This window comes from Micromonospora terminaliae (assembly GCF_009671205.1).
GTDB classification, from domain to species: domain Bacteria; phylum Actinomycetota; class Actinomycetes; order Mycobacteriales; family Micromonosporaceae; genus Micromonospora; species Micromonospora terminaliae.
The window spans coordinates 2,839,341-2,895,105 of the sequence record NZ_CP045309.1; the positions used below are offsets into that span (position 1 = coordinate 2,839,341).

Genomic DNA, 55,765 nt, shown 5'->3' on the forward strand with positions numbered 1-55,765 from the left:
CGTCTGCGCGTGCGGCGCCAGGTCCAGCCCCATGGTGAAGGTGAGCAGGTTGGTGGCGTCCGCGGGTTCGCAGTTGTTGACGAACAGCGGCGCGCGGGCGCAGATCGGCGTCGCGTCACCGCCGACCCCGCCGCCGCAGTCCACGCCCGCCGTGGTGAACGTCGGCGTCAGGCCGAGCAGGTCGGTGACCGGCCCGTCGGCGGCGAGCCCGCCCAGGCCCACGCTGAGGTTCGCCTTGACGGTGGCGAAGTCGGGGTCCTTGCCGAGGTCCAGGGCGAGCGGGCCGACCCGGGCGGCCAGGGCGGCGTCGTCGACCCCGCCCTTGACGGTCACCTTGGCCGAGGAGTTCTTGTCCAGCAGCGGCGCCGCGTTGAGCTTCAGCGGCAGCAGCAGGCCCAGCTTGGCCTGGGCGTCCACGTCGAGGGCGAAGCTGCCGGAGCTGTCCAGGCTGACCAGCTCACGGGCGCCGTCCCAGGCGAAGGCCAGCGGCCCGGCGGTGCGCACGTTCCGCTTCCAGTCCAGCCCGACCCGCAGGTACGGGCCGCCGGCCCGCTCGTCGAGGGTGAACTGGATGCCGCTGTCCGCGCCGATCGCCTTGTTGAGCTGGTCGAGGGCGTCCTGGAGGGTGTCCGGCGGCGCGGCGAGCAGCTTGTCCAGCGCGTCGGCCAGCTCGGGCCGCAGCGCGTACGCCGTGCCGTTCTCCGGCTTCGGCGTGCCGGCCGCGTCGACCCGCAGGGTCTGGCCGTCGACCCGGTCCAGCACCCGGTACGCCTTGCTGCCGATCACCAAGGTCCGCCCGGCCAGGCGCGGGTCGAAGGCCGCGTCACCGCTGCGGTTGGCGTCCTTGAGCAGGAAGTTCGCCCCGTCGGCAGTGAACGTCACGCCCTTGCCGACGCCGCTCTCGTCGGCGCCGAGCAGTTCCCGGGCGGAACGGCCGAGCAGCGGGATCTCGGTGTTCAGCGGCCCGCTGCCGCCGCCGGGCTGGGTGAGCGCGGCGTTCACCAGCCGCAGCGCCTCGATGACCACCGCGAAGAGGGCCTTCGGGTCGTCCGGGTTGAAGTCGACGGCGAAGATCCCGTCGAGGCTGCTGGTGTCGACCACCGGCTGCTCGCCGGCCTTCCAGCTCACGTCCACGCCGACGCCGTCGCCGAGGGCGCCGGTGGCGCCCGGCACGCTGACCGTGACCCGGCCGGTGGTCTTCACCGAGGAGGAGACGGCGAGCAGGTTGCCCGGCTGGGACTGCAACCGGCGGAACAGCTCGCCGAGGCTGATGTCCTGCGCCTGCTTGAAGCTGACCTGGAGCATCCGCTGCCCGCTCGCGGCCGGGCCGACGGTGAGGTCACCGCCGAGCTTGACCTTGAGGAAGCCGGCGGTGGCGAAGAAGTCGACCCCGGTGGCGATCGGGAAGTCGGCCGCGAACAGCGGCGTGGCCGGGTCGGTGCGCAGCAGCACCCGGTCGGCGTTGGCCTCCGTGCTGCCGAGGTCGTCGCGCAGGTCGAGCACGAGGGTGACTGCAGCGCTGTAGCGGGGCTTCACGGTGGCGAAGCTCGCCTGGGCGTTCGCGGCCCGCAGGCCGACCTTCTTGTCGCCGCCGGCCGGCTTGGTGAGCGTGCCGGCGAGTTCGACGGCGCCGATGTTCGGGCTGGAGCCGCTGATCACCCAGACGCTGTCCGGGCCGGGCTGGCCGCCGATCCAGTTCTCCGCCAGGGTGACCGTGGTGGCGGTGTTCCCGGCGATGGTGCCGGCCGAGGTGCCCGCCACGACCCGCTGGCCGACCAGCTCGTCGGGGGTGAACCGGTTCCCGTCGACGCTGAAGCCCTTGGCCGTGAAGGTGGCGCCGCGGCCGGAGACCGAGGCGGCGCCCGGGTCCAGCGGCACGGCCACGGTGGACTCCCGCTCCAGCTTCACCCGGAAGACGAGCTTCTCGCCGGCGAAGGAGAGATTGTCGACGGGGAGCCCCTCGGCGGCGAGCAGCTTGACCAGCTCCTGGATGGAGCTGAACTTCGGCTGGCCGGCCTTGGCCGGATCGTCGGTGGCCGGGTTGAACCCCGGGTCGTCCGGCTTGGGGTGCACGTACTTCTTGAGGAAGCCGGTGAGCTTCTCGTTGACCTTCACGGCGTCGGCGAAGGTGCCCCGCAGGAAGGGCAGGCTCAGGTTGCCGGCCGGTCCGCTCTGCTGCACCCCGCTGAGCAGGGTGGCGAGCTGGGCCAGCCCGGAGGCCAGGTCGAGCGGGCTCATGTTCCGGAACTTGGCGATGGTCTCGTCGAGGCCCGTGGTGGTGACCGTGGGGCTGCCCACGCTGATGTCGTTCCAGTCGACCTTCACGGTCGCGGCGACGGCGGGCAGGTCGAACGGCGCGCCGACGGTGGCCGCACCGAGGTTCACCTGGCCGTGCACGGAGCCGGGGCCCGCCTCGGTCTCGGTGTCGGAGATCCGGCCGCCACCGGAGTTGTCCAGGGCGACCTGGACCAGGCCGCCGAGGGAGCCGGCCGCGCCCAGCTCACCGGTTCCGGCGCCGGCGCCGGTGTCGAAGGCGAGCCGGCCGTCGCCGTTCGGGTCGGTGACGGTGGCCTTGACATGGGTACGCGCCGTGAGGGTGCTGCCGGCGGTGAGCGTGACCCCGAGGATGCCGACCGAGGCGGTGGCCTGGTCCAGGTCGGCGCGGAGCGTCGCCGCGGCGTCGATGTCGAGGCGCGGGGTGTCCCCGTCACGGACCAGGTAGGTCTCCCCCGCGGCGGTGTGCCGGGCCCGCAGGTGCAGGGTCGCCCAGCCGGTGACGTCGACCGCCTTGGTGACGGTCACCCCGCCGACCGCCAGGTCCTTCGCGGTGACCTGCCGCTTCGTGGTGACCACCACGTCGAGCAGGTGGTCCCCTCCGCTGGTGGTGACCGTGCTGGTCAGGCGGGTGCCGCCACCGAGGTCCACGTCGTCCTTGGTCAGGCCGCCGGCCAGGGCGTCGGACGCCTTGCGGGCGAGCTTGTCGGTGTCCACGAGCGCGCCCGGGCTCACCCCGAGCAGCGGCAACGGCTGGCCGAGCAGGCCGACCCGGGACAGACCGCCCTCCGCCCAGGTGGCGGTGCGGGACATCAGGGTCTTGAGCGCGCTTTCCCACGCCTCGTCCGCGTGGGCGGGCGCCGCCGTCCACACCAGGGCGAGCGCGGCGGTCACCACCGCCGCGGTCAGGCCGGCGAGCAGCCGCCGTAGAGCCACCATGAGCCACCTCTTCCTCGATGGCCGTCACCGACGGCGCTGGTCCCGCGCCAGCACATCGATCGCGGAGGAGACCCACAACTTCTGTGTCGAGATCGTGACACAGCGTTAGGATGATCGGCTCACCCCGTTTCGCCGACCGTCGTGATCGGACTGAGCAGTCAGCCAGATCCCGTCGGGGCGTGTAACGAAACGGCCGGCGCCGGCGCTGATGATGGTCACCGCGCGCGGGCGCCGGCCGCCGGCCGGGGTCAGAACGGGGCGTCCACCGACAGCCGTCGCACCTGCGTCAGGTACGGATCCAGCTCACCCACCTCGAACCGGCAGGTGCCGATGACGTGCCAGAACTGGCCGCCCGGATCGCCGTCCAGCTTGTACCGGCCGTCCGGGCTGACCGCCGCCCAGCCGTCGGGCAGGCCGATGAGCGTGGCCCGCAGCTGGGCGTGCTCCGGGTCCGCGACGTCCCACAGCCGTACGGTGCCGTCGTCGCCGGCGCTGGCCAGCAGGCTGCTGTCCGGGCTGAAGGCCACCGACCAGACGCGCCGGGTGTGTGCCGCCAGCGTGCCGTGCAGCCGCCCGGTGCCCGGGTCCCAGAGCCGGATGACCAGATCGTCCCCGGCCGTGGCGAGCAGGTTGCCGTTGGGGCTGAACGCGCACGACCAGAGCCTGCCGGTGTGTTCGGTGAGCACCGTGCGGCGCTCGCCGGTGACCGCGTCCCAGACCACGGCGACGCCGTCGTTGCTGGCGCTGGCGAGCAGTGTGCCGTCGGTGTTGAAGGACACCGCGTACACCCGGTCGGTGTGGTGTTCGAGGGTGAGCCGGCAGGTGGCGGTGGCCGCGTCCCAGAGCCGGACGAGCTGGTCGTCGCAGCCGGTGGCGATGGTCTCGCCGTCCGGGCTGAACGCCATGGCGCGCACCCGGCCCCGGTGCGGGGTGAGGGTGGCGAAGTGCCGGCCGGTACGCCGGTACCACAGCCGCACGGTGTCGTCGTCGTTGGCGGTGGCGAGGGCGTCGCCGTCGGGGCTGAACGCGGTCGCCCAGACGTGGTCGGTGTCGACGTTGAGCTCCCGCTCGTCGGCGCCGGTGTCGGTGTTCCACAGGTGCACGCCGCCGTCGCCGCTCGGCGCGGCGACCAGCGGCTCGCTCGGGCAGAAGACGGCCGACAGCAGCCGGTCGGCGGGGCTGGCGAGCTGCCGGACCAGGCGGCCGGTGCGCGGCTCCCAGAGCCGGACCACACCGTCGTTGCCGCAGGCCGCGAGGACCTCGCCGTCGTCCCGGAAGGACAGCGCGGTGACCCGGCGGCCGTGCCCCCGCAGGGTGTGCTGGAGCTGCCCGGAGCGCACGTCCCACAGCCGGGTGGTGCCGTCGTTGCTGCTGGTGGCCACCTGGACCTGGTCGGGCCGCCAGACCACCGGCCAGACCGAGCCGCGGTGCCGGGTCAGCTCGTGCCGCAGCTGGCCGTCGGCGCTGTCCCAGAGCTGGATCGCGCCGTCGCTGGCGGCGGTGGCGAGCACGCTGCCGTCGTCGTTGAACCGCACGCTGTAGATGGCCCCGCGCTGCCGGCCGAGCACCCGCACCGGACGGCCGGTCTCCAGCTCCCAGAGCCGCAGCGCGCCGTGGGTGTCGCCGGTCGCCATGAGCGTGCCGTCGGGGTGGATGTCGAGGGCGTACACGTCGGCCTCGTGGCCGCGCGGCTGGCGCAGCAGCTCACCGTCGGTGGCCCGGCGGATCCAGACCCGGCCGTGCTGGCCCACCGCGGCCAGCAGCCGGCCGTCGGGGCTGTGCACCACCCGGTAGACCACCTCCGGCTCGCGCACCTCGAACGCGAGCCGGCCGGTGGGGATGTCCCAGCCGCGCATGACGCCGGCGCTGTCCACCACGACGACCCGCCGGCCGTCGGGGCTGAACGAGGTGCCCCAGATCGGCGCGGCGTGGCCGGGCCACTCGTGGCGCAGCCGGGCCGTCCGGGTGTCGTAGAGCCGGACCACGCCGGCCGCGTCGCCGACCACCACCCGGCCCCGCTCGCCGTCGGTCAGCAGCGGCCACACCCAGCCGTCGAAGACGTCCTCGATGACGTGCCGCACGTCGCCGTGGTCGGCGTCCCACAGGCGTACGGTGAGGTCGGCCGCCCCGGTCACCAGCTGGTGCGAGGCGGCGTCGAAGCGGACGGCGTAGACCCGGCCGCGGTGGCCCTGGAGGGTACGCACCGGCAGCCCGGCCGCCGTGTCGCAGATGAGCACACCGCCGTCGTCGCTGCCCACGGCGAGCACCGACCCGTCCGGGCTGTACGCCACCGGCACCGGCAACCGACCGACCTCGAAGCCGTACGCGACGCCCACGGCGGGCGGGGCGAGGCCCGGCGCGACCGGACGGCCCGGTGCGACCACGGCGCCGCGCAGCTCCGGCGCGCGCAGCAGCGCCGCGTCAGCGCTCACGTCGATCAGCGCGGTGCGGTGCCACCTGCTGCCGGCGATCCGCGCCCCGCGCAGGTCGGCGCGGAACAGCCGGGCGCCGGCCAGCTCCGCGTCGCGCAGGTCCGCCCCGGCGAGGCGGGCCTGGTCCAGGCGGGCGCCGCGCAGCCGGGCGTGCTCCAGCCGCGCCTCGGTGAGGTTGGTGGCGACCAGCCGGGTGTCGGTGAGGTCGGCGCCCGTCAGGTCCGCACCGGCGAGCTCCCGGTGGGACAGATCCTCGCCGCGCAGCACCGCGCCGCGCAGGTCGGCCCGGTCGGGCAGCCGCAGCCGGGCGCTGAGCCGCAGGGCGTTGGCGCGGACCGTCTCGCCGGCCGCCTCGTCACCCAGCACCCGGGCGGTCCAGGCGGTGCAGCGGGCCGGGTCGGCGAGGTCGCCGAGGAACTCCACGGTCAGCGCGGACAGCGGGCGCACCGCCAGCGCGGCCGGCTCCTCGCCGCGGTTGAGCTGCGCGGCGACCCCCTCGGCGACCAGCCACTCCATCACGGAGGTGTGGATGAACCCGAACAGCCCGTCGTCGGTGCGGACCAGCAGGCTGCCCGCGCCCACCGCGTGGATCGCCTGCGGCCCGGACAGCCGCGAGTCGGCCAGGCCGGCGAGCTGGCCGGCGGCCTCGGCCAGCTCGGCCAGCCGCAGGTAGGACTCGCCGCTCTCCCACAGCTGGAACGCGAGCCGGCTCACCGCGTGCCACAGCTCGGGCCGGCGCAGGCTCACCGGGGCGCCCGGGATGCCCTGGGTGCGCCGCTCCTCGAAGTCCAGCCAGGACTCCAGGATCTCCCGGTAGAGCGCGGCCGCGCTGAACGTGCCGCCCGCGCCCGCCACGGCGGCGAGCCGCCCCTCGTCGAGGTTGGCGATGAACCCGAGCATCCGCGGGTTGCGGGACAGGCCGAGCAGGTCCTTCACGCCGGCCAGCAGGTCGAGCCGCTCGCGGGCCGCCCGCTCGTCGCCGCCGTAGCGGTTGCGCAGGAAGGTCTCGATCTGCCCGGGGGTGAAGTCCTCGATGGCGAGCACCCGGCGGTGCGGCAGCAGGCCCACCCGCTCGCCCAGGGCGGTGAGGACCTGCGAGTTTGTCTTGAAGTGCTGGGTCCGGCTGCTCACCACGATCTTCGCGTGGCCCTCGGCCGCCTGGAGCAGCGTCTCCAGGTGGTCGGCGGCGCGGTCGTACGTCACCCGGGCGACCAGCTCGTCGAAGCCGTCGAAGAGCAGCACGATCCGGCCCTGGCGGAGCATGTAGCGGAACGCCTTGAGGTCGATCACCTGCTCGCCGTGGTTGGCCAGGTGCGCGGCCACGAGGCCGTCGACCGAGTGCGCCTTGTCCAGTGCGCGCAGCTCCACGAGGATCGGGATGAGGTCGGGGGCGGCGGTGGGCAGCCGGCGGGCCACCTCGCGCAGCGCGAAGGTCTTGCCCCGGCCGAAGTCGCCGAGCACCAGCACGAACCGGCCGTCCGGTGCGGAGATCAGCTCCAGCAGCTCGTCCACCACGTCCTCGCGGACCCGCTGGTCGGCGCCGACCAGGTGGCGATAGCGCTGCGGCACGTACTGGCCGGGCGGGTAGAGCCGGTCGGCCTGCAGCCGGGCGGTCTGCGCGGCGACGTAGTCGCGCAGGTCGAGCAGGCCCTGGAACTCGGTGAGGTGCAGCAGCCGTACGCCGCGCCGCTGCGCCGCCTCGGCCAGCCCGCGCGGCGCCCGGTCGCCGTCGTAGACGAGCTCGGAGGGGATGTCCGGGTCGGTGGCGTGCACCCGCCGGGCGAAGGCGTCGACGTCGGCGGCGGTCGGGGTGCCCACGTACGCGCCCACCCGCTGCTGCCGGACCACCCCGTCGGCCCGGTAGGTGACGTAGAGGTGCGGCGGGTCGGTCTCGACGCGGCGGACCACCACCCGGTCGTGGCGGGCCTCGCACACCTCGGCGAGCCGGTCGAGCAGGCGCTCCAGCGGGGCGGCGGGAGCCACGGCCGGCGCGGCGGCCGGCGGGTCGGCGGCGGCGCCCTGGGTGGGCCCCTCGGCCACGGTGGGCTGCCGGGGGTCGGGCACCTGGGCGGGGCCGGCCGCGCCGAACGTGGCCCCGGCGCCCGGCCAGCTCAGCCGGGTCGGCTCGCCCATCTCGTGCTGGTCGTCGCGGCCGAGCACCCAGCGGGTCATCCCGTCGGCGGCGAGCCGGAGCACCTGCGCCCGGCCGTCGCGGGAGGCGGTGGCCAGTGGCACCACCGGGTCCACCCGGGGACCGGGCGCAGCGTCGGCGAGCAGCAGGTTGAGCATCGGGCCGACCAGCCGGTTGAACGAGCCGCGGTCGCGCAGCGACACCCGGTCGGGCACGGCCACCTCGTCGGCGTACGGGGTGCGCGGGCCCGGGGCGTGCGCCATGGCGCCGAGCCGCAGCCAGCCGGACTGCTGGTAGTGGCGCAGCCGCTGGGCGAACCAGGTGGACTGCGCCTCGCCGAGGAAGCCGTACCGGTCCTCCTCCCGGTGCGTTATCGCCACGGTGGAGTTGAGCCCGGCCACCACCACCCGCAGGTCCGGCACCGGGAAGAGGGTCCACGGCTGCTCGCTGTCGAAGATCCGGTCCTCGAGGCCCTGGTAGAGCTCGTCGAAGAGGCGCGCGTAGTGCCGCCACTTCGGCCAGTACGGCGGCTGCGGGTCGACGTCGTCGGCCTCGCAGGTGGCGAAGTAGGCCCGGCTGGCGGCCATGGTGACGTCGCGCGGGCCGGGCACCACGACCAGCCGGTGCGGCTCCAGGCCGAGCAGCACCCGCAGCCCGGTGAGGAAGCTCAGCGCGTCGGAGAACTCCCGGGGGCTGCCCGACTCGGTGAGGTTGCCGGCCACCACCAGCAGGTCCGGCCGGGGCACCCCGTCGTTCATGAGCAGGGTGAGGTCGCCCATCAGGTGTTCCTGCAGCTCCCCGGGGGTGACCGGGGCGCCCGGCTCGATCACCCCCCGGCCGAAGCGCGGCCCGGCGACGTGGAGCACGCTCAGGGCGCCGCGCGCCGTGGGCGCGGCCGCCGCCGGCGGGAACGGCGGCGGGTTGATGGGGGTACGCCGGGCGCGGCGCGGTGCCGGCGCGCCGGTGGCGGGCGCGGCGAGCACCCCGGGCGGGTCGGCGGGATGGTGCGGGAAGGCCGGCTGCCGCATCGGTTTGGCGCGGCCGTCGAGCGTCTGCCGGATCCGGTCGAGCACCCGGCCCCGCGCCTGCGCCGGGTCGCTCACGCCGACCAGGTCGACGTAGGTGATGGTGGCGAGCAGGCCGTCGATCGGGCAGTCCTCGACCCGCACGGTGACCAGCTTGTTGCCGGTGCCGTCCGGGTCCGCACGCAGCGCGGCCTGCCATTCCAGCTTGCCGTAGGTCGAGTGCAGGTAGCGCTCGGACAGCACCGCCACCACCACCTCGGCCTCGCGGACCCCGCGGTCCATGAAGTCGATGAAGTTGGTGCCGGCCACGAAGTCCCACGCCTGGAGCATGGTGCGGTAGCCGGCCGCTTCGAACTCCCACGCCAGCCAGGTCGCCCAGCGCTCGTCGGCCGGCGAGTAGCTGATGAAGAAGTCGATGGGGCGGTCGGACCGGGTCGGGTGCGCGCCTACAGCCACCCGATCATTATGGCCACTGACGGTCAATTCGTGGACACCCTCGGCAGCCGCCAGCCGGGCCGCGTCGGGCCGCTCCCGCCGGGCGCGAATGTGCGAGGATCATGCGTCGTGGAGACCGTGGGCGAGCCGCCGTCCGCCGCGCCGGACCGCTCCCGCTGGGGGCGGCTGCACGTCCTGGACTGGATCGCGCTGGGGCTGGCCGTGGTGGGCGTCCTCTGCGTCCTCACGGGACTCCTCCCCCGCGCCGACGCCGAGACGACCGTACGCCGGATCGTGCCCATCCTGATCTTCCTGGGCACGGTGGTGGTGCTGGCCGAGCTGACCGCGGTGGCCGGGGTTTTCGACGCGCTCGCCGCCCGGGTGGCCATCACGGCCCGGGGCAGCTACCGGGCGCTCTTCTGGCTCTGCGTGGGGTTCGCGTCGGTCACCACCATCGTGCTCAACCTGGACACCACGGCCGTCCTGCTCACCCCGGTGATGATCGCCCTGGCCCGCAAGCTGGGCGTGCCGCCGACCCCGCTGGCCATGACCACGGTCTGGCTGGCCAACACGGCGAGCCTGCTGCTGCCGGTGTCCAACCTGACCAACATCCTGGCCAGCGACCGGATCAACCTGGAGCCAGTGCCCTGGGCGGCCCGGATGTGGTGGCCGCAACTGGTGGCCATCGTCATCACCATGCTGCTGCTGTGGTGGTGGTACTGGCGGCCGGCCCGCGCCGGCGCCGACCCGTTCGTCCCGCCGCCGCCGCACGTGCCGCCGGACCGGGTGCTCTACCGCACCGCGCTCGCCGCCTGCCTGCTCTTCGTCGCGGGGATCCTGGCCGGGGTCGAGATCGGACTCGCCTCCGGGGTGGCCGCCGCGATCCTGGTCGCCGGGTTCGCGGTGCGGGCCCGGGGCAGCCTGGGGCTCGCGCTGGTGCCGTGGCGGCTGCTGGTCTTCGTGACCGGGCTGTTCCTCGTGGTGCAGACCATCGGCCGGCACGGCCTGGACACGGTGCTGGGCACGCTCATCGGCGGCGACCCGGGCGCCGAGGGCGCACTGCGGGCCGGCGGGGCCGGCGCGCTCTTCGCCAACGTGGTCAACAACCTGCCCGCCTACCTGGCGGGTGAGGCGGTCATCGCCACCGACCAGCACACCCAGTTGCTGGCCCTGCTCATCGGCACCAACGTCGGCCCGCTGGCCACGCCGTGGGCCTCGCTGGCGACGCTCATCTGGTACGAGCGCTGCCGGGCCGCCGGGGTGGCCGTGCCGCTGGGCCGGTTCGTGGCCACCAGCGCCGCGCTCGCCGTGCTGGCCACCGTGGCCACCGTGGCCGCGCTGCTGATCGGCCCGGATTCCTGACCGAGGTGCCGCCGGTCCAGTCCGGCTGCCGGCGCGGGTTCCGGTTCGAGGACTACGACGACACGCACCTCCGCCGGCTGCGCATCGCCCCCTGACCACCGGTGGCCCGGCGAGGCGTGCCCGCCGAGCAACGGGCCGACCGGCGGGCCGGGCCGGGCCGGCCCGGCTCAGGCGCCCGCCGCGCCGAGCAGCCGGTCACCGAGGTCGGTCCGGGCGTAGAGCACCTGTCGGCCCGCCCGGCGCGAGGTGAGCAGCCCGGCGGCCCGCAGGGCCTGGAGGTGCACGCTGAGCGTCGGCGCGGAGAGGGCCATCTGGGTGGCGGCCTGGCTCGTCGACATCGGCAGGTCCAGCTGGGCGAGCAGGGCGGCCCGGGTCTGGCCGAGGACGCCGACGAGCGCCGATCCGGCCCGCTCGGGGTGCTCCGCCCAGAGCCGGCCGAGGCCGCGCGGGGAGTAGGAGACGCTGGGTGGCTCGGGGTGCGCGGTGCGCACCAGCACGTCCGGCCAGGCGAAGGCGCACGGGACGAGGAGCAGCCCGCGCCCACCGCAGTCGGCGTGGCCGTCGTAGTACTTGACGATGCGCAGCGTCTGGTCGGAGAAGGTGACCGACGGGTGCAGGTTGTTCAGCATGCGGTCGGCTCCCCCGTCGGCCAGCACGTCGAGCCGGTAGGCGATGTCGTCGTGGAGCAGCGCGTCGATCCGCGGCCAGTCGGGCGCGACGGCGACCCGGTGGTACGCGCCGAGCGCCTCCGTGACCGGGCCGATGCCCGCGTCCGGCCGGTCCACCAGCGACTGGAGCAGCGCCCGCCGCGCCTCCCGGCCGGGCCCCCGCTGGGCGACCCGGTGGGTCGCCAGGTGCGCCAGCTCCCCGGCCACCGTCTCCGGGTCGGCGTCGCCGACCTGGACCAGCGCGTCCGCGAAGGTCGCCGAGCGGCGGCCCGGCGGCGGCAGCAGGAAGTCGGGGAGGTAGCCCTCCGGACGCACGAGCGCCCGCAGCAGGTCGAGGTCGCGCTCGCGCAGCCGGCCCGCCCGCTCGACGAACCGGTCGATCCAGGGCCGGTGCAGGTGCGCGCCCCGCCGGCCGGCGGACAGCGTGCGCAGGCTGGCGACGGTCTCCGTGAGGGGCGCCGCGGCGAAACGCACGCGGGTCAGATCCGCCGCCGTGACGTGCAGGTGGATCAACCGACGATCCTTCCGATTAGGACTGAGCCTAATCGTGGTCGGGCGGGAGGCGCCACCGAAGACTGAGGACATCCACCTGGAACAGGCAGAGGAGGCGCCCGCCATGACGACCGAGATGCTGTCCGCGGCGTACGAACGGCTGCACGCGTACGGGCCGGAGTTCGGCGGCGACGAGGAGGGCAACCACGGGCTGACCAACCACGGCCCGATGGCCGTGGAGGTGCTGGTCCGGCGCGGGCTCGACGTCGACGTCGAGAGCTGGCTCGACCGCTACGTACGCCGCCTGGCCGCGCTGCCCGGGACGAGCGCGCCCATCCGGCCCGGTGAGTGGGCCGCGGCGCTGGGCGACGCGCGACGGCTGCCCGACTGGACCGCGTACTTCCGGCACGAGCTCGCCGACCGCCCGTGGCGGGGCGTGCTCGCCGAGTGGTGGCCGCGGCTGCTGCCGGGCATCGTGGCCGGCTCGACCCACGGCGTGATCCGGGTCGGCCACGCGGTACGCGCCCTGCGCGGCGCCCGCGTCCCGGCCCGGCAGACCCTCGACGAGCTGGCCCACGGGCTGGCGTTCTGGGCGGCGCGCTACCGCGAGCTCGCCGGGGTGGTCGGACCGGGGGGCACCCTGGCACCGCGCGAGGCCCTGGCCGCCGTCACCCGGCTCACCGACCAGACGGGCTTCATCGCCCACCGGCTCGACCGGCTCGAGCGCAGCCCGGACTGGACGGCAAGCCTCCGGGCGCTGGAGCCCGCCGCGTCCGCCGACGAGGTCCCGGCGCGGCTGGAGTCGCTCGTCGACAGCGCCGCCCGGGCGTACCTCGGGCTCGGTCACGGCTCGCCGGTCCTGCTGGTCCACGCCGCGACCGCGCCCAACGCCGTGCGGCACGTGCTCCCGGTCCTGCCCCGGGAGCAGTGGCTGCCGAGCCTCGCGGCGGCCTGGGCGGCCGTGGCGGCCGTCGTCGCCACGTACGCCCCGGCCCGGCCCGCGCCGGCCGCGGAAATCGTCCGGCGCCGGCCCGAGCCGACGCGCGAGGATGCGCTCCAGCGGGCCGCCGAGCACGGCGACGAGCACGTCCTGAAGTTCGCCGACACGGCCGTCGAGTCCTACGACCGCACCGGCGACCCCGGCCTGCTCGCCGCGACCCTGCACGCCGGCGAGCTGATCGGTCGCCCCTGACGGCAGCCCTGCGCCACGGTGGCGTCGGGCCGGACCCCTCGTCAGGGACGGCCCGCGCCGCGCAGGCTGTCGAGGGCCTGGCCGAGGGCCGCCTCAAGGTGGTCCGTCCGCCCGGTGTTCAGCAGAACCGCACGACCGAAATCCGGTACGACCGCACAGCGCCGCCGGGCTACCGTGCGCGCATGAACGGCGCCCCCACCCTGCACTTCCACACCGACCCGGGTGAGTTTCTGGCCGCGGCCGGCGACCACCTCGCGGCGAATCCCGTGATCGGCACGGTCGTGGCCACCGTCGCGCAGCGGCAGGTGGCCCGGCAGGCCGCCGGGGACGCGCCACCGGAGGACGACTGGTGGCTCGTGGTGCGGGACGCCTCCGGCGCGGTCGTCGGGGCCGGGATGCGCGCCGCGCCCTTCGCCCCGCGCCCGCCGTTCCTGTTGCCGATGCCGGACGAGGCGGCCGTGGCGCTGGCCCGGGTGTGGCACGAGCGCGGGGAGGAGGTGCGCGCCGTCAACGGCGCGCTGCCCGCGGTGCGGCGGTGCGCCGCCGAGGTGGCCCGGCTCGGCGGCGGCCGGGTCGAGGTCGCCCAGCACACCCGGCTGCACGAGCTCGGCGACCTGGTGCCGCCGGCGCGGGTGCCCGGCGCGCTGGTGGCCGCCACGGACGACGACGTGGACCTGACCGCCGAGTGGTTCGACGCGTTCATGGCCGACGCCGACGAGCAGGCGGGCCGCCCGCGCGGGGTCAGCGCGCACGAGACCCCCGACCGCGCCGAGCTGCTGCGCCGGATCCGGGACGGTCGGGTGTGGTTCTGGGCCGACGAGACCGGCCGGCGGGTGCACCTCACGGCCGCCAACCCGCCGGCGTTCGGCGTGGCCCGCATCGGCCCGGTCTACACCCCGCCGGAGCAGCGCGGGCGGGGCTGGGCCGGCAACGCGGTCGCGGAGGTCTCCCGGCTGCTGCGGGCCGAGGGCGCCCGGGTCTGCCTCTTCACCGACCAGGCCAACCCGACCTCGAACCGGATCTACGCCAACCTCGGCTACCGGGCGGTGGTCGACATGGCCAACCTGGTCGTCGTCCCCTGACGCCGGTGGCCGGCCCGCGGCCGGGGGTGGCCGCCGGCGTCGGGATCAGTGGTCGAGGTCGAGCGCCGCCAGCCGCTCCGGGTCGGCGATCACGTCGATGGCGGCGATCCGCCCGTCGGTCACGGTGAACGCCATGACCGACAGCGGCCGGCCGGCCGCGCTGACCAGGACCCCGGCCGCGCCGTTGACGAGCACCGGCCGGGCGAACGGGGAGAACCGGCCGAACGTGGTGGCCTGCGCGGCCACCACCCGCGCCCCGGTGAGCACCGTGGAGTGCCGCGCCCGGGCGGTCCCGCCGTCGGAGCGGAGCACCACGTCGGGGTGCAGCACGGCCACCAGCCGGTCGAAGTCGCCCTCTCGGGCGGCGGCCAGGAACGCGCTGACCACCTCCCGCTGACGGGCGAGGTCCGGGTCGGGCGCGGGCGCCTGCCCGCGTACCCGGCGACGGGCCCGGCTGGCGAGCTGCCGGGCGGCGGCCGGTGACCGGTCGACCAGCGCGCCGATCTCCTCGAAGGGCACACCGAACATGTCGTGCAGCACGAAGGCGAGCCGCTCGGTCGGGGCCAGCGTGTCCAGGACCACGAGCAGCGCCAGCCCGACCGAGTCGGCCAGCACGGCGGCGGACGCCGGATCGGCGTCCACCTCCGCGACGTCCACGACCGGATCGGGCAGGCGTACGTCGAGGGGGTCCTCGCGGCGGGTGGCGCGGGCCCGCAGGGTGTTCAGGCACACCCGGGCGACGACCGTGGTCAGCCACGCGGCCAGGTTGTCCACCCCGGCGGCGTCGGTGCGGGCGAGCCGCAGCCAGGCCTCCTGCACGGCGTCTTCGGCCTCGCTCAGCGAGCCGAGCATCCGGTAGGCCACCGCCCGCAGCCGCGGCCGCTCCTGCTCGAACCGTTCGGCCAGCACGGCGTCCTCGCCCATGTCCGCGTCCCTTCGTCCGTGTCCCGGTCGACCGACCCGAGCCACGTCACCGGTGTGACCGAAGGTGACGCGCGTCACTCCGGTCACACGCCCGGCCCGCTCCGGGTCGAGCCGGTGAAGCCCGAACCGTAGCGGATCTTCGAACCCGGAGGACGACATGAACGCACCCATCCTGGTCACCGGTGGCACCGGCACCCTCGGCCGGCTGGTCGTGCCGCTGCTGCGCGAGGCCGGCCACCCGGTGCGCGTGCTGAGCCGCCGCGGCGGCCGGCCCGGCGACGGCGTCACGCACGTCACCGCCGACCTGCGCACCGGTGCGGGCATCGACCCGGCGGTACGCGGCGTCGGCACCGTGCTGCACCTGGCCAGCGGCCCCAAGGGCGATGACGTGGCCACCCGCCACCTGGTCGACGCCGCCCGTCGTGCCGGGGTGGGCCACCTCGTGTACATCTCGGTGGTCGGGGCGGACCGGGTGCCGCTGGCGTGGCTGCGGTCCAAGCTGGACGCCGAGCGGACCGTCGCCGGCTCCGGCGTGCCGTGGACGACGCTGCGCGCCGCCCAGTTACACGACCTGGCGCTGACCATGGTGGCGAAGATGACGAAGCTCCCCGTGGTCCCGGTCCCCGGCGGCCTGCGGTTGCAGCCGGTCGACGCCCGTGAGGTGGCGGCCCGGATGGCCGAACTGACGCTGGGCCCGCCGGCCGGCCTGGTGCCCGAACTGGCCGGCCCCCGGGTGTACGGCCTCGACGAGCTGGTCACCGGCTACCTGGCGGCCGCCGGTCAGCGCGGGCGGCCGCGGCTGCCCGTCCGGCTGCCGGGCAGAGCCGGCCGGGCGTACCGCAACGGGGACAACCTCGCCCGCCCCGGGGCCACCCTCGGCGTACGCACCTGGGAGGCGTTCCTGGCGGAGCGGCTGCCGCAGCCCGCGTCCGGCGCACGCGTCTGACCGGTTGGCCGAACGCGCCGATCGGGACCGGGATCCCGATCGGCGCGTCGCCGGGGTGGCGGTCAGCCCAGGTGCCGGGCGAAGAACCGCAGCGTGCTGTCCAGCTCGAACGCCGGGATCTCCCCGTGCCCGCCGGGGTTGGCGTGCAGGGTCTTCTCGGTGGAGGCGAAGGCGTCGAACAGCGCCAGGCCCTGCGCCCGCGGCACCCGCTCGTCGTCCCACTGCAGCAGGAACTCCACCGGCACGGTGATCCGCGCGGCGGCCTCCGCCGAGGCCGACGCCCCGCCCAGGCCGAGCACCGCGGCACGGACCCGGGGCTCGGCGGCGACGAACGGAACGCCCAGGCCGCACCCCAGGGACACACCCCAGTAGCCCACCGGGCCGGCGCCCACGTGGTCGAGGGCCTGGACGGCGTCCAGGACCGCCCGCCATTCGGGGACCGTCCGGCGTGCCACCAGCGCCTGGAACCCGGCGATCAGCGGGGCCAGGTCCGCGCCGGCCTCCACGCGGGCCTGGTTGGCGGTCGCGATCCGGTCGTATTCCTCGACCTTCGGCCGGTCGCCGTGGGCCGGCACGTCGACCGCGACCACCGCGAAGCCTCCGTCCGCCACGAAGCGGCGGGCGCGGGCCAGGATGCCCGGGGCCTTCTTGTGCTGGCCGCCGCCGTGGCCCATGAGGATGAGGGGGCGAGTGCCGGTGGCACCGTCCGGAGTCCACAGCACACCGGGAATCTCGCCGAGGGTGAAGAGCTGTTCGGAGACGCCGTCGGACGACGTCTGAGAGGTGAAGCGCATGGAGTTGCGAGCCTTTCGGAATGCCTTCGCGGGCACTCCCTAGGCCATGCGAGGGAGGGAGCCCCGACCTGTCACAGCGTTGATCGGTCTCACCTCCTCAGTTCGCCGCACCGCACAGCGACGCCGAAGCTATCACGACGGGCTGCCCACCCGCCCGAGCTGCTCACCGCGGGCCACCCGCTGCCCGGCACGGACCAGCCACCCCGGCGACCGCGACAACGACGCGAACGATACGGCGGCCCGGCACCCGGCGATGCGTCATCCCCGCTGCCGGCCGTTCACCAGCCGACGGTGGTGAGGCTGATGGGGGTGAGCTGGCGGACCTGGGGCTCGATCCACTGTGCCGCCGTGACCAGCTTGACCAGCCGGTCGATGGTCTCCGGCGGCCCGGCCACGAAGCTGCGCCGGTCGGCCGGGCAGCCGTAGCGGTCGTCGAAGCAGCCGCCGTCGAGGGCCCGGACGGCCATGCCGGCCTCGGCGGCGAGCAGCATCCCGGCCGGCAGGTCGACGGCCTCGGGGCGGTAGCCGACGATGCCGTCGATGTCGCCGCGGGCCAGCATCACCCAGGACAGCAGCGGCGCCCACAGTTGCAGCACCCGCCGCGCGGTCGTGTCGAGCACCACCTTCAGCGCCCGGGCGGTGCTGTCGTCGCGGGCCACCCCGTGCCCCTGGGTCCAGGCCAGCACCGGCGCGGTCGGCACCGGCCGGCGGGGCGCGTGCAGCGGGCGGCCCGACGGCCCGGACCCGTGCACGAAGGCGCCCTGCCCGCGCACGGCGGACCAGGTGCGGCCGGCGACCGGGTCGTGCACGACGCCGAGCACCGGGGAGCCGCGGTCGCAGAGGGCGATGCCCACCACGTACGCGGACAGCCCGATCGCGACGTTGTTGGTGCCGTCTAGCGGGTCGACCAGCCAGGCCCAGGTGTTGTCGGCGGCGTACTCGCCGCCCTCCTCGGCGATCACCCCGTGCTCCGGCCAGCGGGACCGGATCCGGTCGACGATGAGCCGCTCGGCGGCGAGGTCCAGGTCGGTGACCAGGTCGCCGGAGTCGTTCTTGGCCCGGGCGTGCAGCTTCCCCCGGGTGCCCCGGCGCAGCAGCCGCCCCGCCGCCTGGGCCGCCTCCACGGCGAAGCGGTGCGCGTCGCGCAGGTCGGGCCCGCCTCTGTTCGGCTCCACGTCCACGGCTCCTCCAGCCAGTCAGCCCCGTGCCACCAGTTCCGCGATCTCCCGCGCCATCCGTGCGGTCTCCGCCGCGCCGCAGCGGTCCCGGCGTATCCGGTGGCTGCGCCCGTCCACCGCGCCGAGGCTCAGGTCGCAGACGCCGGGCGTGGTCCGGCCGAGAGCCACCGTCACGGCGGGCTCACCGGCGTCGACCTCCGAGGTGTGGAAACCGCCGGCGCGCAGCGCGTACGAGTCGCCGGCCGAGTGGGTCTCCACGGTGGCGGTCACCGCGGTGACGAGCCGGTCGGTGGCCGCCATCTCGTCGACGTCGCCCCGGCTGTGCACCTCGTAGATCCGCCAGGACGGGTCGGCGGTGGCGTCGGTCACCTCGATCAGCTCGTTGCGCACCGTGCCGTGCAGCACGTGGCTGAGCAGGTCCCAGCTGTGCGAGTGCATGGTCGAGGTGGTCGGCCGCACCGGCGGCGGGTCGGCGGGCCAGGCGTGCACGCAGATGCCGTCGGCGCCGGTGCGCTCCACCGGCAGGCAGGTGAAGCCGAGCGGGTGCCGGACGGCCAGCAGCGGCCGCCGCCCCTCGGCGACGTCGTCGAGGACGTCGAGCACCCAGCCGCGCAGCAGCTCCGGCCGGGCGCCCCGGTCGATCTCCCGTTCGAGGTCGGCGTAGGTCATCATGCGTACGGGTTCCTCGCCTGGATGGCCCGGCTCACGATGTCGGCGACCTCGCGGTCGCCGAAGGACCGGGGCAGTGGCAGCCCGAGCGCGGCGAACAGCTTGCGGACCTGCTCGACGGAGGGCTCGTCGTCCAGCTTCACCGTGGCGGCCGCCTCGATGGGCACCCGCCGGCTCTGCTTGCGGCTGTAGTCCAGCTCGATGTTGAACCGGTTGTAGTAGAGCTCCCTGCGGTCGATCCGCAGGGCCGGTGTCTGCGGGTTCTCCTGCGTGATGATGACGCAGGACGAGGAGAGGTCGTAGCGGAAGGTGGTCATCTGCGCGGAGAGCCGGACCTCGACGGTGAGCAGCCCGGAGCGCTGCAGGTGCCAGCAGGCGGCCAGCACGGTCGCGTACGACTCCTTGCGGGTGCGGTCGACGGTCCACCGCTCTCCCGGCGCGTCCGGGTCGAGGCTGCGCCGGAACCGCGCGTAGCGCTCGCAGACGTCCTCGTCGGTCGGGTCGATGATCTCGATGGCGAAGCTCAGGGTGGCGTTGCGCCGGCGGGCATGCTCCAGGCACTGCGGCAGGGTGACCGCCCGGGTGAACGTGCCCGTTCCGCCCTTGAACGCCCATGAGTCGGTGTGCTGGCGGGCGTCGGCGAGAGCCCGGCCGACCTCGCTGCCGTGCAGCACCCGCACCATGGACACGCTGTCGATCGCCTCGCGGGCCCGGTTGAGCGCCCCGTCCGGCCCGGTGATCTCGTGCAGCTGCGGAACCAGTTCGGTGAGCCGGTCACGGGTGGCGCGCATGACCTCGCGCACCTCCTGCTGAGCGGTCTCGCGGCGCAGCCGGTCGCGCAGCACGGCCTGGGCGAGCACGGCGAGGACCAGCAGGATGGCGCTGTTGACCACGTCCTGGCTGACCGTATTGGTCAGGCCGAGGACGGCCACCGTGACGGCCAGCACCAGGCCGATGAACGCGTCGAGATTGTTGACGACCCAGGTGAACAGGCGCGCCATGACATCCCCCGGTCGACGACGGAACCCTCATGATAGCCCTTTGTCAATCTCGCCATCACGCGCTGTTCGGGTGGACCGTACCCCTCGGTGACGGCGGCTGCGCCGTCCGGCGGGCGGCGCAGATCAGCGACCCGCCGAGCCCCGGCGCGAGGCGGGCCAGCAGCCGGGAGGTGACCCACCGTCCACCGGGGAGCCGCCAGCCGACCTCGTTGGACCGGATCGCCAGCGGCGCGAACCCGGCCCGGCGCAGCACCTGCCGCAGCAGCGAGGCGGTGAACGGCCGGATGTGCAGCCAGAGGTAGGGATGCAGCGGGTCCACCTGCCGGGGCGCCCGGCCGGCGAGGAACGCCAGCCGGTCCTGCGCGGGCGCCAGGTTCGGGGTGGTCAGCACGAGCAGGCCGCCCGGGGCGAGCACCCGGTGGCACTCGTGCAGCAGCGCGAGCGGGTCGTAGACGTGCTCGATCAGCTCGCCGGTGAGCAGGCCGGCGAAGCTGCCGGCGCGGAACGGCAGCCCGCGGGTGGCGTCCAGGCAGACCGCCAGGGCCGCGCCGTCGGCGGCCCGGCGGGCCGCGCCCAGCGCGGTCTCGGCCATGTCGGCCACCACGAGCGGGCCGGGCAGCGCCGCCGGGTCCAGCATGCTGCGCGGGCCGCAGCCCAGCTCCAGAACGGGACGCCCGCCGGGCACGCCGTCGACCATGAGCCGGGCCGCGACCGCGCGGCGGATCCGGTGGTACGGGTCGTCGACGTACCCGTTGACCTGCGCGCCGTCGTGGTAGCTGCGCCGGTTGGCGCGGCGGCCGTGCGCCTGCGCGCTGCGCGAGGAGGCCCCGGTCGGCGGCTCGGCCATCGCACCCTCCACTGCGGTCGTCGCCCCCGTCGGCGGCGCCCGCCCTCCAGCCTCGCACCGCTCCCGGCCGGGGGCACGGAAATCCCCCCGGGTACGCGGACGCGGCGGCCGGAAGTCCGGCCGCCGCGTCGCGGGTGTCGGGTCAGATGGCCCGGGCCCAGTCCACCCGCATGCTGTCGTCGTACTCGTCGCCCGGGATCCACCACTGATCGCCGAAGCCGCTGGTCGAGACGATGATGTTGCCGCCGTCCGGCTCTTCGTTGGTCGGGGGCACCGACAGCGCGGCGCAGTAGCGGCCGTCCGGTGAGAACACCGGCGACAGGTACAGCCGCGGCTCGTCGGTGAGCTGCTTGAGGCCGGTGCCGCCGATCCGCACCGACGCGAGCGAGTCCTCACCGAGGGGCAGGTCGACGTCCCGGAACCAGCGGTTGGTGCAGAACACCACCCGCTCCGAGTTGGGCATGAAGACCGGCCAGCCGAACCGCTCACCCTCCTCGGGCTGGTAGACCCGCCGCACCCGCCCGGTAGCCAGTTCCAGCATGCGCAACTGGTGGCCCTCGGAGCGGCTGACCCACTGCATGACGATCATGGAGCCGTCCCGGGACCAGTTCGGCCGGGACATGGTGTGGCCCTGGACGAGGACCCGCCGCGCTCCGGTGGCCACGTTCACCGCGACCAGACTCTCGCGGTCGATCACCAGCGCGACCTCCGTGCCGTCCGGCGACCAGGTCGGCCACTGGTACGTGACGCCGAACGGGTCGCTGATCAGCTTCCGGACCTCGCCGGTCACCCGGTCGAACAGCGACAGGCTCGACCCGGTCTCGCCCTCGTAGCGCAGGTCGTTCACGGCCACGTACCGGCCGTCGGGCGAGGCGACGGCGTCGTAGGCGTGGGTGAGCAGCACCTGCGGCGTGGTGTGGCCCCGGTTGATCTGGAGCAGCCCCGCGCTGCCGGTCACCAGGAACGGCCCGTTGACCACCTCGGTGGTCTCCGCCGCGGCGGCGGGCGCCGCGGCGGTCAGGCCGCCGGCCAGCCCGGTCGCCGTGGCCGCCCCGGCCAGCGCGGCGGCACGCAGCAGGGCACGGCGATTCAACTCGGTCATGAAACACCCCCGTGATAGACGTCGCTCCACCCTCCTGAAGGGATGGTCGGCCGGGCATCGGTCGAGCGGACGGACCACCGTCGGCCACACGGCCAGCCCGTAGGGTGACCGGCCCGGCGGCCGGTACCCTCGCCCCGGTGACCTCCGACGCGTTGCGCCGCGCCCTCACCGACCCCGGCGACCCGCCGCTGCCGCCCCTGCCCGGGGTGGCCGTCGAGCTGCTCGACGCCCTGCAGGCGCCGCCCCGGCTCGCCGCGCACCTGCGGCTCGTGCACGACGTCGCCCGGCAGCTCACCGCCGCGTTCGCCGGATGCTTCCCGCTGGTGCCGTTCGACCGGCAGGCGGTGCTGTTCGGGGCGGCGATCCACGACCTCGGCAAGGTGGAGCACCCCGAGGAGCTGTCCGGGCCCGGCTCGGCGCACGAGGAGGCGGGCTACCAGCTGCTGCTGCGCTTCGGCGTGCCCGAGGAGCGGGCCCGCTTCGCCGTCACGCACGCCGCCTGGCACGCGCCCGGGGTGCAGCTGGAGGACCTGCTGGTGAGCCTCGCCGACAAGGTGTGGAAGGGCAAGCGCGTCACGGACCTGGAGGAGCTGGTGGTCGACCGGCTCGCCGACATCACCGGGCAGCCGCGCTGGCAGGCCTTCCTCGACCTCGACGACGTGCTCGCGGCGCTGGCCGCCGACGCGGACCGCCGGCTCGCCTTCCAGGCCGAGCACCCGGTGCACGGCTGACCCCCGGCCTCAGCCGTCGCCCGGCTCGGGCGACCCGGCTCCGGCCAGCAGCGCCTCCGCCGAGCTGGTCCGGGCGTACAGCAGGAACCGCCCGGCCCGGTGGGTGCCGACCAGGCCGGCGTCGCGCAGCGCCGTCAGGTGGTGGGAGACCGTGCCGGCGCTGAGGCCGCACCGCCGGGCCAGCTCGGTGGTGGCGGCCGGCACGGCCAGCTCGTGCAGCAGGGTGGCCCGGGTACGCCCCAGCACCCGGGCGAGCGCCGCGCTGGCCGGGGCGGCGCTGCGCTCCCAGAGGGTTCCGACCGCGCGGGCCGGATAGCGCAGGAGAGGCTGCGAGGTTCGCTCGGACAGGTTGGACCAGACCCGCGCGCCACCGAAGACCGACGGAACCAGCAGCAGGCCCCGCCCGCCCAGGTCGGCCGTCCCGGCGCGGGTCAGGTGGTCGACGTGCAACGTCCCGTCGTCCCAGGTGACGTACGGGTCGATCCGGTTGAGCAGGCCCCGCACGCCGTCGGTCGCCATCCGCCCGGCCCCGACGAGCACCTCGCGTTCCAGCAGGGTCCGCATCCGGGGCCAGTACGGGGCGATCGCCACCTCGACGTAGTCGGCGATCACCTGCGTGAGGCGGGCCAGCCCGGCCGGCGGGTCGGCGTACAGGTCGGCGAGCCGGGGCGGACGCGGCCCGGGCAGCTCGTCCAGCCCGGCCCGGACCACCTCCGGCGGGGTGGCGGCGAGCACGGCCAGTTCCCAGTCGATGGTGGGCAGGGCGGACGGCGGGGGTGGGCAGACGAAGCCCGGAATCACCACGGTCGGCATCGGCACGAGATCGGCGAGGAGCCGCCAGTCCACCACGGACAGCCGGGGCCGAACCTGCCGGTGCCAGAGCTGGTGGGCGGGGAACCAGTCGGGGCTCCGGAGCACCCGCACGCTGGCGACCGCCTCCCACAGCGGCGAGATCGCGAACCGGATCCCGGCCAGGTCCCGTACCCCCACCGCGACGCTCAGCACCCGCACCTCCCGACGGATTCGACCTGGCTCAAACTTATCGACCACGGCGGCTCCCCCGACCAGGGTCCCTGTCATGACCGCCACCGTCCCGGCACCCACCCGCTGGCCCCGCCCCTTCCGCTACGTCTACGCGGCCAACCTGACCGACAGCCTGGGCTTCCAGGTGGGCTACCTGGCCGTGCCGGTGCTGGCCGTGTCCGTGCTCGCCGCCACGCCCGGCCAGGTCGGCCTGCTCGCGGCGCTCAGCACCGCCGCCTTCCTGCTGGTCGGGCTGCCCGCCGGGGTCTGGGTGGACCGGTCGCCCCGCCGGACCGTGATGGTCGCCGCCGACCTGGCCCGCGCCGCCCTGTACGCCTCGATCCCGCTGGCCTGGTGGGCGGACGTGCTGACCCTCGGCCAGCTCTACGCGGTCGTGCTGCTCACCGGCGTCGGCACGGTCTTCGGTGACGTGGCCGCGCAGAGCTTCCTGCCGGAACTGGTCGGCCGGGACCGCCTGGTGGCGGCGAACTCGCTGCTCATGACGACCAACGCCACCATCCAGATCGGCGGCCGGGGATTCGGCGGCCTGCTCGTGCAGTGGCTCGGCGCCCCGCTCGCCCTGGCCCTGAACGCGGTCACCCACCTGCTCTCGGCGCTCGCCCTCACCCGGGTACGCCCCACCGCCACCGCCGGGACCGGACGGAACCGGCCGGCGGACGGCTTCGGCCGGCAGCTCGCCGAGGGCGTCCGGCACGTGCTGGGCAACCCGCTGCTGCGACCACTGGCCGTGTCGCTGGCCGGCATCAACCTCACCGTGAACCTGATGACCACCATGCTGCCGGTGGTGTTCCTGCGCGACCTCGGCCTCGGCGCCGGCGCGCTCGGGCTATTCCTCGGCGCCGGCGGGGTCGGGGCGCTGCTCGGCGCGGTGACCGCACGCCCGCTGGCCGCCCGGATTGGACACGGCCGGGCGCTCTGGCTGCCCGGGCTGCTGGTGGCGCCCGCCGGCGCGCTGGTCGCGCTGGTCGACACCGGAGCGTGGCTGTGGCTCGCGGGCCTCGGCTGGCTGGCGCTGGCCTGGCGGACCGGGATCGGCAACGTGATCGGCGTGAGCCTGCGGCAGCGGGCCACCCCGGACGCGCTGCTCGGCCGGATGAACGCCACCTTCCGGTTCCTGCTCACCGGAGCGATCGCGGTCGGCGCCGGGCTGGCCGGCCTGCTCGGCGAGTACGCCGGCCCGCGTACCCCGCTCTGGGTCGGCGCGATCGGCGCCGCCCTCACCTGGCTGCCGCTGTACCGCTCCCCGGTGCGCACGCTGCCCGACCCGGACCGGCTGCCCCCGACCGCCGGCTGACATCCGTACCGCTGTTACCTGGCGGTTACGCGGCTGCGAAGCCGCTGTGGCACGGCCAGCCGACCGTCGGGGCAGGGACGCCGGACGGGGTCCCCGCACACCGCCAGGGAGGCCACCATGAGACTGAGGAGAACACTGCTGGCGCTGGTCGTCGTGCTCGGCGGGCTGGTCGCCGGCACGAGCGGCGCGACCGCGGCGGCGCCGTACTGCGGGATCACCTGGGGCAGCACGGCCAGGACGGCCGGCAGCCTCAGCAGCGGTCCGCTGATCGAGGTCCGCACCGGGCGGCACGACTGCTACGACCGGGTGGTCTTCGAGTTCGCCGGCCCGGCCGACGGCTACTCCGTCGCCTACGGCGAGACGTACACCGAGGGGCAGGGGCTTGCGCTCAGCCCGTACACCGCCGGTGGCGCGCTGCTGTCGGTGTCGCTGCGGGCGCCCGCGTACGACGACCAGCACGTCGGCACGCTGCCCTACCGCGCCGGTGAGCACGCCGCGACGGTACTGGGCTACCGCACGCTGCGGGACGTCGTCTTCGGCGGCAGCTTCGAGGGCTACACGACGTTCGCCGTGGGTGTCCGCGCCCGGCTGCCGTTCCGGGTCTTCGTGCTCAGCGGCCCCGGCACGCACAGCCGCATCGTGATCGACGTGGCCCACCAGTGGCAGGCGTGACCTTCCCCCAGGTGAGAGGGGCCGACCGGCCCCTCATCACCGTCCGTTGCGGCCACGCCTCGCGGCGTCGCACCGGACTACCCTGGGTGGTCATGGAGGGCCGCGTGCTGGTCGTCGAGGACGACGCCTCCATCCGGGAGGTGACGGCCCTCGGCCTGCGCCGGGCCGGGTTCCGGGTGGCCACCGCCGCCGACGGCCCGGCCGCCCTCGCCGCGTGGCGGGCCGGCCCGGTCGACCTCATCGTGCTCGACGTGATGCTTCCCCGCCTCGACGGATTCGAGGTGTGCCGGGAGATCCGGCGCACCAGTCAGGTGCCGATTCTCATGCTCACCGCCCGCACCGACACCATCGACGTGGTGGTCGGCCTGGAGTGCGGGGCCGACGACTACCTCCGCAAGCCGTTCGACCTGCCGGAGCTGGTCGCCCGGGTCCGCGCCGTGCTCCGCCGGACCGTCGCGCCGGCCCCCGAGACCACCGTGACGGCCGGGCCGCTGGAGATCGACCCGGCCCGCTTCGTGGCCCGCCGGGACGGCCGCGAGCTGACCCTGACGGCCACCGAGTTCCGGCTGCTGCTGGAGCTGGCCCGGCGACCCGGCCAGGTGTTCACCCGCGAGCTGCTGCTCGACCGGGTCTGGGGACACAGCTATCTCGGCGACTCCCGGCTGGTCGACGTGGCCGTGCAGCGCCTGCGCGCCAAGGTCGAGGACGACCCCGGGGCGCCGACCCTGATCCGGACGGTCCGCGGGGCCGGCTACAAGCTGTCGACGGGGTGAGCGGGCCATGGCGGCCGGCAGGGTCGTGCCCGGGCGGTTGCGGCGCCGGCTCGTCGTCGCGTTCGTCCTCGTGGCCGGCATGTCCGCGGGGGCGCTGGCCGCCGGCTCCTACCTCATGCTGCGCCAGGCCCGGTTCGACGGCTCGCTGCAACGCGCCGACGCCGACGCCCGCTACCAGCTCGTGGTCGCCGCGCAGTTCCTGCCGCTGACCGACACCCGCCGGGCCGACCTGCTGGCCAGCTTCGAGGAGTCCGGCCGCCACGTGGTGCTGGTCGCCGGGGAGACCGAGGCGTCCAACCCCCGGTACGCCCCCACCCCCGACCCCGACCTGCGGGCTGCCGTCGCCGCCGGGCAGCTCGGCTTCCAGCGCACCGCCGGCCGGCCCCACCTGCTCGTCGTCGGCGGCCGGATCCCCGGCTCCACGGCCGAGCTGTACGTGGTGACCGTCGAGGACGACCTCGTCGACGCCCTCGACCAGCTCCGCACCGCCTCGATCGTCGGCTGGGCGGTGGTCGTGCTGCTCGCCGCCGGCGTGGGCAACGCCCTCGCCCGCCGCACCCTGGAACCCGTCGGCCGGGCCAGCCGGGCCGCGCGGGCCGTCGCCGAGGGGCTGCTGCACACCCGGCTGCCGGTGCGCGGCCGGGACGAGTTCAGCGCCTGGGCCACCTCCTTCAACGAGATGGCCGAGGCGCTGGAGAACCAGATCGAGGCGCTGTCCCGGGCGCAGGCGCGGGAGCGCCGGTTCACCGCCGACGTGGCGCACGAGCTGCGTACCCCGGTCACCGCCCTGGTGGCGGCGGCCTCGCTGCTGGCCGACCAGCTCGACGCCCTCCCGGCCGACGCCCGCCGCGCCGCCGAACTGCTCGTGGCCGATGTGGTCCGGCTGCGCCGGCTGGTCGAGGAACTCATGGAGATCTCCCGCCTGGACGCCGGCCGGGAGGTGCTCGCCACCCGCCCGGTGGACGTCGGCGCGCTGCTGCGCCGGATCGTCGCCGGCCACCCCGACTCGCGGGCCCGCGTGGACGGCGACGCGCCGCCCGTGGTGACCGACCCGCGCCGGCTCGAACGGATCCTCAGCAACCTGGTGGCCAACGGGATCGAACACGGCGGCGGCGACCTGCGCGCCGAGATCCGGCACACCGGCGCCGAACTCGTCGTCTCGGTCGCCGACCGCGGGCCGGGCATTCCCGCCGAGCACCTGGCCCACATCTTCGACCGGTTCTACAAGGCCGATCCGGCCCGCACCGGGCCCGGCAGCGGGCTCGGCCTGGCCATCGCCCGGGAGAACGCCCGGCTGCTCGGCGGCCGGCTCGACGTGGCTAGCGAGGTCGGCCACGGCACCCGCTTCCGCCTCACCCTCCCGCTCGACACCGGGGACACCTCATGCGACGCCTGATCCCACCGCTCGCCGCGCTGCTGCTGCTCACCGCCGGCTGCGCCCCGCCCCGCACCGGCACCCTCGGGCCCGCCCCGGCCGGCCCGTCGCCGACCACCACCGCCGCCGCGCCGGACGGCACGCCCCCGCCGATCCCGCCCGCGACGGGCGTCCCCGGCACACCCGCCACGACGGGTACGGCGACCACCCCCGCCGCGACCGGAGCGGACGGGACGCTGACCGTGCAGCTCTGGTTCGCCCGGGGCGGCAGACTCGTGCCCACCCGGCGTACGCTGCCGGCCACCGTGGCCACCTCCCGGCTGGCGCTCACCGAACTGGCCGCCGGCCCGTCCCCGGCCGAGAGCGCCACCGGCCTCACCACCCTGGTGCCCCCCGGCACGCAGGTGACCCGAATCGCCGGCGGGGTGGCGACCCTGGTCCCGCCGGCCGGGTTCGACGCCGACGGGGCGACGGACGCCCGGCTGCGCCGCGCCCAGGTGGTCTGGACGCTCACCCAGTTCCCCACCGTCCGGCGGGTGGCCTTCGCGCCGACCGACGCGGCGACCGGGCGGGACGACTACGCCGACCTGCTGCCCCCCATCGTGGTGACCGCCCCGGCGATCGGCGACCGGGTCGCCAGCCCGGTGACCGTCAGCGGCACCGCCGACGTGTTCGAGGCGACGGTGAGCGTCCGGGTGCTGGACGCGGCGGGCCGCGAGATCGGCACCGGGTTCACGACGGCCTCCTGCGGCTCCGGCTGCCGCGGCGCCTACCGGCTGGACGTCCGCTACCGGCGCGCGGCGGCCGGGCGGGGCACGGTCGAGGTGTACGAGGTGTCGGCGCGCGACGGCTCCCGGGTCAACGTGGTGCGCGTACCGGTCGAGCTGACCGCCGCCCGGTGACGCGACCCCACAGCGGACGGCACAGTCGGTCGGAACCGATTGACTTTCGATAGGTTCCGCGCGATAGTCGATGCATGTTCACAGCTCAACGGGCGGTGGCTCCGCTCAAAGCCTTCCTCGTGCTGCTGTTCGGGATCCTGGTCCTGTTCCAGGTCATGTCGCTGCCCGGGCAGTTCGCGCACATGGCCAGGGAGAACCCGGACATGGCCTACCTGAGGTGGCCGGCGACCGCCGTGACGGTGTTCTGGGTGCTCTGCATCCAGGTGGTGATCGCGTGCACCTGGAAGCTGCTCACCCTGGTCAAGAACGACCGCATCTTCAGCGAGGCGTCCCTGGCCTGGGTGGATGCGATCGTGTGGGCCATCGCCGCCGCGTGGGCGGTACTCGTGGGCGTCTTCCTCTACGTCGGCTTCAACGCGGACGACCCGGGCCTGCCGCTCCTGCTGTTCCTGCTGGTGACCGGGGTGACCGTGCTGGGGCTGCTCATGGTCGTGATGCGGGAGCTGCTGCGGCAGGCCACCACGCTCCGGACCGACATGGAAGCGGTGATCTGATGCCCATCGTCGTCCGCATCGACGTCGAGCTGGCCCGACGCAAGATGAGCGTCGGCGAGTTCGCCGAGCGGGTCGGCCTCACCCCGGCCAACGTCGCGGTGCTGAAGAACGGCCGGGCCAAGGCCGTCCGCTTCAGCACCCTCGAAGCCATGTGCCGGGTGCTGGACTGCCAGCCCGGCGACCTGCTCGAATGGGTCGAGGATGAGGGAGAAGGCCGATGAGGTACGTGCTCGCCGTCGTAGCTCTCCTGGCCGTCGCGCTCGGCGTCGCCGGCCTCGTCTACGGGGAGGCCGACGACTCGCCCGGCCTCCAGCTCCTGGCCGGCCTGCTCGTCATCGGCGCCGTGGCGATCGGCGTCCGCATCGCCCGGCGCAGCCGGTAGGTGTCGCTGCGAGCTGAGGATTCGAACCTCAATTCCCCGATCCAGAGTCGGATGTGCTGCCTGGTTGCACCAGCTCGCATGGGCGACCGGCGCCCCTCCCCCTCCGGGGGCGCCGGTCGGTTCAACCCTTCACACAGACGACCTGCTTGAGGTGGGCGACCACCTCGACCAGGTCCTCCTGCTGAGCCATCACCTGGGTGATGTCCTTGTACGCGCCGGGAATCTCGTCGACCACCCCGGCGTCCTTGCGGCACTCCACGCCCGCCGTCTGCGCCGCCAGGTCGGCGGTGCTGTACGTCCGCTTCGCCTGCCCCCGCGACATCCGCCGCCCGGCCCCGTGCGACGCCGAGCAGTACGCGTCGAGGTTGCCCTTGCCGCGCACGACGTACGACCCGGTGCCCATCGACCCCGGGATGATGCCCAGGTCGCCCCGGCCGGCCCGGATGGCGCCCTTGCGGGTCACCAGCACCTCGACCCCGTCGTAGCTCTCCTCCGCCACGTAGTTGTGGTGGCAGGAGATCGGCTCGTCGTAGCCGACCTGCGGGAACTCGTCCCGCACCACCCCGCAGAGCAGGGCGAGCATGACGGCCCGGTTGCGGCGCGCGTACTCCTGCGCCCACCACAGGTCCCGGCGGTAGGCGTCCATCTCCGGGGTGCCGGCGAGGAACACCGCGAGGTCCCGGTCGGGCAGGTCCACGTTGTGCGGCAGCCCGCGGGCCACCGCCATGTGCCGCTCGGCGAGTTCCTTGCCGATGTTGCGGGAGCCCGAGTGCAGCATCAGCCAGACCCGGCCGTCGTCCGGGCCGCCCTGCTCCAGGCAGACCTCGATGAAGTGGTTCCCGCCGCCGAGGGTGCCCAGCTGGCGCTGGGCCCGGGTCTCCAGCTGCGCCACCTTCCGGTCGAGGGTGCCGAAGCGCCAGAAGTCGTCCCAGCCGCCCTGCTCCAGCCCACGGATCCGGCGCGGGTCGACCGCGTCGGCGCGCATGGCGAAGCCGACCGGGATGGCCGCCTCGATGGCGCTCCGCAGCGGGCCGAGGTCGTCGGGCAGGTCGGCCGCGGTGAGCGAGGTGCGCACCGCGGACATGCCGCAGCCGATGTCGACGCCGACCGCGGCCGGCGAGACGGCCTGCCGCATGGCGATGACCGAGCCCACCGTGGCGCCCTTGCCGAAGTGCACGTCCGGCATGACGGCGACGCCGTGCACCCAGGGCAGCGTGCCGATGTTGCGCAGCTGCCGGGCCGCCTGCGCCTCGATCGTGTAGGGGTCGGTCCAGACCCGGACCGGCGCCCGGGTACCGGCCAGCGGGGTGAAACCCATCGTCGTCTCCTCGTTCAGGGGTGTTGTCCGAGCGGTTGGCCGGATTCGAACCGGCGATCTTCACCATGGCGAGGTGACGCGCTGCCTGACTGCGCTACAACCGCGTGGTGGTCCCGGGGCGGGACCAGGCGTAGGCCGTACGGGACTCGAACCCGTAGCCTCCCGGGTGAGAACCGGGTGAGCTGCCAATTGCTCCAACGGCCCGCGGGACGGCGGCTGCCGTCCGCGTGTGTCCGGGACCGCGGAATCGAACCGCGTGTCTCTCGCGCCCAAGGCGAGCGGGTCAGCCAGCTCCCTCGTCCCGGTTGCCCGGCCGGCGCGCGAGCGCCGGCCGGGGTCGTGCTCATGCCGTCCACTGTGGAGTTGAGAAGAAGCGACGTCGCCGGCCAGCGGTCGGGACAGGGTGAGGCAGGGGCGACAGGACTCGAACCTGCAACCGTCGGGTTTGGAATCCGGTGCTCTTCCGTTGAGCTACGCCCCTCGGACCCGGTGACGAGAAAAGCCGCCCGGTCCCTGGTCTCGGGGCGGGCGGCTGCGCGTGTGTGTCGCGCCGGCGCTAGTCGCGCCACCACCCCGGTTGCCACTGCTGCCGTCGGCAGCGACCCTGGCCCGCTTCGCGCGGCAGGGCACCGCCGCGCGGCGCGGGCCGCTCGGCTCGGGTGCGGTTCTGCTGCGACACGGTGTGCTCCTGGGTGGTGGCTCGGGTTGACCTTGGCCCGTTCACGGTACGGGCGGGTCCGGGAGCCCCGCAACGTATTTCGCGGGGACGGTTCGGCCGGCGCCGAACGGTGGCGCCGATAGCCTCGCGGCGGGCGGACGAAAGGAGCACGGGATGGACTGGCGGCGCCGGGTGGCCGAGCGGTTCCGGGAGGTCAACGGGGAGCACCCCATGACGGCGGCGGACGACGCGTACGTCAGCGGGCAGTTCGTGACGCTCGACGCGCTCTGCGCGGCGGCCGGGCGGGACCCGGACGGCGTACGCCGGTTGATGCTGGACCGGCGGCTGCCGTTGCCGGGCTATCTGCGCTCGGACGGCGCGGAGATGGTCCCGGCGGACCTGTTCGCGCTGGCGGAGCGGGCCGGCGGGGTGGACGCGCTGCCCGGGTGGTTCGTCTCCCACTGGGCCGACCCGGCGCGCGGCGCGGAGGAGTGGGACGCCTACCTGAGCGGCCGGTACGTCTGCCTGCGCTCGGTGACGCCCGAGTCGATCCGGCGCAAGGACGATCTGACCGCCGCGATCGGTGCGGCGCCGGCCGAGCCGGACGCCGGGTCGGCGACCTGGCTCGACCGGCTGCACGCGCTGGTCGACGAGTTGGACGCGCTGGAGCCGGCGTTCACCGGCTACGACCGGCTCCGGTTCGGCGGGCCGACCTCCCGTGACACCTGCGTGGACGGGGTGCGTGCCCGGTATCCACGACCGGTCAGCGCGCCGACCGTCCGGTGACCCGGCGGGCGACGGCCAGCAGGTACTCCCGGCGGTGCAGCGGGTCGTGGTCCCAGCGGGGCCGGCTCGGGGCCGGTCCGCGTACCGGGCGGTAGTGGTCGAACTCGGCCTCCAGGACGCCCTCGCCACGGGTCAGCCCCGGCAGCCGCTGGTCCAGCGCGTGCACCCGCCCGGCGGGGACCTCCCCCTCGATGACGTAGGCGGCGCCACGCAGGGTGCTGCCGCGGGGTGTCGCGCCGAGCCCGGCGAGCGCGGGCAGCACCGTGCCGAACAGATCCGCGGGGAGGTCGAGCCGGAACCGGTGCACCGGCTCGTGCACCCGGGTGCCCGCGCGGGTGAGGGCGGTCATCAGCACCAGCGGGGTGAGGTTCCGGAAGTCGCCGGCCGTGCTGGACATGCTCTTGTCGAACACGCCGTGGGCGTGGCTCTGCCGGGCCCAGTAGCCGCCGTGGGTGAGGGTGACCACGCAGTCGATGACGGCCCAGCCGTGCAGCCCCTGCCGCAGGGTCTCCCGGACCGTCTCCTCGATCGCCTTGAGGAAGGCCGGCGGCATCGAGCCGAGTTCGATGCCGAGCCGGAACTCGACGCCGCCACCCACCGGCCCGGGCTCGACGCGCAGGCCGACGGTGCCGAGGAACGGGTTGGGCTCCCGGCCGATCCACTCGACGGCCGCGCCGGCGCTGGTGACCCGCTCCACGCAGACGGTGGTGGTCTCCCGGAAGGTGACCGGAACGCCGTAGTCGTCGGCGAGGGTGGCCTCGATGACCTCCTTCTGCACCTCGCCGTAGAGGGACACGGCGAGTTCCTGGCGCCGGTCGTCCTGGCGCAGGTTGATCAGCGGGTCCTGCTCGGCGAGCTGGGTGAGCGCCGCGTGCAGGGCCGGGCGGTCGGCCGGGCGTACCGGCTCGACGACGGTCTCCAGCGTGGGCGGGGCGAAGTGGCGCCGGGCGGCCGGGCGCTCGGGCGGCGCGCCGAGCACGTCGCCGACGCGGACGCCGGCCAGGCCGTGCAGCCGGACGATCCGGCCGGCACCCGCCGCGTCGGCGGGCGTCGCGTCGCCGCCGTCGAAGACACCGAGGGCGGTGACCCGGGCCTCCTGGCCGTCGCCGTGCCGGATCCGGTCGCGGACCCGCACGGTGCCGGCGAAGATCCGGGCGTACGCCACCTTCTCCCCGGCCGGGCCGCGCTCGACCTTGAAGACGGCGCCGGAGAGCGGGGCGTGGACGTCCCCGGCGGTGGCGGGGAGCAGCCCGGTGACCGCGTCGATCAGGTCGGCCACCCCGGCCCCGGTGATGGCGGAGCCGGCGAGCACCGGGTGCACCCGGGCGCGCACGGCCTGCGCGGCGAGCGCCGTCCGGAGCCGGTGCGGGGTGACCGCCCGTTCGTCGGCCACGTACGCGGCCAGCAGCGCGTCGTCGTGCGCGGAGAGCAGGTCGACGAGGCGGGCGTGGTGGCCGGGGTCGCCGGGCGGGTGCGGGACCCACGTCGCGCCCGGGGTGCCGGCGGCGTCGACCCGGCCGAGGGCGACGACGTCGGGGGTGAGCCGGTCGGCGAGCTGGCGCAGCACCCGCTCCGGATCGGCGCCGGCCCGGTCGACCTTGTTCACGAAGAACAGGGTGGGGATGCCGAGGCGGCGCAGGGTGCGGGCCAGCACCCGGGTCTGGGCCTGGACGCCCTCGACGGCGGACACCACGAGCACCGCCCCGTCGAGCACGCCGAGCACGCGTTCCACCTCGGCGATGAAGTCGGGGTGGCCGGGCGTGTCGATGAGGTTGACGGTGGTCCCGGCCACGGCGAAGGAGACGACGGCGGACCGGATGGTGATGCCCCGCTGCCGCTCCAGCGCCAGCGTGTCGGTGCGGGTGTTGCCGGCGTCGACGCTGCCGGGCTCGTCGATGACCCCGGCGCTGTGCAGCAGCCGTTCGGTCAGGCTCGTCTTACCGGCGTCGACATGGGCGAGGATGCCGAGATTGAGGGTTTTCACGCAGCGTCATGTCCTTGAGGTCGGCGGTGATTCGCTTCTGCGGGGACATGCACGCGGCTCGCATCTCGAGCTCCTCCTTCCAGGTGCGTCGTGGTCGATTGCAGCAACCGGCACGGGGCGCCGGCAACCGATTAACTGCGGGTGGGCTGTCAGGCGTGCGCCACCGGGTGGCGCTTCATCTCCTCCATGAAGGGGTAGCGCGCGGTCAGCTCGGCGAGCGTGCACCCGGCCCGCCAGGCGGCGGCCACCTGGGCGACCTGGAGCAGGTCGGTGGCGTCGCCGCGGGCCTGGACGTCACCGTCGACCCGCAGGTCGATCATGAAGTAGCGGGCCTGGGCGCCCAGGCTCACGCAGACGACGCCCCGGTCGGAGGTCGCCTCGGCGCAGGTGAACCGGCTGCGCCCCTGCTCGGGGGCGGTCACCCGGCCGATGTCGAGCTGGTGCCGGGCCGCCGTCTGCACCAGGGCGGGAGCCAGGCCGCCCGGCTCGACCAGGTCCGGGTAGAGGCGCACACCCAGTGCCGTCGAAACGTCGCTCATGACTGACTCCCACTTCCTTGTGACAGAGACCAGCTGCACGCAGGTTACGGGTGTGTTTCCGGCGCGCCTGGTCATCCTGTCCCCCCTGGACGCCCCACGGCAATAGGAACGGTCGATTCGACCACCATCGGGCCCGCGTCCAGGGCCGGGTACGCTCCCGCTCCATGGCCCGGATCCGCTGTGACTTCTTCTCCACGGCCCTCGGCATGGGCACCTCGATGACCGTGCTGCTGCCCGACGGCGCGGCCGGGATCGGCATGGCCGGCGCGGCCACGGCCGGCGATCCGCCGGTGCTCTACCTGCTGCACGGCCTGACCGACGACGACACCGTGTGGACCCGGCGCACCTCGATCGAGCGGTACGTCGCACCGCTGGGGCTGGCCGTGGTGATGCCGCAGGTGCAGCGGAGCTTCTACTGCGACGAGGCGCACGGCAACCGGTACTGGACCTTCCTCAGCGAGGAACTGCCCGAGGTGAGCCGGTCGTTCTTCCGCCTCTCCGACCGGCGCGAGGACACCTTCGTGGCCGGCCTGTCCATGGGCGGGTACGGGGCCATGAAGTGGGCGTTGCGCCACCCGGACCGGTTCGCGGCGGCGGCCAGCCTGTCCGGCGCCCTGAACGTGGCCCACCGGCGCCACCACCCGACGAGCCCCATGGACCCCGCCGTCTGGCACACCGTCTGGGGCGACCGGGACGTGGCCGGCCCGGACGACGACACCGTGGCGCTGCTGGAGCGGGCCGGCGACGACCTGCCCGCCCTGTACGTCGCCTGCGGCACCAAGGACTTCCTGTACGACGACAACACCCGCTTCGTCGACACGGCCCACCGTCGCGGGGTGCCGGTCACCGTGGACTTCTCCCCCGGCGACCACGACTGGGCGTACTGGGACGCGAAGATCCAGGACGTGCTGGCCTGGCTACCGCTGCAACGAAACGGCTGACCCGGGAGGCGCCGCGCCTCCCGGGCGGGCGGCGGGTCAGACGCCGACGGTGCCGTCGACGGCCTCGCGGAGGAAGTCGGCGTGGCCGTTGTGGCGGGCGTACTCGTGCATCATGTGCAGCATCACCAGGCGCAGCGAGACGTCCTCGCCCCAGCGGGCCTGGTGGCCGGTGACGTCGAGCGACTCGGCCTCACGCTCGATGCGGCGGGCGTGCTCGACCTCCCGCTGCCACGCCTCGAACGCCTCCGACCGGCTGGACGCGCTCGCGTCGTACGCCTCCTGGAAGTCCCCCGTCGCCGACCAGATCAGCGGGATGTCCTCGGCGTTGATGACCCGGCGGAACCAGGTGCGCTCGACCTCGGCCATGTGCCGCACGAGGCCGAGCAGGGACAGCGTGGACGGCGGCGACGACTGCCGCCGCAGCTCCTCGTCGGTCAGCCCCTCGCACTTCATCGCCAGGGTGGCGCGGTGGAAGTCGAGGAAGGCACGCAGCGTCTCCCGCTCCCCGGCCAGCAGCGGCGGGCCGATCCGTTCGGTCTCCACGAGTGTCCCTCCTCGCAGGCCGGCCGGCCTGCTCGTGGTTGCTTGGCAGTGCTCCCGGGGGAGCCTAGTCTCAGCGCACCGATCCGCCTCCGAAGGGATCATGATGCACCCCCACATCCGACGTTCCGCGCTGGTCGCCTCGGCGGTCACCGCGGCGCTGGTGGCCGGCGGCGCCACCGCCCAGGCCACCGGCGACACCTACGACCACACCGCGAGCGCCACCGTCTTCGCGCCGAACCCCGTCCAGCAGCTCGGCGACCAGTCGCTGACCGACCAGAAGGACGCGGACTACCCGGCGCTCGCCGGGGCGTACCGGTCGGTGCGGCTGACCAACCTGGACGGATCCGGCACCCTCACCGGGAAGTACGTGGTCGTCAAGAGCAAGACCGGCACCCCGGCCCGTGCCGTCGACGGCGCGTACCCGGCCTGGCACCGCGACGCCGACCAGTTCGAGCAGGTGATGGGCTACCACTGGGTCAACACGGCCCAGGCGTACCTCCAGTCGCTCGGCTTCGGCTCCACGCTGCGGCCGGTCAACCAGCGGCAGATCGAGCTGCGGATCGACCAGTACGGTGGCGACAACTCGTTCTTCCGCGAGGACAAGGCCAACATCACCCTCGGCAAGGGCGGCGTCGACGACGGCGAGGACGCCGAGGTGATCGTCCACGAGTACGGCCACTCGGTGCAGGACGGTCAGGTGCCCGGCTTCGGCACCACCCTGGAGTCCGGCGCGATCGGCGAGGCGTTCGGCGACTACCTGGCGGTCGCGGTGACCAGCTGGGCCACCGGTGTGCCGACGAGGACGCCGGAGGCCTGCGTGGCCGACTGGGACTCGGTCTCCTACACCCGCACCGCCCCGCACTGCCTGCGCCGCCTCGACGGCACCAAGGTCTACCCCGCCGACCTGGTGGGCGAGGTGCACGCGGACGGCGAGATCTGGTCCCGCGCGCTGTGGGACATCCGCACCGCGCTCGGCGACCGCCGGGCCACCACGCTGATCGTGGAGGCGCAGTTCGCCTTCACCACGGACGTCACCTTCCGGGATGCGGCGCTGGCCACCGTGGCCGCCGCGCAGCGTCTCTACGGCGCCCAGGCCGCGAGCGCGACCCGGGCCGCCTTCGTCGCGCGCGGCATCCTCTGACCGCCGCGGTGGGCGCCGCCCCCGCCGGGGCGGCGCTCACCGCAGCGACGACCGGGCCACCGGGAAGTCGAAGTACGTGTCCGGGTACGGCTCGTCGACGTACCGGTAGTGCCACCACTCGCGGGGGTAGTTCTCGAAGCCCTGCGCGGTCATGAGCCGCTTCAGCAACTGCCGGTTGTCCCGGGCCGCCCCGGTGATCCGCGCGTCCGTGGTGTGCGCGCGGGGGTCGAAGCAGTCGAAGCCGGTGCCCATGTCGACGGAGTTGTCCGGGAAGCGCCGGCCGGCCGGGGCGGTGCAGGCGGTCAGCGGCTGGCCCGGCACGTACGCCGGCTGGTCGGGGGTGGGCACCGGGACCAGGGTCAGGTCCAGGGTGCTGCCCCGGCTGTGCGCGGTCGGCGCGCCGATGTAGCCGTCGGCGAACAGCCGGCTCTTCGGCTCGTCCGGGTAGAACTCGCCCTTCATCTGCTGCTCGCCGGGGAGCTTGGCCCAGGCGACGAACTCGTCCACCGCCCGCTGGGGGCGGTAGCAGTCGTACACCTTGAGGCTGCGGCCCTGCGCCAGGGCGGCGGCCTGCACCCGGTGCAGCGCCTCCGCCGCCCGGCGGGTGAGCAGGCAGAGCGGCTCGGCATAGCCGGTGATCGGCCGGCCGACGAAGTTGTGCGCGGTGGCGTACCGGATGTCGGTGCGGATGCCGGGGTCGACGGCGGCCAGGTCGACGACGTCGGCCGGGGCGCGGGGGCCGCCCGGAGTGGCCGACGGCGCGGGCGGCGGGGTGGCGGACGGCGCGGGGCGCGGGGCGGGCCGCTGGCAGCCGGCGGCGAGCGCCGTGGCCAGCACGGCCAGGGCCGTGGCCACCCGTGTCCCGGTCCCCACCCTGCCGTGTCTACCAGCATCGCTCCGGCCCGGGGCGGCATCGGCGGTTCAGGCGGCGAGCGCCGTGCGGAGGAAGTCGAGCGCCGCCACGTCGTCGTCGATGCCGCCCGCCTCGTGGCCGTTGTACCGCCACACCGCGAGTTCCTTCGCCCCGCGGTAGTCGTGGTAGGCGCCGTAGACGGTGGATGGCGGGACGATCTCGTCCATCAGCGCCACGGAGAAGCGGGCCGGCACGGTCGCCCGGCGGGCGAACGCGACCCCGTCGACGTAGCCGAGGGTGCGCAGCACCTGCTCCTCCCGGTCCCGGTGCACCGCCAGGTAGTCCCGGATCTCGCGGTAGGGCGCGGCGTCGGTGACGGTCACGGCGCGGGGGATGTCGCAGAGGAACGGCACGTACGCCACCGCCGCCCGCAGGTCGGGCACGAGGGCGGCGGCGGCCAGCGCGGCCCCGCCGCCCTGGCTGTGCCCCAGCACTGCCACCCGGGCCGGGTCGACGGCCGGCAGGAGGCGTGCCGCGTCGACGGCCCGGACCGCGTCGGTGAGGAAGCGGCGGTAGTAGTACCGGCGGGGGTCCTCGACGCCCCGGGTGGTCATCCCGGGGGCCTGCGGGCCGGCCCCGGCGATGTCCGGGGTGTCGCCCCGGCTCCAGCCCGACCCCTGGCCGCGGGTGTCCATCTGCAGGTGGGCGAACCCGGCGGCGGCCCAGAGCAGGTTCTCCAGCGGGTGGCCGCGCCCGCCGCCGTAGCCGACGTACTGCACGATCGCCGGGAGCGGCCCCGGCGCGTCCCGGGGCACCCGCAGCCACGCCTTGATCGGCTGGCCGGCGAAGCCGGGGAAGGTCACGTCGAAGACGTCCAGCCCGGCCAGCGGGGTGGCCACCGGGGTCACCCCGAGCGGGTCGCCGCAGGACCGGGCCTCGGTGAGGGTGTCGGCCCAGAACGCGTCGAAGTCCGGGGGCTCGCGCAGGTCGCTGCGGTGGGCGCGCAGTTGCGCCTCGGGCAGGTCGGTGAACACGCCTCACTCCCCCGTCACGGCGTGTCTGCTCATCGTCGGACCTTTCGGGGTGGGACGGCACGTACCGACAATCTTCCGGAACTGGCCTGCAAGTTCCCGGAACGGTAGGGCCGCCCCGTGCTGTCGTCAACCCCCGCCCGTACGGCAGGATGGCCGGGGGGACGGGCCCGCCGTCCAGGGTTCGCGGCCGGCACTTCCGGCCGGTGGAGGAGACACGGGTGAACACGGACGACGCGCCCAGGGTGACCATCACCGCGATCGCGCGGGAGGCCGGCGTCTCCGTGCCCACCGTCTCCCGGGTGCTCAACGGGCGCTCCGACGTCGCGCCAGGCACCCGCGAACGGGTCGAGGAACTGCTGCGCCACCACGGCTACCGGCGCCGGGGCAGCCGCACGGTACGCCGGGCGGAACTGGTCGACCTGGTCTTCAACGACCTGGACAGCCCGTGGGCCGTGGAGATCATCCGGGGCGTGGAGGACGTCGGTCACGCCGCCGGGGTGGGCACGGTGGTCTCGGCGATCCACAGCGAGTCGACCTCGACCCGGAAGTGGTTGCAGAACCTGCGGTCCCGCGCCTCGGACGGGGTCATCGTGGTGACCTCGCACCTGACCCCGCCCGTGCACGCCCAGCTGCGCCGGCTCAACGTGCCGGTGGTGGTGGTCGACCCCGCCACCGGGGTGCCGGGCACCGACGTGCCGGCGATCGGAGCGACCAACTGGGCCGGCGGCCTGGCCGCCACCGAGCACCTGCTGGAGCTGGGCCACCGCCGGATCGGCTTCGTGGCCGGCCCGACCCACCTGCTGTGCAGCCGCGCCCGGCTGGACGGCTACCGGGCCGCGCTGGAGGCGGCCGGTGTGCCGCTGGACGACCGGCTCGTGCAGCCCGGCGACTTCTACCACGCCTCCGGTTTCACCGCCGGCAGCCGGCTGCTCGACCTCGACGACCCGCCGACCGCGATCTTCGCGGCCAGCGACCAGATGGCCTTCGGGGTCTACGAGGCGGTCCGCCGCCGGGGCCTGCGGGTCGCCGACGACGTGAGCGTCGTCGGCTTCGACGACCTGCCGGAGGCCCGGTGGGCCTCCCCGCCGCTGACCACGGTGCGCCAGCCGCTCGTGGAGATGGGCCGGCTCGCCGCCCGCACGGTGCTGCGCCTGGCCCAGGGCGAGGAGACCGAGTCGCTCCGCGTCGAGCTGGCCACCGAACTGGTGGTACGGGACAGCAGCGCGCGCCCTGCCGCCGGCTAGCCGGAGCCCGCTCCGTCGTCGACCGGTTCGTCGGCACCGCCGGTCGCACCGGGCAGAGTCGCGGCGAGGGCGGCGGCGTGCCGGCGGCGCCGGGCCAGCAGCACCCCTCCCCCGGCCAGCAGCACCACCCCGACCGCGACGGACGGGCCGGCGCCCGGCCAGGCGCCGGTCCCCGAGGTGCCGGCGCCGCCGAGCCCCGCGCCCCCGGCGAGGGCCGACGCGGCCGCCGCCGGCGACGCGGTCGCCCGGTCCAGCTCGCCGGGGCCGACCAGCCGGCCGACCGCCGCGTCCCGCGGCAGGCCGAAGCCCCAGTCGAGCAGGGCGGCCCCCTGCTGCCAGCCACGCTGCCGGGGGATCTCCGCACCCAGCAGCGTCACCACGAGCCGCCGGCCGCCGCGCTCGGCCGCGCCCACGTACGTGTGCCGGGCCAGGTCGGTGAAGCCGGTCTTCCCGCCGATCGCGCCCGGGTAGTGGTCGAGCAGCATGTTGTCGTTCTGAATCTGGAAGGCCTTCTCCCGCAGCGCCGGCTGGGCCGGGACCTGCGCGGTCCGGGTGGCGGTGTAGCGGCGGAACGCCGGGTCGGCGAAGCAGGCCCGGGCGATCAGCGCCAGGTCGTACGCGCTGGTGAACTGCCCCGGACCGTCCAGGCCGGACGGCGTGACGGCGTGCGTCTGCAACGCGCCGAGCCGCCGGGCCTCCTCGTTCATCGCGCGGACGCCGCCGGCCTTCCCGTCCGGGCCGCCGCCCAGCCGGGCCAGCGCGTTGGCCGCCTCGTTGCCGGACTTCAGCAGCAGCCCCAGCCAGATCGTCTCGACGCGGTACCGGCCGCCCGCGGCCAGCCCCACGGCCGAGCTGCCCGGCTCGATGTCCAGGTCCTCGTCGGTGACCGTCACCTCGCGGTCCGGGTCCAGCCTCGGCAGCATGGTGGCGGCCAGCAGCAGCTTCTGCACGCTGGCCGGTACGCCGTACTCGTGCGGTCCGCAGCCGCCGAGCACCGCGCCGGTGTCGAGGTCGGCGACCACCCAGGAGGTCGCCGTCACCGCCGGCGGCGCGGGCGCGGCCGGCGGCAGGACCAGGCCGGTGGTGGCCAGGGCGGCGCCGCCGACGGCCCGCGCGGCCGGGCCGGCGGCGGGCGGCGGCTGCGGGGGCCGGGTCGCCGCCGGCGGCACGTTCGGGCAGGGCGGCGCCCCCGCCGGCAGCCCGCGGACGGACGCCCCAGTCCGGGTGCCCGCCGTCGCGGGCGTGGGCAGCATCGACGCCGGCACGAGCAGGGCGGCGGCCAGCGCGGCGAACGGTCCCCAGGTCCTCATGGCCGGAGGCTAGCCGCGCCGACCCGAACGGGTCGCCGCCTCGGCAATTCGCGTCACGCGGACAGCGGCGCGGGGTAGGCTTCCCGACCCGGCCGGAGGCGGTCGCCGACCTGCTGGCCGGGCGGCCGGGCCGTCCGACCGCCACCGGCACGGGGCTCGGCCTGGCCAGCCTGCGGGCGGTGGTCGGTGCGCTCGGCGGCCGGCTCATCATCGGCACCGCACCGGACGGGGGCGCACGGGTCGGGCTGCGGGTGCCCGAACCTGGCCCGGCACGCGGCGAACCGGTCCGTCCGGAGTCCGCCGGGCAGGCGGTCGCCTGACCCGTCACACGGCCCCACGGCGGACGAGCAGGCGCAACGCCGCGTACCCGGGCAGCACCGGCAGCCAGAACGTGGCGAGCCGGTAGACCAGCACCCCGGCGACGGCGGTGTTCACCGCAATGCCGTAGAGCAGCAGGCCGGAGACCAGGGCCGCCTCGGTGGCGCCCAACCCGCCGGGGGTCGGCGCGGCCGTCGACACCCCCTCCCCCACCACGCACACCAGCACCACGGGCGCGACCAGCGCCGGGTCGGCCGGCAGGCCGACGGCGAGCAGCGCCAGGTACAGCGCGGCCCCGTAGGCGAGCGTGAGCGCCACGCTGACGCTCAGCAGCGGCAGGATCCGGCCACCGCGGACCAGCGCGCGCAGGGCGTCCCGGGCCTGCCGCCGGGCCGCGCGCAGCCAGGCCCGCCACCGGGGTACGGCGAGGGCCACGGCGACGACCAGCAGCACCCCGAGCACGACCAGCCGCACCGTCAGGCCCCGCCCGGTGACCGCGTTCACGAGGTGTCGACGGGTGCCCCGGGCGAACGGCAGCAGGACCGGAAGCAGGAGCAGCACCCCGAGCACCCCGGCGGCCCGGTCCACGGCGACCGTGGTGGCCGCCGCCGGCACGGGCAGGCCCTGCTGGCGCAGGTAGCGGATGCTCAGCGCGGCGCCGCCGAGCGCGCCCGGCGCGAGCCGGTTGACGAACGAGGCGGCCACCTGGACCGCAACCGTCCGGCGGAGCGGCACCCGCCCGGCGGCGGCGAGCCGCAGCGCCATCGCGCTCAGCAGGTAGGTGGCGGCCGAGGCGAACAGCGTCCCGGCCACCGCGAGGGGATCGGCGTGGACCACCGCGTGCAGGGCGGCGCGTACCTGGCCGAGCTGCGGCAGCAGAAAGTGCACCAACAGGCCGAGCATGACGAGCAGGAACACGTCCCGGCGGGTGATCCGGACGACCCGGGCGAGGCGGTCGGGCCGGCCGGGGCAGCGGCGGGCGATCTCGTCGTGCAGGTCGTCGAGCACGCCGGGCCGGCGGTCGGCGAGCGCCCGGCCGGCGCGGGACAGCAGCGCGGGCTGGAGCCACGGCAGGCTGTCCGCCACCGCGCCGGCGCCGAGCTGCCCGACGGCGGCCGCCACCGCCGGTCGTACGCCCGCCAGCGTCGCCAGCGTGACCAGGAGTTCCACCAGGTCGCGTGCCTGCTGGTCGGCCGTGGCCTCGTCGGTGCCGAAGCCGAGGTCGACCAGCCACGCGGTGGAGTCCGCGGCCAGCACGTTGGCCGCCCGCAGGTCGCGGTGGGCCAGGCCGGCCCGGTGCAGGCGGGCCACCTGCCGGCAGACGTCGTCGAGCAGGTCCGGGCCGAGTTCGGCCGGGTCCAGCGCGTCCAGCGGCCGGCCCGGCACGAACTCCTGCACCAGCAGCGCGTCCCCGGCCGGGTCGGTGGCGGTGGTGACCAGGCGCGGCGTCCGCACCCCGGCCCGCTCGGCGCGCAGCAGGAGGTACGCCTCGTGCTCGTTCTTCTGCTTGGCGGTCACGTACGGCGGTTCGTCGGCGATCCCGCGGTAGCGCACCCGGCGGTAGAGCTTGTAGAGCCAGTCGGCGTCGCGCTGCCTGCCTCCGGTCACCTTCACGAAGAGGCACGTGCCGTCGTCGGTGGTGACCCGGAACGGCCGGGAGCCCCGGGCGTCGCCCCGGACCGGGGTCAACTCGACCGCCTCGATGCCACGGCCGAGGAGCACCTGCCGCAGGCGCCCCGCCGTGCCGCCCGGCCCCACGTCACCGACGATGATCCGGGTGAGGCTCGCCGTGAACCAGCCGATCAGGAACCCGCCCAGCACGTCGACCGGCAGGTGGGCGCCCACGTAGACCCGGGCCGCCCCGACGGCGGCCACCGCGAGCCAGGCGAGCGGGCGGACCCGCCGGGGCAGCACCGGGTCGAGGACCGCCACGAGCGCGGTCGCCACCGCCACGTGCCCGGACGGGTAGCCGTACCGCCCGGTGACGGCCTCGTGGAGCCGGATGTCGGCCAGGACGGCGGCCGGCCGGGCCCGGGCCACCAGGAGCTTGGCCAGCACGGCTCCCCAGTAGGCCAGGTTGCCGGCGAGCAGCAGGTCCCGGGCCAGCCGCCACTGCCGGGCCGCCGCCGCGACCGCCGCCGCGACCAGGACCGCCGGGTAGGCGCCGAGCTGCATGACCGACACCAGCACCGCGCCGGCCGGGCCGGGAACGTTGTTCACCAGCGTGAACAGGTCCCGCTCCCAGCGGCCCGGCGGCCGGTGCCGTGCCCAGGCGCTGACCAGCGCGAACAGTCCTCCGGACAGGAGCAGGCCGAGGACCGGCGCGGGTGACGGACGATGGGTCCGGTGCATCGCCGGCGTCAGCGGACGGCGGGCGGGCGACCGGCGGTCGAGCGCGCGACCGGGCCCGTCGTCCTGACGGCTGCCCCGGTGTCGCACATGTGACGACCATATGGTCGGCCGCGGCCGGAACGGGCGGCATCGCCGCGATCCGCCCCGTCGGGCGGACCCGGTCGCGGGTCAGGCGCGGCGGCGACCGGCCCTCCGGGACCGGCTCCGCCGGGCGGCAACCGCCGCCACCAGGCCGCCCACGGTGAGGGCGAGCAGGCCGGCCGTGGGCAGGATGACCTGCCAGTCGCCATCGGCCATCCGGCGCAGGGCGGTCCCGGCCGGCCCCCGCCAGGCCGGCGGCGGGGTCGGGTGGGCCGCGGCCGGGGACCCGCTGGGCGCGCCCGGCTCGGCGTCCGGCTCGCCGGGCTGGACCAGCCGGCCGACCGAGGCGTCCCGGGGCAGCGAGAAGCCCCAGTCGAGCAGCTGGGCGCCCTGCTGCCAGCCGCGCACCGGGCGGGCCTCGGCGCCGAGCAGGGTGACCACGAGCCGGCGGCCCCCGCGCTGGGCCGCGCCCACGAAGCTGTGCCGGGCCAGCTCGGTGAAGCCGGTCTTGCCGCCGAGGGCACCCGGGTAGCGGTGGATCAACTGGTTCTCGTTCTGGATCTGGAAGCCGCCCTTCTTCAGGGCGGGCTGGGCGGGGATCTGGGTCCGCTCGGTGAGCGCGTAGCGACGGAACCGCTCGTCGGCGAAGCAGGCGCGGGCGATCAGTGCCAGGTCGTACGCGCTGGTGAACTGCCCGGGACCGTCCAGCCCGGACGGCGTCACGGCGTGCGTCTGACGGGCGCCCAGCCGGCGCGCCTCGGCGTTCATCTGGTCGACGCCGGCGCGGGCACTGCCGGCGCCGAGCCGGGCCAGCATGTTCGCCGCGTCGTTGCCCGACTGCAGCAGCAGCCCCAGCCAGAGCGTCTCCACCGCGTAGCGACCGCCGACGAGCAGGCCGACGGCCGAGCTGCCCCGCTCGATGTCCAGGTCGGCCCGGGTCGCGACGGCCACCTGCTTCGGGTCGAGCCGGTTCAGCATGGTGGCGGCCAGCAGCAGCTTCTGGGTGCTCGCCGGGATGCCGTACTCGTGGGGACCGCAGGCGCCGAGCACGGCGCCCGTGTCGAGGTCGGCGACCAGCCAGGTGGTGGCCGTGACGGCCGGGGGCGCCGGGCTGCCGGGCGGCGTCACGAGGCCCGGCGTCGCCAGCCCGTCCCCGCCGACGGCCTGGTCCTCGGGCACGGACGGGGGCGGGGTGGGGCGCGGCGGCCGGGTCACCTTCGGGGCCGGCAGCCGCGGGCAGGGCACCGCGGCCGGGGCGGCGGCCACCGGCGGGGCGGCGTGCGCCGGGGTGGGCGCCCCGGCGACGAGCAGGGCGACGACGGTGGTGGCGGCCAGGACCCGTGCGCTCATGAGGAGGCACCCTACCGAGCGGCTCAACGGACGCGGCGCAGCCACCGGCGCTGCCACGGGGTTTCCACGGCTCGGCGGTGGTAACCCGCGCGGACCCAGGCCACCGCGGCCCCGGGAGCGAGCCCGTCCAGGACGGCCAGCGCGGCGAGGGCGGTGCCGGTCCGTCCGACGCCGCCGTGGCAGGCCACCTCGACCCGCTCCCCCGCGTACGCGCGGCGCCACGCCTTCCGCAGCGCGTCCAGCGCGTCGGCCCGGTCGAGCGGCAGCCAGAAGTCGGGCCAGCGGATCCGGCGGTACGGCCAGGCCGGCTCGGGTCCGGGCGCCAGCAGCAGGGCGAAGTCGGCGGGCGTGGCCGGCGCGGCGATCCGCCGCCCGCGTACGGCGGCGCCGCCGGGCAGCACCAGCAGGCCGGTCGGGTCCGTCCACGGCGGCGTCGGTTCCATCCGCACATTGTGCGGCGTGCGAGGAGTGGCAGGCGTGACGGTGCCCGCCGGACGTGGTCCGGCGGGCACCGTCACGAGCGGTCCGGGCGCTGCCCGGGAGGCGCAGGATCAGCGGGAACCGATCCCGAAGCGACCGCGCCGACGCCAGGCCAGGGAGAGCAGCACGAGCACCGCACCCGCACCCGCCAGGCCGCCGCCGAGCTTCACCGGCGTGCCGAGGCTGTCACCGGTCACCGGCAGGTTGCCGCCGCCCGGCCGGCCCGGCCGGTCCGGCCGCCGCTGGTAGACGACGCCCGTGGCGCGGTCCTCCTCCCCGCCCTGGCGGGCGATGAAGGTGTACCGCCCGGTCCGGGTGGGCTTGTAGGTGACGGTGAACGTGCCGTCGGCCGCGGCCGTCACGGTGAACTCGGTCGGCGCCGGCTGCGGCTGCTGGTAGGCCACCGCGCTCATCGCGACGGTGCTGCCGTCGCTGCGGCGGACCGTCCCCTGGGCGGGTGCCGCGTTGGGGTTGCCGCTGATCGTCACGTCGATCTCGACGGCCCCGGGCGCGAAGCCCGTGCCCCTGAGGGTGAAGGTCTCGCCGAGCGGGATGGCCGGTGGCGTGACGGTCAGCGACGCGTCACCCGGTGGGTACACGGGTGGCTGCGGCTGTGCCGCGCCGGCCGCGGTCGGCACGGCCGCCACGGCCAGGCCGACCGTGAGCGCCATGAAGATGCGGGATAGCCGCATGATGGATTCCCTCCTACTGATCACAGCTTGGTGCGGAAACAACGTGGGTGGTCCATGGGGTGACGGTGGGTGTGAGCACCAGCTCGGCCGTGCCGGCGCTCGTCTTGCCGGTGAGCAGGGTGACGTCGAGGGTCCGGGTACGCCCCGGCTTGGCCTCGACGTTCGCCACGGTCACCTGGCGGCTACCGGCGGTCCCGCTGCCCATCGCGGTGTCCCGCCCGTCCAGGCGGCCGCCGAGCACCGCCCCTCCGGTCGGCGTGTACACCGACACGAGGGTGCGGGCGGTGTACGGATCGCCGGAGAGCGCGAGGCCGGTGACCGACTTGGCCAGGCCCGACTTCGGGGCGGTGGAGTGGACCGTGACCCGTAGCCGCAGCTCCCGGCGCCCGTCCGGCTGGCAGTCGCCGACCGTCACGGTTGCCGAGAACCTCAGGTAGTAGCCGAGCTTCGCGCCGCTGCCGTCGTTGAGGAACACGCCGACGGTCGGCACGGTGTCCTTCTCGGGGAGCTTCCCGGCCAATCGGCTGTCGCCGAGGACGCTCTGCTCCGCGGGATGGGCACTCCAGAACAATATCCGACGTTCTGCAATAGAACGGTTGAAAACGGTCAAAAGCGCCCGAGGATTCACCGCCTTGGTGAAGAGCGCGTCGAACACCGCGGACGCGGCCTTCGCGAAGTACGCGTCCTGCTCCGCGTTGTCGAGCGTCCGGTAGGTGTCGCTGAGCAGGGTCCGGACCACCGTGCTGCCGGCGAGGCCCGGCCGGCCCGGCACGCTGACCGGCCCGATCACGCCGAGCAGGTACGACAGCACCAGCGGATCCACCGCGAGCACACCGTCCACCGTGGTGCCCGTGCGCCGGCGGACCATCTCCCGGTAGAGCGCCGCCGCGGTCGGGAAGTCCGGACTGAGGTTGACGTCCGCCGGGTACGTCCCGGGCAGGTCCTTCCACAGGCCCCGCATCTCCTGGCTCACCGGCAACGGCGGGGTGAACGACCGCAGGCTGCTCGCGCTGGCCTGGTCGGACATCCGGATCCGGCCGCCCTCGGCGCGCAGCACCGCGTGCGCGCCGAACATGCCACCGGTGGCGCGCAGCTCGGCCGGGTTCTGTGAGACGAGCAGGTAGCTGCGGGGACCGTCGGCGCCGAGGAGCGCCGGCAGCAGCCGGGCGCCCTGGTCGGCGGCCGAGGTGAGCTCGCCCAGCCGGTCCAGTTCGGACCGCAACCCGGAGACCGCGTCCCGGACCTGCCCCACGAGGTCGTCGGTGTCGACCGCGCGCAGTCGCTCCCCGGTCCGCCGCACCGCCCCGTCGGCCGCGGAGACCTCGGCCGAGACGGCACGCAGCCGGCCCAGGTCGAGCTTCCCCTCCTTCGGCACCAGCGAGGCGAGGTCGACCCGGAGCAGCGTGGGGAAGGCGAGCCGGGCCAGGTCGTCCACGGCCACCGCGATCTGGCGTACCGCGGCCAGGTCGTCGCCCGCGTACGGGGTGCGCTGGCCGAGCCACCAGCCCGGGTCGCCGGTGGCGCCGCGGGCCGCGGCGGCCTGTTCCTGGAGCGCCGCGAGGGTGCGTTGGGCCCGGGCCACGTCGCCGCCGACCACCTGGGTGCTCAGCTCCTTGGCCAGCCCGGCAGCGTTGAGCAGGTGCGCCCGGGCCTGCCAGCCGCGGAACCCGACCCAGCCGCCGGCGGCCAGCAGCACCGAGACGACGACCAGCCCGACGAGCAGGAACCGGCGTACGCGGACCCGGCTGCGGCGCCGGGAGCGCCGCCGCCGGTGGGGCGACCCACCGCTTTCCGTCACACCACTCTCCCGTGGCTCAAAAACCGGACACCAATGACGATTGATCGCTTTGTAGCACAAATTTCCATCGGTTCGCGGCGATATCAGGCACTTTGCTACCGCGTGGCGGTTTCGCGAGAGCCGCTCCGGTCAGCGGCGGGCACTCCCGGCCCGCGCCGCGACCTCGTGCAGCAACCCCTCGATCCGGTCGACACCGGCCCGCAGCGACATCTCCCGCAGGTAGGCGTCCCGGCCCCGGCGACCCATGTCGGCCCGGGCCGGGGGCGGGATCGCGGAGGCGAGCCAGAACCGGTCGGCCAGCGCGGCCCAGTCCTCCGGCGGGCAGGACAGCCCGGCCCGCGCCCGTTCCACCAGCGCGACCGTGTCCCCGCCGGCGGACGCCACCACCGGCGCCGCGCAGGAGAGCGCCGCCTGGAGCTTGCCCGGCACCATGCCCCGCAGCTCGGGCAGGTCACGCAGCATGACGAGCTGGTAGTCGGCCGCCGCGTACAGCTCCGGCATGTCCAACGGGGACCGCCGGTCGACGAACCGCACGTTGTCCGCCCGGAGCTCGGCGGCGAGCCCCCGCACCCGCCGCTCCTCGGCTCCCGAGCCGACCAGGACGAGGTCCAGCCGGTCGTCCAGCGCGGCCGCCGCGCGCACCGCGGTCTCCAGCCCCTGGCGTACGCCGATCGTGCCCGCGTGCATCACCACGCAGCGGCCGTCCCGGCGGATCAGCGTCCGGGCCGCCCGGCTGGGCTCGGTCGGGCGGAAGATCCGCTCGTCGGTCCAGTTCAGCACCACCCGCACCCGTTCCGGGTCGGCGCCCCCGGCCACGACCAGGTCCCGCATGGAGGGCGCGGTGACCGCGACGGCGCCCGCCTCCTGGTAGATCCGGCGCAGGGTGGCGTCCAGCCGGCCCGACCACCGGCGCGTCTCGCCGGTCCGGGACGGCTCCTCCTCCGGCCAGACGTCCTGCACGTGCAGCACGCTCGGCACCCGGCCGAGCAGCCGCAGCAGGCCGGCCGCCGCGAAGGTGACCGCGGGGAGCTGGAAGACGTAGAGGGCGTCGACGTCACCGAGGTAGCGCCGGCCGGTCAGCGCCACGCTGCCCGCGAAGGACAGCCAGCTCGCCATCCGCGACCGCGCCGAGCCGTCGCCGGCCGGGTACCGGGGCACCCGGCGGACGGTCAGCCGCTCGCTGCGCGTCTGGTGCCGCCAGCGCTGCCGCCAGCCCGGGTAGACGTGCCCGCCGGGATAGTCGGGGAAGCCGGTGAGGACGCGCACCTCGTGGCCGCGGGCGGCCAGCTCCTCGGCCAGGCTGCCCGGGATGAACGCGGGCTCGGGCGGGAAGTGGTACGACAGGAGGCCGATCTTCATGCCCGTGCCCCCGGCGGGGCTTCCCGGCGCGCGGGTACCGGCACCCCGTAGGATGCCGACATCCCCTCTGCGTCCGGCCGCGACCGCCGGAACACCGCCGTCGCGGCACCCCCTCCCGCGACCGTGCCGACGAGAGGGGTGCAGATGGTCGACGGGGTGCTCTTCGTCTGCCACGCCAACATGTGCCGGTCCCCGATGGCGGAGTTCATCGCCCGCCGGCTGCTGCGCGACCTGCCGGTCGCGGTGACCAGCGCGGGCACCGACGCTCTCGACGGGGCCGCCATGCACCCGTACGCGGTCGAGGTCGCCGCCGGGACCGGCGTGGACCCGGCGGCGTTCCGCACCCGCCGGCTCCGCCCCGAGCACCTGACCCGGGCCGCCCTGGTGCTGACCGCGACCCGGCGGCAGCGCTCGGTCTGCACGGCGATGGCCCCGGCCGCGCTGCCCCGGACGTTCACGCTCCGCCAGTTCGCCCGGCTGGCCGCCGCCGCCACGGCCGAGGCGGCGGAGGCGACCGAGCCGATCGAGGCGGCCCCCACGGCAGCGGATTCCCCGTTGCGGGCCGCCGTGGTGGCGGCCGTCCGCGCCCGGGGGCGGCTGCAACCCGCCACCCGGGATGCGGACGACCTGCGCGACCCGATCGGCGGCTCGCCCGCCGACTTCCGGCGTTGCGCCGAGGAGATCGAGCGGTCGATCCGGCCGGTGCTCGCGCTCATCGGGACAGCCGGGTGAGTTCCTGGGTGTGGTCGCCCACGGGCACCTTCTCCCCGCGCCGGGCCACCCCGGCCCGGTCGGTGGGCACGGACGGCCCGGCGGCCGGCACGGCCACCTTGTACGCCTCGTACTGGTAGGCGTCGGCCTTGGCCACCTTGGCCATGTTCAGCACGCAGCCGAGCAGGCGCACCGATACCGAGTGCAGGGCGTGGGCCGCGGCGGCCACCTGGCTGCGCGAGGTCCGCCCCTGCTGGGTGACCAGCAGCGCGCCGTCGGCCTGCACGGCGACCACCACACCGTCGGTGACCGCGAGCAGCGGCGCGGTGTCGATGACCACGATGTCGGCCGACTCGCGCAGCGCCACCAGCAGGTCCGCCATGGCCTTCGAGCCGAGCAGCTCGCTGGGGTTGGGCGGGGTGGCGCCGCTGGGCAGCACCAGCAGCGACTTGTCGCCCCACCGCTGCACCACGTCGCCGACCTGGACGTCGCCCACCAGCACGTCGGTGAGCCCCACTCCGCCGTCCAGGCCGAGGTAGTCGGCGACCTTCGGACGGCGCAGGTCGGCGTCGATGAGCAGCACCCGCCAGCCGGCCTCGGCCAGGGCGATGGCCGTGTTGCAGGCCATCGTGGTCTTCCCCTCGCCCTGGAGCGCGCTCGTGACCGCGATGACCCGGGCGGGCTCGTGCACGTCGACGAAGCGCAGGTTGGTCCGGAGCTTGCGGACCGCCTCGGCGCGCGGCGAGTTGGCCGCCTCGCCGACGATCAGCGGGGCCGACTTCGCCCCGGACTCGAACGGGATCTCGCCCAGCAGCGGGCTGCCGGTCACCCGCTGGAGCGCGGCCGCGTCGCGCATCCGGACGTCGGCCAGCCCGCGCAGCACGGCCAGCCCCGCACCGAGCAGCAGTCCCAGCAGGCCGCCGATGACCAGGTTCCGCACCGGCTGGGGCGAGACCGGGCTGGCGGTCACCCGGGGACCGCTGACCACCTCGAGCTTGATGGGCGGCGCCTTGCCGTCCACCGGGGTCTCCACCTTCTGCACCAGCTCGACGAACTTCGCCGACAGCGTCTCGGTGGTCTTCAGCGCCCGCGTCTGGTCGGTGTCGGTGACGGTCGCCTTCAGCAGCACGGTGCCGGCCTCGGTCGAGGTGGTGATCCGGCGCTGGACCTGGTCGGCGGTGAGCCCGAGCGGGGCCTCGGCGACGACGCTCTGCGCCAGCCGGTCGCTCGTGAGCAGGTCACCGTAGGACTTCACCCGCTGCTGGAGGAAGAGGCTGCCCTGGTAGGCGTCGGTGACGCCCTGGCTCGGCGTGGTGACGAAGAAGGTCACCGAGGCCTCGTACCGGGGCGCTGTCCGGACCGTCACCAGCGCCGCGGCGCCGACGGCGATCATCACCGTGACCAGCACGATCCACCAGTGGCGCCGGACCAGGCGCAGGTAGCCGAGAACGTCCATCACGCTCCCCCTCGCGACATGCCGGTCTGCCGATGAAACTGCACGAAAGCCCCCTAAGAACCCCAGTACGCGTGCCAGGATCAAATCGCCTATACATCACGGTAAGCGACTCTACGAATGTAAACGATCAGAACCGCACAGACGGTCTAAATACGTCCATGCCAGACCGGTATCCGGGCGGTCCACCCTGTTAACGCCGGATCCGGCCGTGTGGTGCGGGCGGGCGGCCGGCCGGATAGGGTCGGAACCGGTGTGCCGGGAAGTCTGGTCGGCGACGACTCCGCCGACCCCTGCTCCCGGAACGGACACCGCATGACCGACCGCCGCCCGCCGTTCCCCCGCCTGCTGTCCCGCCGGTCCTGGCCGGAGGCCCGGTTCCTGGCCGACGTGCTGCGCGCCGAGACCGTCGGTGGCGGGCTGCTCCTGCTCGGCGCGCTGATCGCCCTGCTCTGGGCCAACTCGCCGTGGCGGGCCGCGTACGCCGACCTGGGCGACCTGGTGCCGTGGCCGGGCGGCGCCGCGCTGCACCTGGACCTGAGCCTCGCCGCCTGGGCCGCCGACGGCCTGCTGGCGATCTTCTTCTTCGTGGCCGGCCTGGAGCTCAAGCGGGAGTTCACCGCCGGCGACCTGCGGGACCCGCGCCGGGCGGCACTGCCGGTGGTGGCCGCGCTGGGCGGCATGGTGATGCCGGCGCTGGTCTACGTCACGGTGACGCTCAGCGCCGGCGGGGCGGGGCTGCGCGGCTGGGCGATCCCCACCGCCACCGACATCGCCTTCGCGCTCGCCGTGCTGGCCGTGGTCAGCTCACACCTGCCGCAGGGGCTGCGGGCCTTCCTGCTCACGCTCGCCGTGGTCGACGACCTCTTCGCGATCGTCATCATCGCGGTCTTCTACACGAGCGACCTGCAACCGCTGCCGCTGCTCGCCGCGGCGCTGCCGATCGCCGCGTTCGCCCTTCTCGTCCGGCGCCGGCACACCTGGTGGTGGGTGCTGCTCCCGCTCGCGGCGACCGCCTGGGCGCTGGTGCACGCCTCCGGCGTGCACGCCACGGTGGCCGGGGTGCTGCTCGGCTTCACGGTGCCGGTACGCCCGGCCGGCGGTCCGGGGCCGGGGCTCGCCGAGCGGCTGGAGCACCGGTGGCGGCCCGTCTCGGCGGGCCTCGCGGTGCCCGTCTTCGCGTTCTTCGCCGCCGGGGTGTCCCTGGTCGACGTCGACCTGGGCGCCGTCCTCAGCGACCCCGTGGTGCTCGGCGTGGCCGCCGGGCTGGTGCTCGGCAAGGCGGTCGGGGTGTTCGGCTCGACGTTCCTGCTGGCCCGGTTCACCCGGGCCGAGCTGGACGAGGAGATCACCTGGGCGGACCTGGCGGGGTTGTCCCTGCTGGCCGGCATCGGGTTCACCGTGTCGCTGCTCATCGGCGAGCTGGCGTTCGGCCCGGGCAGCCCGGAGGACGAGCGGGTGAAGGCGGCCGTGCTGCTCGGCTCGCTGGTCTCCGCCGGGCTGGCCTCGACGGTGCTGATCCGGCGCAACCGGGTCTACCGGCGGATCAGCGAGCGGGAGAGCCGGGACGCCGACGGCGACGGCATCCCGGACGTCTACCAGGAGCGGCGCTCCTAGCCGGCGCGGCTCCCGCGCCGGCCGCCACCCGGCGGCCGGCGCCCGGCGGTTCAGCGGCGGCGGTCGGCCGTGCGCTCCTCGCCGCGCTCCTCGGTCTCCTCCTCCAGCGCGTCGGCGACCGGCTCGGTGAGGTCGTCGCCCGGAACCGCGATCTCCTCGGCCCGGTCCTGCTCGTCGGGGCGCCCGCCGGCCGGCGGCTCCGGAGCCGTGGTCTCACCGGCGAAGCCGTACTCGTTGGGCTCGTCGTGCCTGCTCATGCGCGGGACCTCCCGGTCGTCCGGTTTCCTCTCGTGGCTCACGCTAGGCGGTGGTCGGCACCCGCCGTGGCGTCGCCCGGATGTTCATACCCCGCGGACGCGGTCCTCGATCATCCGCGGCCGGTTCCGCCGCCGGCACGTACGGCGGAACCGGCGGGCGGCCTCAGGTCAGCTCGGCGATCGCCTCGAAGACGAGCCAGAGACCGGAGATGGCGAAGAGCACGGCGGCGCCGTACCGGATGGCCTTCTCCGGCAGGTGCCGGCCGAGCAGGCGGCCCACCAGGATGGCCAGAGCGTCGGCGGCGACCATGCCGAGGGTCGAGCCGAGCCAGGTGCCGAACCAGCCGTACTTGGTGGCCAGGGTGATGGTGGCGAGCATGGTCTTGTCGCCCAGCTCGGCCAGGAAGAACGCCACGCCGACCGCCACGATGGCGTTGCGGCTGCTCTTCTCCGCCTTGCGCTTCTCCTCCTCGGTCAGCTTGTCGCCGCGCAGCGTCCACGCGCCGAAGCCGAGGAACGCCAGGCCGGCGATGAGGGAGATCCACCCGGTGGGCAGCGCCGCGTGGAGGCCGTAGCCGATGGCGACCGAGGCCAGGTGCACGACCGCGGTGGCGACGGTGATGCCGATGAGCACCGGCAGCGGGCGGAAGCGGGTGGCGAACGTCAGGGCCATGAGCTGGGACTTGTCGCCCAGCTCGGCGACGAAGATGACGCCGAAGCTGACCACCAGCGCGACGAGGAAACCGTCCATGTGAACCTTCCCGATCAAGCCGGGAGGAGGTACGGGGACGCCCTCGACCCGGCTGCGACAGCCTGAGTCGAAGGTCTCGCCCGCCCCGCATGACCGGGGCCGCGTGGCCGGATGCGGAACGCATCAGTATGTCGACCACGACATTGGGGGCTACTCCCCTTCGCGCCGCCCAGCCTATCCGATCACCACGGCGCGGGCCGCCGGGGGTGAACCGGGTCACCGGCGCGTCAGTCGGCGCGGGCCAGGCTGACCCCGAACAGCCCGTCCGGGTCGGTCCAGAACGCCTGCCGGACGAACCCGGCGGCGGCCAGCTCCCGGGCGATCCCGTCGGGCCGGAACTTGGCCGAGATCTCGGTGCGCAGGTCCTCGCCGGCGGCGAACCGGACGTCCAGGTCGAGCACGCGCACCCGGACCGGGCGCTCGGCCCGCAGCCGCATCTCGATCCACTCGTGCTCCGGGTCCCACACCGCCACGTGCCGGAACGCCGCCGGGTCGAAGTCCGCCCCCAGCTCGCGGTTGATGACCCGGAGCACGTTGCGGTTGAACTCGGCGGTCACCCCGGCCGCGTCGTCGTAGGCGGGGACGAGCACCGCGGGGTCCTTCACGAGGTCGGTGCCGACCAGCAGCCAGTCGCCGGCCTCCAGCGCCGCGCGCATCGAGGTGAGGAACTCGGCCCGCTCCACCGGCAGCAGGTTGCCGATGGTCCCGCCGAGGAACAGCACCAGCCGGCGGCCGCCGGTGGGCAGCCGGTCGAGGTGGCGGGTGAAGTCACCCACGATGCCGCGCACCCGCAGCCCCGGGTACGCGGCGGCGATCTGCTCGGTGGACCCGCGCAGCGCGCTGACCGAGACGTCCAGCGGCACGAAGCTGCCGAGGTCGCCGTGGCGGGTGAAGGCGTCCAGCAGCAGGCGGGTCTTCTCCGACGACCCCGAGCCCAGCTCGATGAGGGTCTTGGCGCCGGTCAGCGCGGCGATC

Annotated in this window: 48 protein-coding genes and 5 tRNA genes (2 of these 53 only partly in view); 20 read left to right on the forward strand and 33 right to left on the reverse strand. The window is 75.0% G+C overall.

Annotated features, from left to right (window positions below; all coding sequences use genetic code 11):
- Positions 1–3,213 carry the beginning of a calcium-binding protein gene (locus tag GCE86_RS12730; RefSeq protein WP_154227150.1) on the reverse strand. It extends 6,453 nt beyond the left edge of the window, so the window shows 3,213 of its 9,666 coding nt (coding positions 1–3,213); the start codon lies at positions 3,211–3,213; its stop codon lies off the left edge, out of view.
- Positions 3,214–3,461: 248 nt separating this feature from the next.
- Positions 3,462–9,257: a WD40 domain-containing protein gene (locus GCE86_RS12735; RefSeq protein WP_154227151.1), complete on the reverse strand. Its 5,796-nt coding sequence runs from the start codon at positions 9,255–9,257 to the stop codon at positions 3,462–3,464.
- Between the two features lie 108 nt (positions 9,258–9,365).
- Here GCE86_RS12735 and GCE86_RS12740 point away from each other — a divergent pair, with 108 nt between their 5' ends.
- Positions 9,366–10,598 (forward strand): ArsB/NhaD family transporter, encoded by a 1,233-nt coding sequence (locus GCE86_RS12740; RefSeq protein ID WP_154227152.1) that lies wholly within the window; start codon positions 9,366–9,368, stop codon positions 10,596–10,598.
- Between the two features lie 167 nt (positions 10,599–10,765).
- Here GCE86_RS12740 and GCE86_RS12745 read toward each other — a convergent pair whose 3' ends face one another.
- A complete protein-coding gene (locus tag GCE86_RS12745; RefSeq protein ID WP_204341994.1) occupies positions 10,766–11,779 on the reverse strand; it encodes an ArsR/SmtB family transcription factor in 1,014 nt (337 codons plus the stop codon).
- Positions 11,780–11,882: 103 nt separating this feature from the next.
- Here GCE86_RS12745 and GCE86_RS12750 point away from each other — a divergent pair, with 103 nt between their 5' ends.
- A complete protein-coding gene (locus GCE86_RS12750; RefSeq protein ID WP_154227154.1) occupies positions 11,883–12,950 on the forward strand; it encodes a questin oxidase family protein in 1,068 nt (355 codons plus the stop codon).
- 182 nt (positions 12,951–13,132) lie between these two features.
- Positions 13,133–14,032 carry a GNAT family N-acetyltransferase gene (locus GCE86_RS12755; protein WP_154227155.1) on the forward strand — a complete coding sequence of 300 codons (900 nt, stop codon included), beginning with the start codon at positions 13,133–13,135 and terminating at the stop codon, positions 14,030–14,032.
- 45 nt (positions 14,033–14,077) lie between these two features.
- On the opposite strand, the gene sigJ is transcribed toward GCE86_RS12755, so the two are convergent.
- Positions 14,078–14,956, reverse strand: coding sequence for an RNA polymerase sigma factor SigJ (sigJ, locus tag GCE86_RS12760; protein ID WP_154227156.1), 879 nt, complete (start codon positions 14,954–14,956; stop codon positions 14,078–14,080).
- A 157-nt stretch (positions 14,957–15,113) separates the two neighbouring features.
- Between sigJ and GCE86_RS12765 the strand changes: the two genes are divergently transcribed.
- A complete protein-coding gene (locus GCE86_RS12765; protein ID WP_154227157.1) occupies positions 15,114–15,902 on the forward strand; it encodes an SDR family oxidoreductase in 789 nt (262 codons plus the stop codon).
- 62 nt (positions 15,903–15,964) lie between these two features.
- Here GCE86_RS12765 and GCE86_RS12770 read toward each other — a convergent pair whose 3' ends face one another.
- The 6 genes from GCE86_RS12770 to GCE86_RS12795 form a co-directional block, all read right to left on the reverse strand.
- A complete protein-coding gene (locus GCE86_RS12770; protein ID WP_154227158.1) occupies positions 15,965–16,696 on the reverse strand; it encodes a dienelactone hydrolase family protein in 732 nt (243 codons plus the stop codon).
- 278 nt (positions 16,697–16,974) lie between these two features.
- The gene (locus tag GCE86_RS12775; RefSeq protein WP_244317285.1) at positions 16,975–17,871 is read right to left on the reverse strand and encodes an inositol monophosphatase family protein; all 897 of its coding nucleotides are present in this window, start codon (positions 17,869–17,871) and stop codon (positions 16,975–16,977) included.
- Between the two features lie 21 nt (positions 17,872–17,892).
- The gene (locus tag GCE86_RS12780) at positions 17,893–18,546 is read right to left on the reverse strand and encodes a hypothetical protein (protein ID WP_154227160.1); all 654 of its coding nucleotides are present in this window, start codon (positions 18,544–18,546) and stop codon (positions 17,893–17,895) included.
- Positions 18,543–19,544, reverse strand: coding sequence for a hypothetical protein (locus GCE86_RS12785; RefSeq protein WP_154227161.1), 1,002 nt, complete (start codon positions 19,542–19,544; stop codon positions 18,543–18,545). The genes GCE86_RS12780 and GCE86_RS12785 overlap by 4 nt, the downstream gene beginning before the upstream one ends.
- 55 nt (positions 19,545–19,599) lie before the next feature.
- A complete protein-coding gene (locus tag GCE86_RS12790; RefSeq protein WP_154227162.1) occupies positions 19,600–20,391 on the reverse strand; it encodes a class I SAM-dependent methyltransferase in 792 nt (263 codons plus the stop codon).
- A gap of 142 nt (positions 20,392–20,533) precedes the next feature.
- Positions 20,534–21,493, reverse strand: a complete 960-nt coding sequence (locus GCE86_RS12795; protein ID WP_154227163.1) for a TolB family protein — start codon at positions 21,491–21,493, stop codon at positions 20,534–20,536.
- Positions 21,494–21,630: 137 nt separating this feature from the next.
- On the opposite strand from GCE86_RS12795, the gene GCE86_RS12800 reads away from it, so the two are divergent.
- Positions 21,631–22,224 (forward strand): HD domain-containing protein, encoded by a 594-nt coding sequence (locus tag GCE86_RS12800; RefSeq protein WP_154227164.1) that lies wholly within the window; start codon positions 21,631–21,633, stop codon positions 22,222–22,224.
- Between the two features lie 9 nt (positions 22,225–22,233).
- Here the strand turns inward: GCE86_RS12800 and GCE86_RS12805 are convergent, their stop codons facing one another.
- Entirely contained in the window at positions 22,234–23,229 is a 996-nt protein-coding gene (locus GCE86_RS12805) for an ArsR/SmtB family transcription factor (RefSeq protein WP_208818094.1), read from the reverse strand.
- Positions 23,230–23,302: 73 nt separating this feature from the next.
- Here GCE86_RS12805 and GCE86_RS12810 point away from each other — a divergent pair, with 73 nt between their 5' ends.
- The 8 genes from GCE86_RS12810 (at position 23,303) to GCE86_RS31625 (ending at position 29,220) form a co-directional block, all read left to right on the forward strand.
- Complete coding sequence (locus GCE86_RS12810) at positions 23,303–24,562, forward strand: MFS transporter (RefSeq protein WP_154227166.1); 1,260 nt, start codon at positions 23,303–23,305, stop codon at positions 24,560–24,562.
- Between the two features lie 117 nt (positions 24,563–24,679).
- A complete protein-coding gene (locus GCE86_RS12815) occupies positions 24,680–25,234 on the forward strand; it encodes an AMIN-like domain-containing (lipo)protein (RefSeq protein WP_154227167.1) in 555 nt (184 codons plus the stop codon).
- A 92-nt stretch (positions 25,235–25,326) separates the two neighbouring features.
- Complete coding sequence (locus GCE86_RS12820; RefSeq protein ID WP_154227168.1) at positions 25,327–26,007, forward strand: response regulator transcription factor; 681 nt, start codon at positions 25,327–25,329, stop codon at positions 26,005–26,007.
- Positions 26,008–26,014: 7 nt separating this feature from the next.
- Positions 26,015–27,403 carry a sensor histidine kinase gene (locus GCE86_RS12825; protein WP_154227169.1) on the forward strand — a complete coding sequence of 463 codons (1,389 nt, stop codon included), beginning with the start codon at positions 26,015–26,017 and terminating at the stop codon, positions 27,401–27,403.
- Positions 27,391–28,284 carry a Gmad2 immunoglobulin-like domain-containing protein gene (locus tag GCE86_RS12830; protein WP_154227170.1) on the forward strand — a complete coding sequence of 298 codons (894 nt, stop codon included), beginning with the start codon at positions 27,391–27,393 and terminating at the stop codon, positions 28,282–28,284. Before GCE86_RS12825 ends, GCE86_RS12830 begins: the two co-directional genes overlap by 13 nt.
- Positions 28,285–28,358: 74 nt before the next feature.
- Positions 28,359–28,838 (forward strand): DUF2975 domain-containing protein, encoded by a 480-nt coding sequence (locus tag GCE86_RS12835; RefSeq protein ID WP_154227171.1) that lies wholly within the window; start codon positions 28,359–28,361, stop codon positions 28,836–28,838.
- A complete protein-coding gene (locus GCE86_RS12840) occupies positions 28,838–29,059 on the forward strand; it encodes a helix-turn-helix domain-containing protein (protein WP_154227172.1) in 222 nt (73 codons plus the stop codon). Before GCE86_RS12835 ends, GCE86_RS12840 begins: the two co-directional genes overlap by 1 nt.
- Positions 29,056–29,220 (forward strand): hypothetical protein, encoded by a 165-nt coding sequence (locus GCE86_RS31625; protein WP_167537043.1) that lies wholly within the window; start codon positions 29,056–29,058, stop codon positions 29,218–29,220. Before GCE86_RS12840 ends, GCE86_RS31625 begins: the two co-directional genes overlap by 4 nt.
- A gap of 6 nt (positions 29,221–29,226) precedes the next feature.
- Here the strand turns inward: GCE86_RS31625 and GCE86_RS12845 are convergent.
- From GCE86_RS12845 to GCE86_RS12870, 6 genes are all read right to left on the reverse strand, one after another.
- A tRNA-Gln gene (locus tag GCE86_RS12845) sits at positions 29,227–29,299 on the reverse strand.
- Between the two features lie 42 nt (positions 29,300–29,341).
- Positions 29,342–30,538 carry an RtcB family protein gene (locus GCE86_RS12850; RefSeq protein ID WP_154227173.1) on the reverse strand — a complete coding sequence of 399 codons (1,197 nt, stop codon included), beginning with the start codon at positions 30,536–30,538 and terminating at the stop codon, positions 29,342–29,344.
- A 30-nt stretch (positions 30,539–30,568) separates the two neighbouring features.
- Positions 30,569–30,642, reverse strand: a tRNA-Gly gene (locus GCE86_RS12855).
- A 27-nt stretch (positions 30,643–30,669) separates the two neighbouring features.
- Positions 30,670–30,742, reverse strand: a tRNA-Glu gene (locus GCE86_RS12860).
- 28 nt (positions 30,743–30,770) lie between these two features.
- Positions 30,771–30,843 (reverse strand) — tRNA-Pro (locus GCE86_RS12865).
- A 104-nt stretch (positions 30,844–30,947) separates the two neighbouring features.
- Positions 30,948–31,019, reverse strand: a tRNA-Trp gene (locus GCE86_RS12870).
- A gap of 351 nt (positions 31,020–31,370) precedes the next feature.
- Here GCE86_RS12870 and GCE86_RS12875 point away from each other — a divergent pair.
- On the forward strand, positions 31,371–31,982 hold the full coding sequence (locus GCE86_RS12875) for a DUF6058 family natural product biosynthesis protein (protein ID WP_154227174.1): 612 nt from the start codon (positions 31,371–31,373) through the stop codon (positions 31,980–31,982).
- Here the strand turns inward: GCE86_RS12875 and GCE86_RS12880 are convergent.
- Together GCE86_RS12880 and GCE86_RS12885 are read right to left on the reverse strand one after the other, a co-directional pair.
- The gene (locus GCE86_RS12880) at positions 31,960–33,966 is read right to left on the reverse strand and encodes an elongation factor G (protein WP_154227175.1); all 2,007 of its coding nucleotides are present in this window, start codon (positions 33,964–33,966) and stop codon (positions 31,960–31,962) included. The genes GCE86_RS12875 and GCE86_RS12880 overlap by 23 nt on opposite strands.
- A gap of 149 nt (positions 33,967–34,115) precedes the next feature.
- Positions 34,116–34,505 carry a hypothetical protein gene (locus GCE86_RS12885; RefSeq protein ID WP_154227176.1) on the reverse strand — a complete coding sequence of 130 codons (390 nt, stop codon included), beginning with the start codon at positions 34,503–34,505 and terminating at the stop codon, positions 34,116–34,118.
- A 164-nt stretch (positions 34,506–34,669) separates the two neighbouring features.
- Here GCE86_RS12885 and GCE86_RS12890 point away from each other — a divergent pair, with 164 nt between their 5' ends.
- The gene (locus tag GCE86_RS12890; RefSeq protein WP_154227177.1) at positions 34,670–35,446 is read left to right on the forward strand and encodes an alpha/beta hydrolase; all 777 of its coding nucleotides are present in this window, start codon (positions 34,670–34,672) and stop codon (positions 35,444–35,446) included.
- A gap of 36 nt (positions 35,447–35,482) precedes the next feature.
- On the opposite strand, the gene GCE86_RS12895 is transcribed toward GCE86_RS12890, so the two are convergent.
- Entirely contained in the window at positions 35,483–35,989 is a 507-nt protein-coding gene (locus tag GCE86_RS12895) for a DinB family protein (protein WP_154227178.1), read from the reverse strand.
- 100 nt (positions 35,990–36,089) lie between these two features.
- Here GCE86_RS12895 and GCE86_RS12900 point away from each other — a divergent pair, with 100 nt between their 5' ends.
- Positions 36,090–37,130 (forward strand): M36 family metallopeptidase, encoded by a 1,041-nt coding sequence (locus tag GCE86_RS12900; RefSeq protein WP_154227179.1) that lies wholly within the window; start codon positions 36,090–36,092, stop codon positions 37,128–37,130.
- Between the two features lie 36 nt (positions 37,131–37,166).
- Here GCE86_RS12900 and GCE86_RS12905 read toward each other — a convergent pair whose 3' ends face one another.
- Complete coding sequence (locus GCE86_RS12905) at positions 37,167–38,003, reverse strand: M15 family metallopeptidase (protein ID WP_154227180.1); 837 nt, start codon at positions 38,001–38,003, stop codon at positions 37,167–37,169.
- Positions 38,004–38,051: 48 nt separating this feature from the next.
- A complete protein-coding gene (locus tag GCE86_RS12910; RefSeq protein ID WP_154227181.1) occupies positions 38,052–39,017 on the reverse strand; it encodes an acetylxylan esterase in 966 nt (321 codons plus the stop codon).
- A gap of 218 nt (positions 39,018–39,235) precedes the next feature.
- Here GCE86_RS12910 and GCE86_RS12915 point away from each other — a divergent pair, with 218 nt between their 5' ends.
- Complete coding sequence (locus GCE86_RS12915; RefSeq protein WP_154227182.1) at positions 39,236–40,261, forward strand: LacI family DNA-binding transcriptional regulator; 1,026 nt, start codon at positions 39,236–39,238, stop codon at positions 40,259–40,261.
- On the opposite strand, the gene GCE86_RS12920 is transcribed toward GCE86_RS12915, so the two are convergent.
- The gene (locus tag GCE86_RS12920) at positions 40,258–41,571 is read right to left on the reverse strand and encodes a D-alanyl-D-alanine carboxypeptidase family protein (RefSeq protein ID WP_154227183.1); all 1,314 of its coding nucleotides are present in this window, start codon (positions 41,569–41,571) and stop codon (positions 40,258–40,260) included. The genes GCE86_RS12915 and GCE86_RS12920 overlap by 4 nt on opposite strands.
- Before the next feature lie 179 nt (positions 41,572–41,750).
- Between GCE86_RS12920 and GCE86_RS12925 the strand changes: the two genes are divergently transcribed.
- Positions 41,751–41,891 carry a hypothetical protein gene (locus GCE86_RS12925; RefSeq protein WP_154227184.1) on the forward strand — a complete coding sequence of 47 codons (141 nt, stop codon included), beginning with the start codon at positions 41,751–41,753 and terminating at the stop codon, positions 41,889–41,891.
- 4 nt (positions 41,892–41,895) lie between these two features.
- On the opposite strand, the gene GCE86_RS12930 is transcribed toward GCE86_RS12925, so the two are convergent.
- The 6 genes from GCE86_RS12930 to GCE86_RS12955 form a co-directional block, all read right to left on the reverse strand.
- A complete protein-coding gene (locus tag GCE86_RS12930; RefSeq protein ID WP_154227185.1) occupies positions 41,896–44,241 on the reverse strand; it encodes a flippase-like domain-containing protein in 2,346 nt (781 codons plus the stop codon).
- A 168-nt stretch (positions 44,242–44,409) separates the two neighbouring features.
- Entirely contained in the window at positions 44,410–45,672 is a 1,263-nt protein-coding gene (locus tag GCE86_RS12935) for a D-alanyl-D-alanine carboxypeptidase family protein (RefSeq protein ID WP_154227186.1), read from the reverse strand.
- A gap of 23 nt (positions 45,673–45,695) precedes the next feature.
- On the reverse strand, positions 45,696–46,115 hold the full coding sequence (locus GCE86_RS12940; protein ID WP_154227187.1) for a protein-tyrosine phosphatase family protein: 420 nt from the start codon (positions 46,113–46,115) through the stop codon (positions 45,696–45,698).
- Between the two features lie 108 nt (positions 46,116–46,223).
- Complete coding sequence (locus tag GCE86_RS12945; protein WP_154227188.1) at positions 46,224–46,844, reverse strand: hypothetical protein; 621 nt, start codon at positions 46,842–46,844, stop codon at positions 46,224–46,226.
- 13 nt (positions 46,845–46,857) lie between these two features.
- A complete protein-coding gene (locus GCE86_RS12950; RefSeq protein WP_154227189.1) occupies positions 46,858–48,642 on the reverse strand; it encodes a DUF4012 domain-containing protein in 1,785 nt (594 codons plus the stop codon).
- Between the two features lie 129 nt (positions 48,643–48,771).
- Complete coding sequence (locus GCE86_RS12955; RefSeq protein ID WP_154227190.1) at positions 48,772–50,001, reverse strand: glycosyltransferase family 4 protein; 1,230 nt, start codon at positions 49,999–50,001, stop codon at positions 48,772–48,774.
- A 144-nt stretch (positions 50,002–50,145) separates the two neighbouring features.
- Here GCE86_RS12955 and GCE86_RS12960 point away from each other — a divergent pair, with 144 nt between their 5' ends.
- Positions 50,146–50,733: an arsenate reductase/protein-tyrosine-phosphatase family protein gene (locus GCE86_RS12960; RefSeq protein ID WP_154230479.1), complete on the forward strand. Its 588-nt coding sequence runs from the start codon at positions 50,146–50,148 to the stop codon at positions 50,731–50,733.
- Here the strand turns inward: GCE86_RS12960 and GCE86_RS12965 are convergent.
- A complete protein-coding gene (locus GCE86_RS12965) occupies positions 50,714–52,168 on the reverse strand; it encodes a tyrosine-protein kinase domain-containing protein (RefSeq protein WP_154227191.1) in 1,455 nt (484 codons plus the stop codon). The genes GCE86_RS12960 and GCE86_RS12965 overlap by 20 nt on opposite strands.
- A gap of 312 nt (positions 52,169–52,480) precedes the next feature.
- Here GCE86_RS12965 and nhaA point away from each other — a divergent pair, with 312 nt between their 5' ends.
- Positions 52,481–53,782, forward strand: coding sequence for a Na+/H+ antiporter NhaA (gene nhaA / locus GCE86_RS12970; protein ID WP_154227192.1), 1,302 nt, complete (start codon positions 52,481–52,483; stop codon positions 53,780–53,782).
- A 50-nt stretch (positions 53,783–53,832) separates the two neighbouring features.
- On the opposite strand, the gene GCE86_RS12975 is transcribed toward nhaA, so the two are convergent.
- The 3 genes from GCE86_RS12975 to egtD form a co-directional block, all read right to left on the reverse strand.
- Positions 53,833–54,039, reverse strand: a complete 207-nt coding sequence (locus GCE86_RS12975) for a hypothetical protein (RefSeq protein WP_154227193.1) — start codon at positions 54,037–54,039, stop codon at positions 53,833–53,835.
- Between the two features lie 163 nt (positions 54,040–54,202).
- The gene (locus tag GCE86_RS12980; RefSeq protein WP_154227194.1) at positions 54,203–54,790 is read right to left on the reverse strand and encodes a TMEM165/GDT1 family protein; all 588 of its coding nucleotides are present in this window, start codon (positions 54,788–54,790) and stop codon (positions 54,203–54,205) included.
- Between the two features lie 227 nt (positions 54,791–55,017).
- A protein-coding gene (egtD, locus tag GCE86_RS12985) for an L-histidine N(alpha)-methyltransferase (RefSeq protein WP_154227195.1) crosses the window boundary here: on the reverse strand, positions 55,018–55,765 show its 3' portion. It continues 218 nt past the right edge of the window; only the last 748 of its 966 coding nucleotides appear in the window; its start codon lies off the right edge, out of view — the gene reads right to left on this strand; its stop codon occupies positions 55,018–55,020.

Excerpts from the sequence above, each read along its gene's own strand:
- GCE86_RS12750 (WP_154227154.1), top strand. The coding sequence starts at position 11,883 with ATGACGACCGAGATGCTGTCCGCGGCGTACGAACGGCTGCACGCGTAC.
- GCE86_RS12755 (WP_154227155.1), top strand. The coding sequence starts at position 13,133 with ATGAACGGCGCCCCCACCCTGCACTTCCACACCGACCCGGGTGAGTTT.
- sigJ (WP_154227156.1), bottom strand. The coding sequence starts at position 14,956 with ATGGGCGAGGACGCCGTGCTGGCCGAACGGTTCGAGCAGGAGCGGCCG.
- GCE86_RS12765 (WP_154227157.1), top strand. The coding sequence starts at position 15,114 with ATGAACGCACCCATCCTGGTCACCGGTGGCACCGGCACCCTCGGCCGG.
- GCE86_RS12770 (WP_154227158.1), bottom strand. The coding sequence starts at position 16,696 with ATGCGCTTCACCTCTCAGACGTCGTCCGACGGCGTCTCCGAACAGCTC.
- GCE86_RS12780 (WP_154227160.1), bottom strand. The coding sequence starts at position 18,546 with ATGATGACCTACGCCGACCTCGAACGGGAGATCGACCGGGGCGCCCGG.
- GCE86_RS12785 (WP_154227161.1), bottom strand. The coding sequence starts at position 19,544 with ATGGCGCGCCTGTTCACCTGGGTCGTCAACAATCTCGACGCGTTCATC.
- GCE86_RS12790 (WP_154227162.1), bottom strand. The coding sequence starts at position 20,391 with ATGGCCGAGCCGCCGACCGGGGCCTCCTCGCGCAGCGCGCAGGCGCAC.
- GCE86_RS12795 (WP_154227163.1), bottom strand. The coding sequence starts at position 21,493 with ATGACCGAGTTGAATCGCCGTGCCCTGCTGCGTGCCGCCGCGCTGGCC.
- GCE86_RS12810 (WP_154227166.1), top strand. The coding sequence starts at position 23,303 with ATGACCGCCACCGTCCCGGCACCCACCCGCTGGCCCCGCCCCTTCCGC.
- GCE86_RS12815 (WP_154227167.1), top strand. The coding sequence starts at position 24,680 with ATGAGACTGAGGAGAACACTGCTGGCGCTGGTCGTCGTGCTCGGCGGG.
- GCE86_RS12820 (WP_154227168.1), top strand. The coding sequence starts at position 25,327 with ATGGAGGGCCGCGTGCTGGTCGTCGAGGACGACGCCTCCATCCGGGAG.
- GCE86_RS12825 (WP_154227169.1), top strand. The coding sequence starts at position 26,015 with ATGGCGGCCGGCAGGGTCGTGCCCGGGCGGTTGCGGCGCCGGCTCGTC.
- GCE86_RS12830 (WP_154227170.1), top strand. The coding sequence starts at position 27,391 with ATGCGACGCCTGATCCCACCGCTCGCCGCGCTGCTGCTGCTCACCGCC.
- GCE86_RS12835 (WP_154227171.1), top strand. The coding sequence starts at position 28,359 with ATGTTCACAGCTCAACGGGCGGTGGCTCCGCTCAAAGCCTTCCTCGTG.
- GCE86_RS12840 (WP_154227172.1), top strand. The coding sequence starts at position 28,838 with ATGCCCATCGTCGTCCGCATCGACGTCGAGCTGGCCCGACGCAAGATG.
- GCE86_RS31625 (WP_167537043.1), top strand. The coding sequence starts at position 29,056 with ATGAGGTACGTGCTCGCCGTCGTAGCTCTCCTGGCCGTCGCGCTCGGC.
- GCE86_RS12850 (WP_154227173.1), bottom strand. The coding sequence starts at position 30,538 with ATGGGTTTCACCCCGCTGGCCGGTACCCGGGCGCCGGTCCGGGTCTGG.
- GCE86_RS12875 (WP_154227174.1), top strand. The coding sequence starts at position 31,371 with ATGGACTGGCGGCGCCGGGTGGCCGAGCGGTTCCGGGAGGTCAACGGG.
- GCE86_RS12885 (WP_154227176.1), bottom strand. The coding sequence starts at position 34,505 with ATGAGCGACGTTTCGACGGCACTGGGTGTGCGCCTCTACCCGGACCTG.
- GCE86_RS12890 (WP_154227177.1), top strand. The coding sequence starts at position 34,670 with ATGGCCCGGATCCGCTGTGACTTCTTCTCCACGGCCCTCGGCATGGGC.
- GCE86_RS12900 (WP_154227179.1), top strand. The coding sequence starts at position 36,090 with ATGATGCACCCCCACATCCGACGTTCCGCGCTGGTCGCCTCGGCGGTC.
- GCE86_RS12920 (WP_154227183.1), bottom strand. The coding sequence starts at position 41,571 with ATGAGGACCTGGGGACCGTTCGCCGCGCTGGCCGCCGCCCTGCTCGTG.
- GCE86_RS12930 (WP_154227185.1), bottom strand. The coding sequence starts at position 44,241 with ATGCACCGGACCCATCGTCCGTCACCCGCGCCGGTCCTCGGCCTGCTC.
- GCE86_RS12935 (WP_154227186.1), bottom strand. The coding sequence starts at position 45,672 with ATGAGCGCACGGGTCCTGGCCGCCACCACCGTCGTCGCCCTGCTCGTC.
- GCE86_RS12940 (WP_154227187.1), bottom strand. The coding sequence starts at position 46,115 with ATGGAACCGACGCCGCCGTGGACGGACCCGACCGGCCTGCTGGTGCTG.
- GCE86_RS12945 (WP_154227188.1), bottom strand. The coding sequence starts at position 46,844 with ATGCGGCTATCCCGCATCTTCATGGCGCTCACGGTCGGCCTGGCCGTG.
- GCE86_RS12955 (WP_154227190.1), bottom strand. The coding sequence starts at position 50,001 with ATGAAGATCGGCCTCCTGTCGTACCACTTCCCGCCCGAGCCCGCGTTC.
- GCE86_RS12960 (WP_154230479.1), top strand. The coding sequence starts at position 50,146 with ATGGTCGACGGGGTGCTCTTCGTCTGCCACGCCAACATGTGCCGGTCC.
- GCE86_RS12965 (WP_154227191.1), bottom strand. The coding sequence starts at position 52,168 with ATGGACGTTCTCGGCTACCTGCGCCTGGTCCGGCGCCACTGGTGGATC.
- nhaA (WP_154227192.1), top strand. The coding sequence starts at position 52,481 with ATGACCGACCGCCGCCCGCCGTTCCCCCGCCTGCTGTCCCGCCGGTCC.
- GCE86_RS12975 (WP_154227193.1), bottom strand. The coding sequence starts at position 54,039 with ATGAGCAGGCACGACGAGCCCAACGAGTACGGCTTCGCCGGTGAGACC.
- GCE86_RS12980 (WP_154227194.1), bottom strand. The coding sequence starts at position 54,790 with ATGGACGGTTTCCTCGTCGCGCTGGTGGTCAGCTTCGGCGTCATCTTC.